The 57,671-nt window shown below is 43.5% G+C and carries 55 protein-coding genes and 1 tRNA gene (2 of these 56 running past the window's edge); 23 read left to right on the top strand and 33 right to left on the bottom strand.

The window, feature by feature from the left end; all coding sequences use genetic code 11:
• A protein-coding gene (locus Q7U10_01985) for a hypothetical protein (GenBank protein MDO8281390.1) crosses the window boundary here: on the bottom strand, positions 1-106 show its 5' portion. 59 nt of this gene lie to the left of the window's left edge; 106 of the gene's 165 nt are visible here — the first part of the coding sequence; it begins with the start codon at positions 104-106; its stop codon lies off the left edge, out of view.
• Between the two features lie 109 nt (positions 107-215).
• On the opposite strand from Q7U10_01985, the gene Q7U10_01980 reads away from it, so the two are divergent.
• On the top strand, positions 216-1,511 hold the full coding sequence (locus Q7U10_01980) for a diguanylate cyclase (protein MDO8281389.1): 1,296 nt from the start codon (positions 216-218) through the stop codon (positions 1,509-1,511).
• Here the strand turns inward: Q7U10_01980 and Q7U10_01975 are convergent.
• The 14 genes from Q7U10_01975 to bamA form a co-directional block, all read right to left on the bottom strand.
• The gene (locus tag Q7U10_01975; protein ID MDO8281388.1) at positions 1,503-1,901 is read right to left on the bottom strand and encodes a secondary thiamine-phosphate synthase enzyme YjbQ; all 399 of its coding nucleotides are present in this window, start codon (positions 1,899-1,901) and stop codon (positions 1,503-1,505) included. The genes Q7U10_01980 and Q7U10_01975 overlap by 9 nt on opposite strands.
• Before the next feature lie 5 nt (positions 1,902-1,906).
• Positions 1,907-2,941: a tetraacyldisaccharide 4'-kinase gene (gene lpxK, locus Q7U10_01970; GenBank protein ID MDO8281387.1), complete on the bottom strand. Its 1,035-nt coding sequence runs from the start codon at positions 2,939-2,941 to the stop codon at positions 1,907-1,909.
• Positions 2,928-4,175, bottom strand: a complete 1,248-nt coding sequence (locus tag Q7U10_01965; protein ID MDO8281386.1) for a 3-deoxy-D-manno-octulosonic acid transferase — start codon at positions 4,173-4,175, stop codon at positions 2,928-2,930. Before Q7U10_01965 ends, lpxK begins: the two co-directional genes overlap by 14 nt.
• Positions 4,159-5,883 (bottom strand): ABC transporter transmembrane domain-containing protein, encoded by a 1,725-nt coding sequence (locus tag Q7U10_01960; protein MDO8281385.1) that lies wholly within the window; start codon positions 5,881-5,883, stop codon positions 4,159-4,161. Before Q7U10_01960 ends, Q7U10_01965 begins: the two co-directional genes overlap by 17 nt.
• The gene (gene lpxB, locus Q7U10_01955) at positions 5,859-6,989 is read right to left on the bottom strand and encodes a lipid-A-disaccharide synthase (GenBank protein ID MDO8281384.1); all 1,131 of its coding nucleotides are present in this window, start codon (positions 6,987-6,989) and stop codon (positions 5,859-5,861) included. The genes Q7U10_01960 and lpxB overlap by 25 nt, the downstream gene beginning before the upstream one ends.
• A gap of 82 nt (positions 6,990-7,071) precedes the next feature.
• The gene (locus Q7U10_01950; GenBank protein ID MDO8281383.1) at positions 7,072-7,380 is read right to left on the bottom strand and encodes a hypothetical protein; all 309 of its coding nucleotides are present in this window, start codon (positions 7,378-7,380) and stop codon (positions 7,072-7,074) included.
• 63 nt (positions 7,381-7,443) lie between these two features.
• Complete coding sequence (locus Q7U10_01945; GenBank protein MDO8281382.1) at positions 7,444-8,553, bottom strand: DegT/DnrJ/EryC1/StrS family aminotransferase; 1,110 nt, start codon at positions 8,551-8,553, stop codon at positions 7,444-7,446.
• A gap of 13 nt (positions 8,554-8,566) precedes the next feature.
• A complete protein-coding gene (locus tag Q7U10_01940) occupies positions 8,567-9,490 on the bottom strand; it encodes a Gfo/Idh/MocA family oxidoreductase (GenBank protein MDO8281381.1) in 924 nt (307 codons plus the stop codon).
• Positions 9,483-10,337 (bottom strand): UDP-2,3-diacylglucosamine diphosphatase LpxI, encoded by an 855-nt coding sequence (gene lpxI / locus Q7U10_01935; protein ID MDO8281380.1) that lies wholly within the window; start codon positions 10,335-10,337, stop codon positions 9,483-9,485. The genes Q7U10_01940 and lpxI overlap by 8 nt, the downstream gene beginning before the upstream one ends.
• The gene (gene lpxA, locus Q7U10_01930) at positions 10,328-11,110 is read right to left on the bottom strand and encodes an acyl-ACP--UDP-N-acetylglucosamine O-acyltransferase (GenBank protein ID MDO8281379.1); all 783 of its coding nucleotides are present in this window, start codon (positions 11,108-11,110) and stop codon (positions 10,328-10,330) included. The genes lpxI and lpxA overlap by 10 nt, the downstream gene beginning before the upstream one ends.
• Positions 11,103-11,543 carry a 3-hydroxyacyl-ACP dehydratase FabZ gene (gene fabZ / locus Q7U10_01925; protein MDO8281378.1) on the bottom strand — a complete coding sequence of 147 codons (441 nt, stop codon included), beginning with the start codon at positions 11,541-11,543 and terminating at the stop codon, positions 11,103-11,105. Before fabZ ends, lpxA begins: the two co-directional genes overlap by 8 nt.
• Positions 11,533-12,564 carry a UDP-3-O-(3-hydroxymyristoyl)glucosamine N-acyltransferase gene (gene lpxD / locus Q7U10_01920; protein ID MDO8281377.1) on the bottom strand — a complete coding sequence of 344 codons (1,032 nt, stop codon included), beginning with the start codon at positions 12,562-12,564 and terminating at the stop codon, positions 11,533-11,535. Before lpxD ends, fabZ begins: the two co-directional genes overlap by 11 nt.
• The gene (locus Q7U10_01915; GenBank protein MDO8281376.1) at positions 12,561-13,085 is read right to left on the bottom strand and encodes an OmpH family outer membrane protein; all 525 of its coding nucleotides are present in this window, start codon (positions 13,083-13,085) and stop codon (positions 12,561-12,563) included. Before Q7U10_01915 ends, lpxD begins: the two co-directional genes overlap by 4 nt.
• 50 nt (positions 13,086-13,135) lie before the next feature.
• The gene (gene bamA / locus Q7U10_01910) at positions 13,136-15,439 is read right to left on the bottom strand and encodes an outer membrane protein assembly factor BamA (GenBank protein MDO8281375.1); all 2,304 of its coding nucleotides are present in this window, start codon (positions 15,437-15,439) and stop codon (positions 13,136-13,138) included.
• A gap of 166 nt (positions 15,440-15,605) precedes the next feature.
• Between bamA and leuS the strand changes: the two genes are divergently transcribed.
• Genes leuS through holA form a run of 3 tightly spaced genes read left to right on the top strand, consistent with a single transcriptional unit; the run spans position 15,606 to position 19,574 of the window.
• Positions 15,606-18,047, top strand: coding sequence for a leucine--tRNA ligase (leuS, locus tag Q7U10_01905; protein ID MDO8281374.1), 2,442 nt, complete (start codon positions 15,606-15,608; stop codon positions 18,045-18,047).
• Between the two features lie 35 nt (positions 18,048-18,082).
• Entirely contained in the window at positions 18,083-18,631 is a 549-nt protein-coding gene (lptE, locus tag Q7U10_01900) for an LPS assembly lipoprotein LptE (protein MDO8281373.1), read from the top strand.
• Positions 18,621-19,574 (top strand): DNA polymerase III subunit delta, encoded by a 954-nt coding sequence (gene holA / locus Q7U10_01895; GenBank protein MDO8281372.1) that lies wholly within the window; start codon positions 18,621-18,623, stop codon positions 19,572-19,574. The genes lptE and holA overlap by 11 nt, the downstream gene beginning before the upstream one ends.
• Here the strand turns inward: holA and rpsT are convergent.
• Entirely contained in the window at positions 19,543-19,839 is a 297-nt protein-coding gene (gene rpsT, locus Q7U10_01890) for a 30S ribosomal protein S20 (protein MDO8281371.1), read from the bottom strand. The genes holA and rpsT overlap by 32 nt on opposite strands.
• 81 nt (positions 19,840-19,920) lie before the next feature.
• Here rpsT and murJ point away from each other — a divergent pair, with 81 nt between their 5' ends.
• From murJ to Q7U10_01875, 3 genes are read left to right on the top strand one after another with little or no spacing between them, the layout of a single operon-like run.
• The gene (gene murJ / locus Q7U10_01885; GenBank protein MDO8281370.1) at positions 19,921-21,489 is read left to right on the top strand and encodes a murein biosynthesis integral membrane protein MurJ; all 1,569 of its coding nucleotides are present in this window, start codon (positions 19,921-19,923) and stop codon (positions 21,487-21,489) included.
• 25 nt (positions 21,490-21,514) lie between these two features.
• The gene (locus Q7U10_01880) at positions 21,515-22,138 is read left to right on the top strand and encodes an MBL fold metallo-hydrolase (protein MDO8281369.1); all 624 of its coding nucleotides are present in this window, start codon (positions 21,515-21,517) and stop codon (positions 22,136-22,138) included.
• A gap of 5 nt (positions 22,139-22,143) precedes the next feature.
• Positions 22,144-23,028 (top strand): PhzF family phenazine biosynthesis protein, encoded by an 885-nt coding sequence (locus Q7U10_01875; protein MDO8281368.1) that lies wholly within the window; start codon positions 22,144-22,146, stop codon positions 23,026-23,028.
• A gap of 59 nt (positions 23,029-23,087) precedes the next feature.
• Here the strand turns inward: Q7U10_01875 and Q7U10_01870 are convergent, their stop codons facing one another.
• The 4 genes from Q7U10_01870 to Q7U10_01855 are packed head-to-tail and all read right to left on the bottom strand — an operon-like array spanning position 23,088 to position 24,961.
• The gene (locus tag Q7U10_01870) at positions 23,088-23,684 is read right to left on the bottom strand and encodes a hypothetical protein (GenBank protein ID MDO8281367.1); all 597 of its coding nucleotides are present in this window, start codon (positions 23,682-23,684) and stop codon (positions 23,088-23,090) included.
• Positions 23,685-23,709: 25 nt separating this feature from the next.
• Positions 23,710-23,943: a type II toxin-antitoxin system HicA family toxin gene (locus tag Q7U10_01865; protein ID MDO8281366.1), complete on the bottom strand. Its 234-nt coding sequence runs from the start codon at positions 23,941-23,943 to the stop codon at positions 23,710-23,712.
• On the bottom strand, positions 23,940-24,161 hold the full coding sequence (locus Q7U10_01860; GenBank protein ID MDO8281365.1) for a type II toxin-antitoxin system HicB family antitoxin: 222 nt from the start codon (positions 24,159-24,161) through the stop codon (positions 23,940-23,942). Before Q7U10_01860 ends, Q7U10_01865 begins: the two co-directional genes overlap by 4 nt.
• A 53-nt stretch (positions 24,162-24,214) precedes the next feature.
• Complete coding sequence (locus Q7U10_01855; protein MDO8281364.1) at positions 24,215-24,961, bottom strand: TlyA family RNA methyltransferase; 747 nt, start codon at positions 24,959-24,961, stop codon at positions 24,215-24,217.
• A gap of 86 nt (positions 24,962-25,047) precedes the next feature.
• Between Q7U10_01855 and Q7U10_01850 the strand changes: the two genes are divergently transcribed.
• Positions 25,048-26,391, top strand: coding sequence for a citrate synthase (locus Q7U10_01850; GenBank protein MDO8281363.1), 1,344 nt, complete (start codon positions 25,048-25,050; stop codon positions 26,389-26,391).
• 18 nt (positions 26,392-26,409) lie between these two features.
• On the opposite strand, the gene Q7U10_01845 is transcribed toward Q7U10_01850, so the two are convergent.
• From Q7U10_01845 to Q7U10_01835, 3 genes are read right to left on the bottom strand one after another with little or no spacing between them, the layout of a single operon-like run.
• Entirely contained in the window at positions 26,410-27,279 is an 870-nt protein-coding gene (locus tag Q7U10_01845) for a GGDEF domain-containing protein (GenBank protein ID MDO8281362.1), read from the bottom strand.
• 20 nt (positions 27,280-27,299) lie between these two features.
• Complete coding sequence (dxs, locus tag Q7U10_01840) at positions 27,300-29,192, bottom strand: 1-deoxy-D-xylulose-5-phosphate synthase (protein ID MDO8281361.1); 1,893 nt, start codon at positions 29,190-29,192, stop codon at positions 27,300-27,302.
• A gap of 8 nt (positions 29,193-29,200) precedes the next feature.
• On the bottom strand, positions 29,201-30,088 hold the full coding sequence (locus Q7U10_01835; GenBank protein MDO8281360.1) for a polyprenyl synthetase family protein: 888 nt from the start codon (positions 30,086-30,088) through the stop codon (positions 29,201-29,203).
• A gap of 111 nt (positions 30,089-30,199) precedes the next feature.
• Here Q7U10_01835 and Q7U10_01830 point away from each other — a divergent pair, with 111 nt between their 5' ends.
• The 9 genes from Q7U10_01830 to Q7U10_01790 all read left to right on the top strand — a co-directional run bounded on the left by Q7U10_01830 (position 30,200) and on the right by Q7U10_01790 (position 39,978).
• The gene (locus Q7U10_01830) at positions 30,200-31,684 is read left to right on the top strand and encodes a long-chain fatty acid--CoA ligase (protein ID MDO8281359.1); all 1,485 of its coding nucleotides are present in this window, start codon (positions 30,200-30,202) and stop codon (positions 31,682-31,684) included.
• Positions 31,685-31,707: 23 nt separating this feature from the next.
• Positions 31,708-32,547, top strand: coding sequence for a phosphoadenosine phosphosulfate reductase family protein (locus Q7U10_01825; GenBank protein MDO8281358.1), 840 nt, complete (start codon positions 31,708-31,710; stop codon positions 32,545-32,547).
• A 7-nt stretch (positions 32,548-32,554) separates the two neighbouring features.
• Positions 32,555-33,889: an alkaline phosphatase family protein gene (locus tag Q7U10_01820; GenBank protein ID MDO8281357.1), complete on the top strand. Its 1,335-nt coding sequence runs from the start codon at positions 32,555-32,557 to the stop codon at positions 33,887-33,889.
• A gap of 118 nt (positions 33,890-34,007) precedes the next feature.
• Positions 34,008-35,150 (top strand): ABC transporter permease, encoded by a 1,143-nt coding sequence (locus Q7U10_01815; GenBank protein ID MDO8281356.1) that lies wholly within the window; start codon positions 34,008-34,010, stop codon positions 35,148-35,150.
• A 124-nt stretch (positions 35,151-35,274) separates the two neighbouring features.
• Positions 35,275-36,030 carry an ATP-binding cassette domain-containing protein gene (locus tag Q7U10_01810; GenBank protein MDO8281355.1) on the top strand — a complete coding sequence of 252 codons (756 nt, stop codon included), beginning with the start codon at positions 35,275-35,277 and terminating at the stop codon, positions 36,028-36,030.
• 16 nt (positions 36,031-36,046) lie between these two features.
• On the top strand, positions 36,047-37,027 hold the full coding sequence (locus tag Q7U10_01805) for an MlaD family protein (protein ID MDO8281354.1): 981 nt from the start codon (positions 36,047-36,049) through the stop codon (positions 37,025-37,027).
• 4 nt (positions 37,028-37,031) lie between these two features.
• Positions 37,032-37,652: a PqiC family protein gene (locus tag Q7U10_01800; GenBank protein ID MDO8281353.1), complete on the top strand. Its 621-nt coding sequence runs from the start codon at positions 37,032-37,034 to the stop codon at positions 37,650-37,652.
• Positions 37,653-37,761: 109 nt separating this feature from the next.
• A tRNA-Leu gene (locus Q7U10_01795) sits at positions 37,762-37,848 on the top strand.
• A gap of 30 nt (positions 37,849-37,878) precedes the next feature.
• Positions 37,879-39,978, top strand: a complete 2,100-nt coding sequence (locus Q7U10_01790; GenBank protein ID MDO8281352.1) for a tetratricopeptide repeat protein — start codon at positions 37,879-37,881, stop codon at positions 39,976-39,978.
• A 35-nt stretch (positions 39,979-40,013) separates the two neighbouring features.
• On the opposite strand, the gene hpt is transcribed toward Q7U10_01790, so the two are convergent.
• Positions 40,014-40,535 carry a hypoxanthine phosphoribosyltransferase gene (gene hpt / locus Q7U10_01785; protein ID MDO8281351.1) on the bottom strand — a complete coding sequence of 174 codons (522 nt, stop codon included), beginning with the start codon at positions 40,533-40,535 and terminating at the stop codon, positions 40,014-40,016.
• Between the two features lie 137 nt (positions 40,536-40,672).
• Here hpt and mazG point away from each other — a divergent pair, with 137 nt between their 5' ends.
• The gene (gene mazG, locus Q7U10_01780; GenBank protein ID MDO8281350.1) at positions 40,673-41,443 is read left to right on the top strand and encodes a nucleoside triphosphate pyrophosphohydrolase; all 771 of its coding nucleotides are present in this window, start codon (positions 40,673-40,675) and stop codon (positions 41,441-41,443) included.
• Here mazG and lptD read toward each other — a convergent pair.
• The 5 genes from lptD to trpB all read right to left on the bottom strand — a co-directional run bounded on the left by lptD (position 41,431) and on the right by trpB (position 47,780).
• The gene (gene lptD, locus Q7U10_01775) at positions 41,431-43,470 is read right to left on the bottom strand and encodes an LPS assembly protein LptD (GenBank protein MDO8281349.1); all 2,040 of its coding nucleotides are present in this window, start codon (positions 43,468-43,470) and stop codon (positions 41,431-41,433) included. The genes mazG and lptD overlap by 13 nt on opposite strands.
• A 22-nt stretch (positions 43,471-43,492) precedes the next feature.
• Entirely contained in the window at positions 43,493-44,833 is a 1,341-nt protein-coding gene (locus Q7U10_01770) for a folylpolyglutamate synthase/dihydrofolate synthase family protein (GenBank protein ID MDO8281348.1), read from the bottom strand.
• A gap of 67 nt (positions 44,834-44,900) precedes the next feature.
• Positions 44,901-45,743, bottom strand: a complete 843-nt coding sequence (gene accD / locus Q7U10_01765; GenBank protein ID MDO8281347.1) for an acetyl-CoA carboxylase, carboxyltransferase subunit beta — start codon at positions 45,741-45,743, stop codon at positions 44,901-44,903.
• 59 nt (positions 45,744-45,802) lie between these two features.
• Positions 45,803-46,573 (bottom strand): tryptophan synthase subunit alpha, encoded by a 771-nt coding sequence (gene trpA, locus Q7U10_01760; protein ID MDO8281346.1) that lies wholly within the window; start codon positions 46,571-46,573, stop codon positions 45,803-45,805.
• A 4-nt stretch (positions 46,574-46,577) separates the two neighbouring features.
• Positions 46,578-47,780 carry a tryptophan synthase subunit beta gene (gene trpB / locus Q7U10_01755; GenBank protein MDO8281345.1) on the bottom strand — a complete coding sequence of 401 codons (1,203 nt, stop codon included), beginning with the start codon at positions 47,778-47,780 and terminating at the stop codon, positions 46,578-46,580.
• Between the two features lie 296 nt (positions 47,781-48,076).
• Here trpB and Q7U10_01750 point away from each other — a divergent pair, with 296 nt between their 5' ends.
• A complete protein-coding gene (locus Q7U10_01750) occupies positions 48,077-48,700 on the top strand; it encodes a class I SAM-dependent methyltransferase (protein ID MDO8281344.1) in 624 nt (207 codons plus the stop codon).
• A 54-nt stretch (positions 48,701-48,754) separates the two neighbouring features.
• On the opposite strand, the gene Q7U10_01745 is transcribed toward Q7U10_01750, so the two are convergent.
• The 4 genes from Q7U10_01745 to Q7U10_01730 all read right to left on the bottom strand — a co-directional run bounded on the left by Q7U10_01745 (position 48,755) and on the right by Q7U10_01730 (position 52,708).
• Positions 48,755-49,453: a glycosyltransferase family 2 protein gene (locus tag Q7U10_01745; GenBank protein ID MDO8281343.1), complete on the bottom strand. Its 699-nt coding sequence runs from the start codon at positions 49,451-49,453 to the stop codon at positions 48,755-48,757.
• Between the two features lie 122 nt (positions 49,454-49,575).
• Positions 49,576-50,799, bottom strand: coding sequence for a glycosyltransferase family 39 protein (locus Q7U10_01740; GenBank protein ID MDO8281342.1), 1,224 nt, complete (start codon positions 50,797-50,799; stop codon positions 49,576-49,578).
• 101 nt (positions 50,800-50,900) lie between these two features.
• Positions 50,901-52,085: a phospholipase D-like domain-containing protein gene (locus Q7U10_01735; protein ID MDO8281341.1), complete on the bottom strand. Its 1,185-nt coding sequence runs from the start codon at positions 52,083-52,085 to the stop codon at positions 50,901-50,903.
• Positions 52,086-52,090: 5 nt separating this feature from the next.
• Positions 52,091-52,708, bottom strand: a complete 618-nt coding sequence (locus tag Q7U10_01730) for a phosphoribosylanthranilate isomerase (protein ID MDO8281340.1) — start codon at positions 52,706-52,708, stop codon at positions 52,091-52,093.
• Between the two features lie 124 nt (positions 52,709-52,832).
• Here Q7U10_01730 and Q7U10_01725 point away from each other — a divergent pair, with 124 nt between their 5' ends.
• The 4 genes from Q7U10_01725 to Q7U10_01710 all read left to right on the top strand — a co-directional run.
• Positions 52,833-53,903 carry an MraY family glycosyltransferase gene (locus tag Q7U10_01725; GenBank protein ID MDO8281339.1) on the top strand — a complete coding sequence of 357 codons (1,071 nt, stop codon included), beginning with the start codon at positions 52,833-52,835 and terminating at the stop codon, positions 53,901-53,903.
• Positions 53,904-54,016: 113 nt separating this feature from the next.
• A complete protein-coding gene (locus Q7U10_01720; protein ID MDO8281338.1) occupies positions 54,017-55,183 on the top strand; it encodes a hypothetical protein in 1,167 nt (388 codons plus the stop codon).
• 38 nt (positions 55,184-55,221) lie between these two features.
• Positions 55,222-56,583, top strand: coding sequence for an SLBB domain-containing protein (locus Q7U10_01715; protein MDO8281337.1), 1,362 nt, complete (start codon positions 55,222-55,224; stop codon positions 56,581-56,583).
• A gap of 11 nt (positions 56,584-56,594) precedes the next feature.
• On the top strand, positions 56,595-57,671 hold the 5' portion of the coding sequence (locus Q7U10_01710; protein MDO8281336.1) for a polysaccharide biosynthesis tyrosine autokinase. The gene runs 531 nt beyond the window's last position; 1,077 of the gene's 1,608 nt are visible here — the first part of the coding sequence; the start codon lies at positions 56,595-56,597; the stop codon falls past the right edge of the window.

Here is a 57,671-nt window from a genome sequence, read left to right as displayed (position 1 = left end):
CCCTGCTGAAATCAGCACACCTGAAATCTTTCCCGCTGATGGAAAACTTTTTATTGCAGTCCGCCCTCCATGCGCATACAGCGCATATATCCACTTTATTGCTCAATTGATCCTCCTGAAGTCTGATTGTTCTATTATAAAGATTTTGCCTGTTATATGGAAGATAATATCCGATCACTATGTTAAATAAAATAAAAGCTTGTAAAATATAAATAATGGAAGAAAATAATAAGGATAAAAAATCATTTTCAGATAAGGCTTACAGGGTATTCCTGATAAATATAACCATTGTAATTATCCTGATAATATCCGGCATCTTCACCGGGCTTTATATAAGGAACAATGAACTTATTGATGAGGAACTCAAGGCGAGCTCGAGAACCACTTTTAACAATATCCTTCTTACAAGAAGGTGGAACGCCGGTTACGGCGGAGTCTATGTTGAGAAGAAAGAGGGTGTTATGTCAAACCCTTATCTTCAGAACCCTGATATAACGACTACTGACGGAAAGGTCTTCACCAAAAAAAATCCTGCTCTCATGACGAGAGAGATATCAGAAATATCCGCCAAATACGGGATGGCTACCTTCCATATAACAAGCCTGATCCCTCTGAACCCGGAGAATAAACCTAATGAGTTTGAGAAGGAGGCGTTAACGCTATTTTCTAATGGACTGGATGAGGTATACAAAAAGGAAGTTATTGACGGTAAACACTATTACAGGTACATGGCGCCGCTCTATGTTGAGGAGAGCTGCCTTGAGTGCCATTCTGACCAGGGCTATAAATTCGGCGATGTTAGGGGCGGCATCAGCGTCCTCTATAATATAGATGACACCGAGAAGATGCTCAGATATAACAACTACATTATCATTGCGCTCGGCCTTCTCATATCCGCCATTCTTCTCGGCATCATCCGGTTTCTTGTCTATGAGCTTATGAAGAAGAACAGTCTTGCTCAAAGCAAAATAAGGGAGATGGCAATTACCGACGAATTGACCAGGCTCTATAACAGGAGATATCTGTTTCAGCATCTGGGGGATGAGATAAGGAGGGCTGTAAGGTTTAAACGGCCGCTCGGATGTATCATGATAGACATAGACGAATTCAAGAGTATTAATGACAATTTCGGGCACTATGCCGGTGATATTGTACTCAAAGAAGTTGCAGAGACGATAAGGAATAATTGCCGTGAGGTAGATATATTGGCGCGTTACGGCGGAGAAGAGATAGTAATCCTGTCTCCTGAACTTGATCCTGAAGGTATTCGAATATTTGCAGAGAGGATGAGAAAAGCGATAGAGGACCTGAGAATAGATGTCGGCAGCGAAAAGGAGATTAAGGTTACCATAAGCCTTGGCGTGACCAGCTTAACTTCCGGCCAGCTTAAAGATTTAGATGATGATGAAGATATAGTAAAGTTTGCTGACACAGCGATGTATCTTGCAAAAAAGAATGGAAAGAACAGGGTTGAAGCCTATATTGTTACAGACAGTAAAGTGTCATCCTGAAGTTGTCTTTACCAGCACCTTTCTATTTCTCGGCCCGTCAAACTCGCAGAAGAAGATAGACTGCCATGTGCCCAAAACAAGCTTGCCATTATCAATGATCACGGATTGAGACGCGCCTGTGATTACTGATTTGATATGGGCGTCGGAGTTGCCTTCATCATGCCTGTAGTCGCCCTGATGAGGGATCAGTCTTGAAAATGTCTTCTCAATATCTCTCTGCACCGAAGGGTCAGCGCCCTCATTTATCATAACTCCCGCAGTTGTGTGCGGGACATAGACATAACATACGCCGCTCTTTATCCCTGACTCAGATAGGGCATCTTTTACTTTCTCAGTGATGTCAATAAACTCGCATCTTGAAGTTGTGTTTATGTTGATGGTTTTTAGCATGACTTTTATTTATTTTCGGAAGCCTGAACTTTCTCAAACAGCTTTGTATAAAACTCTTCATCTATTAAAAACTCGATCTTTAATGCGCGGATGTCTTCGGTGTTCTTCATGCCCTTTAATTTGACTAGGTCCTTCTCGGTAGTGATTATCTCCATCCCGTCGGCGCTTCTTATTATCTTATCTATCTCGCGCTGGCTGTATTTGTGGTGGTCTCTGAACTTTTTGAACCGGGCTACCGTGGCGCCTTTTGATGTAAGAATAGATTTGAAATATGAGGGATTGGCTATGCCGGTGAATACATAAACCTTTTTATTTTGGAGAGTCTCAATGTCCTCTGCATCGCCTGAAATGTTAACAAGGGATGTTGGTTTGTGGCTTGCGGTATAGATAAGAGCGTTTGGATTGTGTCTTTTGATAATTCTCATTGCGTAATCTATAGATGCTTTTTCAGCTGTGTCCGATTTTGTGAGCACTATAATGTGAGCCCTGCTGATAGCCTTAAGCGGTTCTCTCAATCTTCCCTCTGGGAAGAGCCTCTCGTTACTGAAAGGGTTTGTCGCGTCTATGAGAAGCACATCAACATCTCTGTGAAGCGCGATATGCTGAAAGCCGTCGTCAAGGATGAAGAGGTTGCAGCATTCTGCTTCTTCCCTCTTATTATTGTGTTTATTCAACGCGAATCTTCCGGCAAGGTATCTGTCTTTACCTATGACCACCGGAATGCCGCTTAACTTTTCTGCCATGAGAAAGGCTTCATCGCCGGCTTCCTCTGCATTAAGCAGGATACGGTTGCGTTTGCTCACAAAGCACGGCCCTTTTACTTTCCCTTTATATCCCCGTGTGAGGATGCAAGGGCTAAGGCCGAGCGCTTTTGCGTGTTCGGCTACAGCTATCACCGCAGGAGTCTTTCCGGTTCCGCCGAGGGTGATGTTGCCGATACTTATTACTTTGGACGGAAGCCTGCCGGGCTTGTGTATATGAGTGTAATAGAAACTTCTGCCGGATAGGATTACCCTGTATATTGCGCTAAGCGGCCCCAAGGTATCTCCTTACAAGTTCGATAGCCTTCTCAACTGCTCCGGTATTTTCATCCACGATAGCTTTGGCTCTGCTTCCCATTGCAGCAGCTATGTCAGGATTGTTAAGAAGCTCTGTCACATTCTTTACTATATCCGATGAATTCATTACGAGGATAGCTGCTGAAGAATCCAAAAAATCCCTGTGAAACGGGAAATTCTCCATATGAGGGCCGAAGATGATGGGGTTGCTCCAGTATGCCGGCTCCAGTATATTATGGCCGCCATAAGGCAGCAGGCTTCCGCCTATGAATGTTACTGCTGATCTTGAAAATGCTATGGGCAGTTCGCCGACCGTATCTAATAGTATCACGGAAAATAATTTGGTATGGCTTGAAGAGTTGATGTCCGAACGCTTTATATAGCTGAGGCCGCGCGCATTAATAAGGGCTTCAACATCATTAAACCGTTCGGGATGTCTCGGCGCGATCACGAGCTTAAGATCAGGGAAGGCATCAAGAAGTGTGATAAAGGCATCAAGTATGATCTCATCCTCTCCCTTGTGCGTGCTTCCGGCAAGAAAGATACGGCCGTTGATATCATTGATCCATCCTGCGGCTGTTATGTCGCCAAAATGAAGATCGAACTTGAAGTTGCCCATGACACCGGCCTTTCCGGGATCAGCGCCTATAGACAGTATACGTTCAGCATCGCCTTTGCTTTGCATCAGGAGATGATCCATGTCAGACAGTACCTTCTTCATGAAGAAGGATGCACGCTTATAGCCATTAAAGGAGCGGGGAGAGATACGGCCGTTCAGGAGTATTATTTTAGTGCCTGACCTCTTCAGCCTGCTAATCATCAGAGGCCATATCTCTGTCTCTATCGTTATGAAGAGCTTCGGCCTTATGGATCCTATCGCCCTGCTGATACAGAGGCCGGAATCCCAGGGTATATACATTATCCTGTCAGCCTCGGGGAACTTCTCTTTGGCTATCTTCTGCCCGGTGTATGTGGTGGTTGAGAAGGTTATTTTTCTGCCGGGAAAATCTTTTTTTAATTTCTTCAAAAAAGGCATGCATGCGATAGTTTCGCCCACGGATACGGCATGAACCCATATATCGGTGTGAGCATAGTTTGATATGCCGAGCCGTTCGCGTATGAAGGCACTTTTATCCTCAGGGCCTTTTTTCAATAAAAGAAGCGGGAGGTAAAAAAAAAGAATAACAGAGGATAGAATGTTATAGAGCAGAAGCATCTTTTTCAAATTGCGACTGATATAGGGATTTATACATGCCGCCTTTCTCAAGCAGTTCTTCATGTGTTCCTGATTCAGCTATCTTTGCCTGGTCGATCACAATTATCCTGTCAGCCTTTCTTACTGTCGAGAGCCTGTGCGCGATGACAAAGGTCGTCCTGTTAGTCATAAGATTATCAAGCGCCTTCTGCACGATCATTTCAGATGTTGTGTCAAGGGAAGATGTAGCCTCATCAAGCACAAGTATAGGAGGGTTCTTCAGCAATGCCCTTGCTATCGATATCCTCTGTTTCTGCCCTCCTGAGAGCCTGACCCCCCTTTCACCTATGACGGTATCATAGCCTTCAGGCATATCCATTATGAAATCATGCGCATAGGCAGCCTTTGCCGCTTCTACGACTTCTTCATCTGAAGCATCAAGCTTGCCCATCTTTATGTTATCTTTCAGCGTCTCATTAAAGAGGATTATATCCTGGCTGACTATGGCGATATTTTCCCGGAGAGACCTGAAAGTGGCATCATTAATATCTACGCCGTCAATGGTTATACTTCCTTCTGTAGGCCTGTAGAACCTCGGAAGCATATCTGCGAGCGTGGTCTTGCCGGCGCCGCTTTTGCCTACTATCGCTATGAGCTCACCTTTCTTAACATGGAAGTCGATACCGGAAAGCACCTTCTTTTTTGTCCCTGGATATACAAAGCTCACGTTATGAAATACGAGGTCGTTCTTTATCGCAGGGATGTTGATAGTCCCGTCTTTTTCAGGCGCCTGGTCAAGCATATAGAATATTCTTTCGGCAGCCGCGCGCGCGCTCTGGAGATTATTATTTGCTGCGCCGATCCTCTTGATCGGTGTCATCATCAGGCCTATTGCAGTAAATACAGAGAAAAAATCACCGAACGTCATTTTTTCGTAGTATACGAGGTAGAAGCCGTAGAACATTATTCCGGTCAGGCCGATACCCATTATTATCTCATGCAGGAGCTTGGAATATTCCGTAGTTCGGGCGGCTTTGATCGATATTCTGTAGTAACCGCTGTTTGCGTCATTAAATTTGTCTTCATGGAACTTCTCTCTCATGAACGCTTTTATCATTTTAATGCCGGTTATACTTTCGGTCAGCCTGGTGAGAAGTTCTGATATCTCTTCCTGTATCTTATGGGATATCTTCTTCATCTTCTTGCCGAATTTATCAATGATGTAGAATGAAAAGGGCAGAACGATAAGCGCCATTAATGTCAGGTCCCACCGCCTTACCAAAGCGATAACCATCAGAAAGATGAATGTGACGCCTTCAACGACTATGTCCTTTATAGAGTAGCCCAGAACTCCTTCGAGGGCACCGGAGTCATTGATCACCCTTGAGATAAGCTCGCCGGAAGGTTTTTTCACGAAGAAGCTCATTGGAAGCTGGATCAGTTTGTTAAAGAGCTCTACCCTTACGTCTCTTACAATCTTTATCCCTACGATCCGCATAAGCAATGAGTGGGCAAAAGAGAAGACCCCCTTACTGAAGATGAAGAATATGTATAGAAAAGGATATATCTTGAGAACGTTTTTATCAGTTTTGATACCGTCTACCAGAGGTTTTATGTACCACGCCATAGCCCCGGTAATGCCGGATACGCATAAGCTGAATACCGTGGCAACAAGTATTATCCACCAGTAAGGCTTTAGATATTTTAATACGCGCTTGTACTCTTCCATCCAGCTATCTCACCTGCCATGGCAGCCACCCTGCTTGAGGGTTTTTTACCTGTCATGACATCCCTGACCTTTTTTAAATTAGAAATTATTTCATCTTTATACGGCTTATCTTCAATGATCCTCTTTATCTCTCTGAATATATTGTCAGGGGTAGCATCTTTCTGGATCATCTCTCTGACCACTTCTTTTCCGGAAAGTATGTTGACGAGTGATGCGTACTTGACCTTAACAAGCAGTTTTGCAAGGATGTATGTCAGAGGCGATACTATATAGAATACAACCATGGGTGTTCCAAGAAGGGCTGTCTCAAGGGTCGCGGTCCCTGAAGCTACAAGTGAGACATCTGAGCAGGCGACAGCTTCCCTGGTTTGGTTTCTAAGGACTGTGATATAACCTTTTACGCTTTCCGGCAATTCTGACCCCGCTGCCAAAGGGATGATTATCTGGAAGTCCGGAAGTTCATTGTGCAGCATTTCAGCGACTTCATTTATTACCGGCATGTGCCTGTTGATCTCATCAGGCCTGCTCCCGGGCAGGAGCGTGATAACCGGTTTGTAAGGATTGAGCCCAAGGGAGCTCTTTATTTCTTCATCTGTCCCTTTTATATTAATTGTCTCTGAGATGGGATGCCCTACAAATTCGCAGGGGAGGCCTGAACCCTTATAGTGGTCAACCTCAAAAGGGAAGAGCACAGCTATCTTGTCTGCAAGTGAGGCTATTTTTTTGACCCGTCCCGCGCGCCATGCCCAGACCTGAGGGCTGACATAATAAAGCACAGGTATGCCTGCTGACTTTGCCTTCTTTGCCAGTGCCAGGTTGAAATCAGGATAATCTATAAGCACCAGGATATCAGGCTTTCTGTCAGTCAGCGCATCCTTTGCCTGTTTGAATATCTTTCTTATCTTTCCAAGATGTTTGACAGCTTCTGAGAAGCCTATCACGTTTGTGATCTTTGCGATAAGCTTCACTCCCTCACCTTCCATTTTTGCGCCGCCGATACCGAATATCTCAGCTTCAGGCCATCTTGCCTTCACCTCTCTGCTCAGAAGCGCGCCGTAGAGTTCACCTGACGCCTCACCTGCGCTGATCATGATTTTTTTTGACATCAAGTAAAATATCATTCTTTCGAGGTTTAATCAATGGCAAGGCAGGAATAAGAAAAGCAGTTATTAGCAAACAGGCGGTGTGTTAAGACATGGTGCCTATCATGCCAAATTTCTTAAATAACAGAACGACTGAATATATTATCAATATAAACGCGGCCAATAAGCTGATATTACATAGAAGCTTTCTGACGCTTCCTGCATCATAGGGGTTTGTTATTACCCCATGCAACCCGAGAAGAAGAAGGAATAGATCAAAGTTTTCACTGCCCTCAAATACCGGATCCATCACTTTGAAAAACAAAAGAAGGCCGAAGATTATGGTAAGGATAGAAAACATGCGGGTAAAGGTATCTGTAAAGCCGGCCCTTATGTGTCTCTTTATGTCGCTCATATAGACCTGTAGACAACTTGTTTTTTTATAACTTAAACTATCTGTTTTTGAATTGCAAACCGGTCAAAGACAACTCAAGATGATTTTAGATATATACTCTGCCTTGTCCTGTTCCATTTCAGGATAAATAGGGAGAGATAGAACTTCATTCGCAGCAGCTTCACTTTCAGGGAAATCACCCGGCTTATGGCCGAGGTAGCCGAATGCCTCCTGCAGGTGGAGCGGGATGGGATAATAGACTACGGATGAGGCTGCATTATCAGCAAGCACTTTTTTTATAAAGTCCCGTTTTTTTGACCTTATGGTGTATTGATGGTAAACATGTGTTGTCTCTGACGGTACGGAGGGGCACTTTACAGAGCCGGATAGCAGCGACGAGTATGTTTTTGCGATATCACGCCTCTTCTGATTATAGACATCTATATGTTTAAGTTTTATCCTGAGTATCGCTGCCTGAAACTCATCAAGCCTGCTGTTATAGCCGACAAACTTGTGGTGATATACTACAGCGCTCCCGTGGTTGCGCAGCAGTTTAACAGTATCATATATATCCTGGTCATCGGTCACAATGATGCCGCCGTCTCCATAGGCTCCAAGGTTTTTGCTTGGATAAAAACTGAAACAGCCTGCATCTCCGATGCTTCCTGTGGCCTTGCCCTTATATTTCGCGCCGAACGCCTGCGCGCAGTCTTCAATGACCCTGAGATTGTGTTTCTTTGCTATCGCCATGATCTCATCCATATTGGCAGGCGACCCGAACAGGTGCACAGGAACTATGGCCTTTGTCCTTGGAGTTATCTTCTCTTCTATCTTTACCGGATCTATGTTGAAGGTCTCTCTGTCGATATCAACAAATACAGGGACACCGCCGTCATAGGTTATCGCTTCGGCAGCGGCTATAAATGTGAAAGGGGTTGTGATAACTTCATCACCGGTCTTGATGCCTGTTGCTTTGAGCGCGAGGTGGAGCGCGTCTGTTCCGGATGCGACTCCGACAGCGTATTTGACGCCATGATATGCCGCGACCTCTTTTTCAAAGGCAGCTACATTCGGGCCAAGAATAAAGATACCGCTTTCTGATATTTCGTGAATGGCTTTTTCGATCTCAGTTCGAAGTGAATTGTACTGGATCTTAAGGTCGAGCATAGGTATTGTCGGTTTATTGTTTGTCATATGATTACGATGCCTAAGTTTTCCTGTTTTCGCGACGGACCAGTTCAGAGACCTTCAGCGCTATCTTTAGGGCTTCTTTGCCTGCGTGGCCTGATACAACTGGCGCTGTCCTGTTAATTACAGAGTCAATAAATGAGATCAGCTCTTCTTTTAAAGGCTCCTTTGTCTCAGCCTTCAGCTTTTCACTCTTAACTTCAGCGCCGTGCCTTCTTACGCAGGTGACTTCCTGATTCTGATAATCAAGGTTCAGAAATGCGTCGTGCTGAAAGACCTTCAGCTGCCTCTTCTTCTCTTCAGCCATCCTGCTTGTGACAGCCTCAGCGATACAGCCGTTCTCAAACTCTATCCAGGCATGCGCGACATCTATATTATCCGTGAGTACGGAGGCGCCGGTTGCGCGGATATCGACTATATCTGAATTTACAAGGCTGAGTATTATATCTATATCATGTATCATTAAGTCAAGAGTTACATCAACATCTATGCCCCTTCCTAGAAATGGTGAAAGGCGCTGGGATTCAATGAAGCTGGGCTTTTCGACCATGCTGCTTATGAGCGAGACCCCCGAATTAAACCTCTCAAGATGCCCCACCTGAATTATCAGTCCCCTTCTCTCAGCTTCTGATATCAGATCATCAGCCTCCTGCAGGGTGGATGTTATAGGTTTTTCAACAAGTATGTCTTTGCCATGTTTGAGAAAGTCCATTGCGACCTTATAGTGGAGTGTCGTAGGAACAGCGATGCTTACGGCATCCACTTCATCCATCATCCCCATATGGTCTTTATAGGCTTTGCAATTGTACTTAGAAGCAAGTTCCCGTGCCCTTGCAATGTCATGATCAACAATGCCGGCAAGGGTTGCATTCTTCATTTCAGCATATATCCTCGCGTGATGCCTTCCTATGGAACCAACGCCTATGACCCCGACTTTAATCATTCTTCTTTATTCCTATAACTGATATTCCTGCCTTATCAGCCTCTTTTATGAATTCATCAATATCAATGATGATAGTTTTGCCGGCCTCGATCGCAAGCACTCCCGCCTTTGAACTCTGCATGGAGAGCAGGGTGTCGATGCCTATTACAGGAACGTCAAAACGCATATCCTGATCCGGCTTGCTTACCTTGATGACTACTGCCCCTTTTCCTGCGAGAGCGCCGCCTCTCATGATAGCTTCATCAGTCCCTTCAATCGCCTCAACAGCCATAACAGCCCTGTCTTTCACAATTACGGTCTGTCCTATATCGAGCTGCCCCATCTTTTTTGCAAGCTTCCATCCGAATTCTATATCTTCCGATTCCTCTTTTGTCGGTTTTTTCTTTGTCAGTATGCCTTCAGGCACAAGAGAGTCAGAAGTGAAGGATGTCGTATTCAAGAGCCTTATTCCGTCTTTTTCAAGCTCTTTGACAATTGCAAGCATTATAGTATCATCTGAGCGGTCCTTCAGTGAGAAGAGCACCTTGGCAGTTCTCATATCAGGTATAAGCTTCATCTTGTTACTGTAAAGAAGGCTCTTCGGCACTTTACCTGCCATTACCGCTTCTGTAACTGACAGTTTTTTCATCAGTGAGATCAGCTTGCCGAAGTGTCCGATATTGACCTTGTGAAAATCGTCAACAAAATCCTTGAGTGAGTCATCAGAAGGCGGCTGTAGTGCAAATCCTGTCACACGATAACCTTTTTTTCGGGCTTCTGCTGCCACGACCTTTGGGAGATGCCCCATTCCCGCTATGATGCCTAATGTCTTGGTATTATCAGTATCGCGTGGCGCCTTTACCGGCATATGCCTCTTTTTCCGCTATGTTCAATGAACTTGAGAAGGTGCTTGATCTCATTTGTCTGCTTCAGATCACTCCTGACCTTATCAATTGCCTCTTTAAGTGTAAGCTTGCTTCTGAAGAGCAATTTATAAGCTGATTTCAGTTCTTTGATCGATGAGTCTTTAATTCCCTGGCGTTTGATCCCAGTTGTGTTTAAACCGTAAAGTTTTGCCCTGTTCCCTGAAGCCATAGTATATGGCGGGACATCCATGCTTACACCGCTGACGCCCCCGATCATGGAGCATGCCCCGATCCTTGCATGCTGGTGTACCGCAACCAGGCCTCCGATAACCGCAAAATCCTCTACTTCGACATGGCCGGCAAGTGTGGTGGTGTTTGCCATTATTATAGAGTTCCCCAGCTTGCAGTCATGGGCGATGTGTGAGTAAGCCATGATGAAATTATTGTCGCCGATCTCAGTCCGTCCGTTCCCGTCAACTGAGGCTCGGTGTATGGTAACGCTCTCCCTGATGGTATTATTGTTTCCTATCTTTACCATTGTTTTTTCATTCTTATATTTGGTGTCCTGCGGTGCAAGTCCTATAGCTGAGAACGGATATATGACACAGTCACTCCCTATCTCGGCATCCTTGATAGTGACATGAGACACAAGCCTTGTGTTCTTTCCTATCTTTACTCCTTTTCCTATGATGCAGAACGGGCCTATGTCCACTCCGTCACCCAGTTTGGCAGTGGATGATACTATTGATGTGCTATGTATTTTTGTCTTAGCCATTTTTGGGATCCTCTGTGACCATTGCCGTAAGTTCAGCCTCTGATACGAGTTTGCCGTCAACAAATGCCTTGCCGCCGCACTTCCAGACATTGCCTCTATGCTGGATGACGTTTAGTTCGAGACGAAGCTGGTCTCCGGGCACAACCGGTTTTCTGAACTTTGCTTTTTCGATGCTCATAAAAAACACGGAACTGCCCTCTTTGGCGCCTGACTTAAAAGCGAGTATGCCTGCTACCTGCGCCATCGCCTCAACTATCAGAACCCCCGGCATTACCGGGAAGTCAGGGAAGTGCCCCTGAAAGAACTGCTCGTTTATTGTCACATTCTTTATGCCGACAGCCTTGACCCCCGGCTCCAGTTCCAATATCCTGTCCACCAGAAGAAAAGGGAATCTGTGCGGCAGAGTGTTCTGTATTTCGCGGTTATCCATCATTTGAAGGATCCTCCTTGTTTACTTTGCGTTCAAGCATCTGCAGCCGTTTAATATATTCCGGGAGCTTTGTGATTATATTTTGAACCCTAAGCCAGGTTTTGTGAGGAATGGCAGGACTTCCTGAAAAGACTTGTGCTTCAGGAATGTCCCTTGTTACGCCTGACTGAGAAACTATGACAGCGCCGTTGCTTATCTTGATATGGTCTGCAACTCCTGCCTGCCCAGCAATTATAACATCGTTTCCGATCTCTGCGCTACCGGCTATCGCGGCCTGTGCAATGAGCAGGCAGTTCTTCCCGATCCTGACATTATGTGCGATATGCACGAGGTTATCGATCTTTGTGCCGGCACCGATAGTAGTGCGGCTCTTCTTCATGGCAGCCCTGTCAATAGTGACATTTGCGCCAATTTCTACATCATCTTCAATCATAACGCCCCCGACCTGGGGAACCTTATGATGTGTGCCCTTATCTTTAACAAATCCAAAACCGTCAGAGCCTATAACAGCGCCTGCGTGTATAATTACGCGTTTGCCGACCGTTGCCTCCCCGTATATAGATACATTGGGATATATGACTGAATCATCACCTATCGTCACTCCTTCTCCAATGTGGGCCCCGGGATATATTGTGACCCTGGATCCGAGAGAGACATCATCCCCGATAAAAGCTAAAGGATGAATATTAACTTCATCACCAAAATTCACATTCTTCCCGATGACCGCCCTTTCGCTTATGCCTGTCGCCTTTTGGGGCTTTATGTAAAGAATTCTTTGGAGCATGGCAAAGGAATATTGGGGATTATCGACTATCAGTGAGTTAGCAACGAGGTCTTTGAATTCTTTTTTCAGTATTACTGCGGAGGCCATGGTATTACGAATCTCATTGGCGTATTTTTTTGCTGAGAGAAAAGTAATGTCGCCAGCAGCGGCATCACGGATACCGGATGCCCCGGTTATCTCAACCCCGGGGTCTCCGGATATTTCAGCGCCGATCAGATCAGCCACTTCCTTTAGTTTCATTTTTTTGCAGCAGCGGTTGTTTCATTGAAGCTTTTGATGACCTTATCGGTCAGGTCAAATCCTTTAGGCATGTAAAGGATGCCGCCTTCAACTACTTCAAAGATAGCGGTGTAGCCTTCTTTATCCCCGAGCTTCTCAAGAAGATCTCTAAGTTCTATTGATATCTTCTGAATGTATTCAATCTCTTTTTTCTGAAGGTCTTCTTCAGAGTCTTTTACCATTCTCTGGTAGTCTCTGATCATCTTTTCGCGCTCACTCTGCTTTTTCTTCAGGCTTTCGGGTGTGAGGACAGAGGCCTGTTTGGCCAGTTCTTCATCAAGTTTTTTAATCTCATTTCCTTTGGCATCTATAACCTCTTTCTTTTCGTTCACCATCTTCTCCAGAGCGCTTAAGGCCTCTTTCCCCTGGTCTGATTCACTCACAGCTTTTTTGAAATCGACATATCCGATCTTTATTTCTCCTGCGTGTGCGCTGAAGCTGAAAAATGATAATGCAACAAACAACAAAATGATCCTTTTCATGTATCCTCCTTAAAGTCGTGTAGATTTATTTAAAAGTTTTGTTTATAAGGTTAATAGACCCCGCCCATTGTAAATTCTATCTTGCTGGAGCTCTCATCAGGCTTCGGGTCAATGTTGTATCCCCATTCAAGCCTGATAGGGCCAAAAGGAGATGTCCACCTGACGCCTAAACCTGTGGTCGGCCGGAGGTCATTGATATATATCTTTTCATTATTCTCAAAGGCCCTGCCTGCATCAAAGAATGCAACGCCATTTAACTTGGCCTCTTTTGCAAGCGGGAAGATAAACTCTGCATTAAAGATCACTTCCTTGTTGCCGCCGATCCTTTCTCCATTGGGGTTTCTCGGGCCTGCTTCACCGAATGAAAGGCCCCTTACAGTATTTATTCCTCCAACATAGAACCTTTCATATAATGGAAGTTCTTTTCCATTAAAACCTGAAGCATATCCTAAACGGCCACGAAGACTGAAGACGGTATTCCAGAAGAGAGGGAAATAGCGGCCGGAATCAATGACCCCCTTTACAAAGTAGTTGTCTCCTCCCAGGCCGGCAACAGTTGTATATAGTGCCGTCCTTGTACCTGTTGTGGTGTCTATATAGTTATCCCGCGTGTCCCTCCATATGGAAGGGCTTATGCTGCTTGTAATACTTGTACCTATCTGGTCTGAGATAAGTGAAGAGGTTCTACTCACCACATTTGTGATCTCAACACTCTCAATATTATAGACGATGTTTCCGGCGACATATTCTGACAATTCTTTGCCGAATCCTATTGAACCGCCGGTGGTCTTTTTGTCGTAGTCTGGATATTCAAATGACTCATTATAGAGTGACATTGATGCCGAGATAGGTTGATCCATAAACCATGGGTCTCTGAGTGAGATATTGTAATTGGTTCTTGTGGCGCTTAATTCAGCCTTGAACTTCAGATAAAGGCCTTTGCCAAAAAGGTTTGCCTGGGTGAGTTCGCCCATGACCATAAATTTATCTACCGAGCTGTATCCTCCTCCGACGCTCAACATGCCGGTCAGCTTTTCCTCTACATTTACATGCAGGTCAATAAGCGATTCTTCAACGCTTGGGAGCGGGGTGATATTAACGCTTTCAAAGAAATTGAGGTTAGTTATTCTCTCGTAGCTTCTTTTAAGGAGCTTGCTGTTGAATGTTTCCCCCTCATCAAGCCTCATCTCTCTTCTTATAACTTTATCGCGTGTCTTTTTGTTGCCTGATATCTCGATCCTTCCGATGGAGAAGATAGCGCCTTCTGTTATCGCCATGGTGATATCTGCGGTCTTTTTCCCCTTATCAACATCTATCAGCGGGTTGATATCAGCTCTGGCGTACCCTTTTTCCATGTAAAGCTCAACAATATTGTCTATATCCCCACGGAGCGCGCTTCTGTCAAATATCTCTCCAGAAATGGTCTTTAGCCCGGCAGAGAGCCGGCTGTTTTCAAAGACAGTATTTCCGGCGAACTTGACATCTCCGACCTTGTACTGATCGCCTTCAGATATATTTATCTTAATAAATAGTTTTGTTTTTTCCGGGTTTAATGTTATCTCAGGCTCAGATATAACAATGTATATGTACCCTTTGCTGTTATAAAGGTCCCTGATCCTTTCGATATCAGCGCTTAGCGCATCCTTGCTGTATTTGCCTGAGCTTGTAATGAATGAAAAAAGCCACCACTCTTTTGTCGTCATCACTTTTTCTATTTTCTTGTCGGACAGGGCGGAGTTTCCCTCAAAAGTGATATCTTTGATCACGACCTTTTTCCCTTCGTCAACCTGGAAGGTCAGCGCAACCGCATCTTCGGAGATCTCCCTTATGACCGGGATTACTCTTGCGTGCCAGTATCCCTCTGACTGGTAAAAAGATACGATCTTTTCAACATTATCAGCGATCAGCTGAGGATTGGCGATCGCACCGGAGGCAATAGTTACCTTCTCCTTGAGTTTTTCTGCCTCAAACTCCTCGTTCCCCTGGAAATCAATGCTGACTATAGTAGGCTTCTCTTGCAGGGTAAAGATAAGTTTGATCCCGCCTTCAAACTGTTCGATCTCTACACTGATATCGTCAAAGTATCCGATGCTGTAGATGCTCTTTATATCATCCTGAACCGTGCTTTCTGAAAAAGGTTCTCCTACGATGCTTTTCATCTTTGAACGAACGGTAGCTTCCTCGATCTTTTTGTTCCCGGTGATATCTATAGATTTGATCAGCGGCGCAGCGGCGGCTGAACCCGCAAGAATTGCCGTAAAGATAAAGGCTGAAATGACCAGAAATACTGTCAAGTGAATCAGGCTGTTGATGCTTTTTGCAGGGCAATTTTGTAGGCCGGTTTTATTTATCACGTAATGCTCCTTGTATAAAAATAAATGTTAGTATAGCACTATGATTACCTAAAATCCAACTTAATTCTATGGTATATATATGATATGATATCTATTAAAATATAATGATTATGCTAAAATAATTTTCATATAACATTCAGCAAAATGGATACACAGAGGAGTTTTTTTGGAAGAGAGATATACACCGCAGGATATTGAGGAGAGGTGGCAGAAATACTGGGAGGATGCGGGCCTTTTCAGGGTCACGGAACGTTCCGATCTCCCGAAATTCTACTGCCTTGAGATGTTCCCTTATCCTTCGGGCAAGATACACATGGGCCATGTCAGGAACTATGTGATAGGCGATGTTATCTCCAGGTATAAGAGGCTGCGGGGGTTTAATGTCCTGCATCCTATGGGATGGGATGCGTTTGGCATGCCGGCTGAGAATGCAGCCATCAAGAATAAGACGCATCCTTCGAAATGGACCTATGAAAACATAGATTACATGAGGAAGCAGTTAAAAAGGCTCGGCCTCAGTTATGACTGGTCAAGAGAGTTTGCCACCTGCGACCCTGAATATTACCGCTGGAACCAGTGGTTCTTTGTCAGGATGCTGGATAAGGGGCTGGCATACAAAAAACTCTCGCCTGTTAACTGGTGCCCCTCCTGTGAGACGGTACTTGCGAACGAGCAGGTTATAGATGAACAGTGCTGGCGGTGTGACAGCGCTGTAATACAGAAAAATCTTGAACAGTGGTTCTTTAAGATCACATCTTATGCTGATGAGCTTCTCCGTGACATGGAGGATCTTAAAGACTGGCCTGAAAAAGTACTTGCGATGCAGCATAACTGGATAGGGCGAAGCGAGGGTGCGGATGTTAACTTCAAGGTAATAGGCACTAATAAGACGATAAGGGTATTTACCACAAGGGCTGATACTCTATACGGGGCCACATTCTTAAGCATTGCAAAGGGGCATCCCTTTATTTCAGAGGAGATCAAGGATAAAAAAGTACTGTCTGATATTGAGTCGCTTTCAGATGACCCGGAAGAAAAGGAAGGGGTATTTACCCGCTACTATGCGCTTCATCCGCTGACAAATAAGAAGATACCGATCTGGGTCTCTAATTTTGTGCTTATGGGATACGGGACAGGAGCTGTCATGGCTGTTCCTGCCCATGACCAGAGAGATTTTGATTTTGCGGCAAAATATCATATTCCTTTAAAGGCTGTTGTCTTATCCCTTGATAAGGTGCAGAGCATGCATATGACAGAGGCCTTTGAGGATGAGGGCATTCTCGTTGAATCTGCGCAGTTCACAGGGCTTCACAGCAGAGAGGCAAAAGAGAAGATCGCTCTCTATCTTGAGGCGCAGGGTGTCGGGAAAAAAGTTGTCAATTACAGGCTGCGGGACTGGGGGATATCCCGTCAAAGGTATTGGGGAACACCGATCCCTGTCATCTATTGCAAATCCTGCGGCATAGTCCCTGTTCCTGATGCTGAGCTCCCGGTTCTCCTTCCACAGGATGTCATAATTACCGCAAAGGGCGGCTCTCCTTTAGCCGAACTCATGGATTTTGTTATTACCAAGTGCCCGAAATGCGGAGGCCGCGCAAGGAGAGAGACCGATACCATGGATACATTTGTGGATTCATCCTGGTATTTTTTGAGATATACATCCCCAAGTACCGCTGATAAACCCCTTGACCCTGCTGCTGCTGAATACTGGATGCCTGTTGACCAGTATATCGGGGGTATAGAACATGCAGTCCTGCATCTGCTGTACTCAAGGTTCTTTACCAAGGTGGTGAGGGATCTCGGACTGATAAAGGCGGGCGAGCCTTTTAAGAAACTTCTTACACAAGGCATGGTTATAAAAGACGGCACCAAGATGTCTAAATCCAAGGGCAATGTAGTGGACCCAGACTATCTTATTAAAAAGTTCGGTACTGACACAATGAGGATATTCTGCCTCTTTGCCGCTCCGCCTGAAAAAGACCTCGAGTGGTCTGACAAGGGGGTTGAAGGCGCTTCCCGTTTCCTTAACAGAGTATGGGCGCTTGTTTACAGATATAACAAGGAAATGTCCGGCAATAGGGCGGAAGAGCGTTCTGATCTTTCCGGTTTGACAGACAGCGCAAAAGGGCTGCTTCGCAAGACACATCAGACCATCAAGAAGGTGACAGACAGTGTAGAGCGTGATTATCATTTTAATACCGCTATCGCAGCTTTAATGGAACTGGTCAATGAGGCAACTGCCTTCAATCTTGAGAGCGCTCAGGATGCCGGTGTATTGAGGTTCTCTATTAAAAATGTGATCCTTCTTCTTTCACCTTTTGCGCCTCATATCTCCGAAGAACTCTGGAAAGAGATCGGTGAAGATAAAGGCATCCATCATAAAGAGTGGCCTGTCTGGGACGAGGCGTTAGTAAAAGAAGAGGTCATTGAACTGGTCGTTCAGATAAACGGCAAGGTGAGGAGCAAGTGTATGATCCGGGCCGGGCTTGATGATGAGGCTGTCAGGGAACTGGCCTTCAGCAGCCCGAAGATCCAGGATTATCTGCAAGGCATGAAGCCCAGGAAGGTAATAGTTATAAAGGGCAAACTGGTCAACATCGTTATATAACTGAAAACCTCTACCTAAGAATTGAGCGACAGAAAATGAAAAACACAAGGTGCGAATCAATGGCATTTATTAGTAGACGTTCACGGAATAATATCTGTTTCTTACTTCTTGTTTTCCCGTTCTTACTTATCAGTTCCTGCGGCTACAGCATCATCGGTTCAAAAAATCTGCCTTTTAACTCCATAACCATCAGGCAGGTTCAGAACAACACTTATGAGCCGAGACTTGAGGACAGGCTTCATTATGCGCTCTCAAAGGAGTTTTTGGCACATGGGGTAAAGGTCATGTCTGCCGGAGGAGATGTTTCCCTTGACACAACGATTGCAACTTTTATGCTGAGCACCATCGCGGCTGTTGATGAACGCGTAAAGGAGCAGGAGCTGCTCTTAAGGGTAGATATGAGGCTGACTGACAACGGCAGTATCACTGAATTTACCTCAGTGGAGTCACCTATAAGAATTACGTTTGAGACCACAGGGTCAGTGAGCGAATATGTTGTTCAGAAGCAGAGGGCTATAGACAAGGCCTTTACCGAGATTTCCAGGGAGATAGTCAGCAGGATAATAATCCGGTATGTTGAATAGCGCTCTGGATAAGGAAATTGAGAAAGGCCTGCTGCAAGATCTCTATTACTTCTGGAGTGAAGAAGACTATTTTCTCGATGATGTTTTAAGGAAGGCTGTTGAAAGGGTGGTCTCTTCATCCCAGGCTGATTTTAATTATGACCTCTTTTACCCGTCTTCTGACCCCGGCCAGATAATTGACGCCGCATCCACCTTGCCTTTTATGGCCAGCAGGCGCCTGGTAGTGCTTAAGGGTTTCAATCAATACTCAAAGGCAGCTGTTGATTCTCTGCTGCCGTACTTCAGGAAACCTTCTGAAAACACCTGCATGATTGTCCTTTCGCAAAAGGCGCCGGTCAAGAAGCTGTCTGATATCCCGTGGAAGTTATATAAACTCGGAATAGAGGAGAGAGATATACCGGCATGGATAAAGCGGCTTGCCTCTGACAAGGGCATTCAGATGACAGGCGAAGCAGTAGACTGCCTTATCGATTATGTCGGGTTTGATGCGGGGCTCCTTGCCTCTGAGGTTGATAAGCTCTCAATGTCGGGTAAAAAGAGGATAGATGAAAAGGATATCGCCTCATCAATAAGCGCTGTCAGGGAGTACACTACTTTTAATCTTATTGATGCGCTTGTCGCGGAGCAGAGGACAAGGGCTTTCATGATACTTGAATCCATTCTCTCAGAGAAGATGCTTGCAACCTCTGTCCTGGGGACACTTAACTGGCACTATCGGGAGTTTTATAATCTCTGGCTTAATAAGGGGAAGAAGCCGCAGAAGATGCGGATGTCAACTTTTAACATGCTTTCAAAGCATGTTAAATCATACAATGAAGATGCTTTTCAGCGTATATTTCAGACACTGCATGAGGCTGACGTAGCTATAAAGAGCAGCGGAAGGCCTGAGCTTGTGCTGGAGATATTGCTTATCAGACTGCTTCAGAAGAGGAGAGCGAATTGACAAGCTTTGTAATACGGGATATCTTCCTGGAAGCGGTGCTTTTGTGGATTATTCCAGTCTTCGCAGCCTTGTCGATCGCTGAGACAGCTGTTTTCAGAGCAGCCTTTGCGTTTTCAATGTTCTTGCTCTTGACCTCTGCTTCGATCTTCTTGGTCAGGGTCTTTGCCAAGCTCTTGACGGAGCGGTTCTTCTCTGTTTTTGCTATTGCCTGCCTGACTCTTTTGAGTGTTGACAGGTTCTTCTTTACCGGGGGCTTAGTAGCCAATGCTCTACCTCCAACTATCTTATATTCTTAGTCTTAATGAGTAAGTAAATTACATCATGGGAGATAATAAAGTCAAGCTATATGGATGAAAAAAGAAAAATAACAAAGGCCGCCGGACTGATGTCGGCAGCAACCCTTATCAGCCGGATACTCGGTTTTATAAGGGATATGATATTTGCACGGTATTTCGGCGCGACAGGGCTTTCCGATACCTTTTTTGCCGCATTCAGGATACCGAACTTGCTAAGGGAACTCTTTGCCGAAGGCTCCATGTCAGCCGCGCTTATCCCGGTTTTGACCGAATACAGGCAGAAACATGGAGAGGAAGAGGTCAACCGACTCGTGAAGATAGCCTTCACCTTTATTGTTATTGTGGTCGGAGCAGTCTGCATCCTGGGCATTGTTTTTTCTCCGGAAATAGTTACCGCGCTTGCTCCGGGATTTTTAAGTTCTCCTGAGAAGTTCTCTCTCACCGTGCTTTTGACAAGGATAATGATGCCGTTTCTTTTATTCATCAGCCTTGCCGCATTGGTCATGGGCGCGCTGAATATCAAGAAGGTGTTTTTTATCCCGGCTCTCGCACCCGCGATGCTCAATATAACCCTGATCATAAGTATTTTGATATTTGAATCAAGGTCAAGCCGGCCAATCATAGTTGCCGCGATAGGCATGATGGTCGGCGGATTTGTTCAGTTCGCCTTTCAGCTTCCAACATTTTTTAAGAACAAATACAGGCTTGGCTTTAACATGAATTTCAGCCACCCCGGCATTAAAAAGATGGCGCTTCTGCTGATACCTGCCACGCTTGCCTTATCGGTAAATCAGATAAATATAGTTGTGAGCAATATCCTCGCTTCGTTTCTGCCTTCAGGGAGCATCACGTATCTTTTTTACTCAATGAGGCTGATACAATTTCCCATCGGCATGTTCGGCGTTGCAATGGGCATGGCGATCCTCCCGGCACTTTCAGCACATGCTGCCAAAGGGGATTTTGATGAACTGAGGAGCGACTTCTCGTTTGCGCTGCGCCTGCTCTTTTTTATAACGATACCTTCAATGGCAGGACTGATATTTCTGAGAGAACCGATAGTTAATATACTTTTCCAGAGAGGGAAGTTCGACTATGCCGCTACTGCAGGGACTGCGCAGGCGCTGCTTTTTTATGCATTGGGGATATGGGCCATCGTCGGCATGAGGATAGTTACCGCAGGATTTTATTCCATGCAGAATACGAAGACGCCGGTGAAGGTCGCCGTTGTTGCCATGCTGACAAATATTATCTTTAGCCTCATATTAATGAAGCCGATGCAGCACAGCGGGCTTGCTCTTGCCAATTCCATTGCCGCGTCAGTCAATTTCGGCATCCTCTTTTTCATGCTGAAGAAGAAACTCGGAAGGCTTGACGGCAGGAATATAGGCATCTCTTTTATTAAAGTATCCGTCGCCTCCGCTGTGACAGGGCTTTTAAGCTGGTTCATTATCAGAAGCGACATATGGATGCAGAGCGGGATAACCATGGAGAAGGCCGGACTGCTGGCTGTCGCGATAGCAGTTTTTCTTGCTGTATATGTTTTGCTTATGCATTTTATGGGAAGCGAAGAGCTGAAGCATTTAATAAAGATATACAAAGAACGGAAGGGCAGGGCGTAATCACTTTTTCAGATCAGGAGGAGTCATGTTAATAAAGAAATTTGTTGTAGGGCCGCTTCAGGAAAACTGTTATATCGTCGTAGATGAAAAGACAAAACATGCGATCGTGATCGATCCCGGTGATGAAGGCGACAGGATCAATGACGCCATAAAGGATGGTGGCCTGACTATCACCGCGATAATATGCACGCACGCCCATTTCGACCACGTGGGCGCTGCGGGAGAGATAAAGGCTGCGACAGGCGCGAAAATCCTGATACATAAAGAGGATCTTGAGACATATAACATGGCAAAAGAGCATGCCTCTTTCTGGGGCTTTGATGTGGCCGACCTTCCTGACCCTGATGGTTTCCTTTCGGAAGGGGATGATGTGAAGGCGGGCAGTCTTAACTTCAAGGTCATTCATGTCCCCGGACACAGCCCCGGCGGTATATGCCTTTATGGTGAGGGAGTTTTGATGGTTGGTGACACAATCTTTCAGGGTTCAGTGGGAAGGACTGATTTCCCGGGCGGGAGCCATGAGAGATTGAAAGATTCATTCAGGAGGCTGCTTGAGCTTCCTGATGATACAAAGGTATATGCAGGCCACGGCAACGAGACAACGATAGGCCGCGAGAAGAGAGATAACTTCTTTGTGAACGAGCTTTAAGTAAATTGAAGAATCCTTTTTACATCTTAGACGTCTTTGCTCAGGAGAAGTATTCCGGTAACCAGCTTGCGGTTGTCAGGAACGCAGCTTCGATCTCAGATGCTGTTATGCAGAAGATAGCAAAGGAGATAAACTTCTCAGAGACGGCATTCATCCTCTCAGATGACAAACGCAATGGCGCATATGATGTGCGCATCTTCACTCCGGCTCATGAGATTCCTTTTGCAGGCCATCCGGTATTAGGCACGGCATATGTAATACAGCAGGAGATAATCAAAGAATGTGTCGATTCTTTAATACTCAATCTCAAGATCGGACAGATAACGGTCACTATCAATTACAAAGATAATTCTCCTGAGACATTATGGATGAGGCAGATACAGCCTGTCTTTGGTGAGGTGATAGGCGCTGAAGTTATCGCTGAAGTTCTTGGGCTTGACGCAGACGACATTGACAGCAGATATCCGGTTCAGGAAGTATCAACCGGTCTCCCATTTATCATTACTCCGCTTAAGGGAATGAAGGCGGTAAAGAAGTGCAGCATCAACAAAGATAAATATCTTGAGCTTATCAATAAGACCGAAGCCAAGGCTATCTTTGTCTTTTCGCCTGAGACTTATGAAGAGGGCAATGACCTCAATGCAAGGATGTTTGCTGACTACTATGGCATACCGGAAGATCCGGCAACCGGAAGCGCGAACGGCTGTCTTGGCGGATATCTTGTGAAGCACGGTTATTTTAGAGATAAACAAATATCCATACGTGTTGAACAGGGTTACGAGATTGGTAGGCGTTCTCTCATTCTTGTTAATGCGGAAGAGAAGGGTGGGGCTATTGATATATCAGTTGGTGGAAAGGTAATAATGGTTAGCAGAGGGGAATTGGTGTGAAAGTTTATTCCGAATTCTTCTTCAGGCGATTTGTCGGAACTGAGACCATTTGAGTCGATTTATGGGTCTACTCCATACCATGCGATTGATATTAATCTACCTTCGTTAAAGGTTAAATTAATTCCACCATAATCAGTAACTTCGTTGCCCTCCTGACGAGTCTCCCATCCTATATTTGCTGTATTATCTTTAATATCAATTTTAGTTCCTAAAATTTTATCTATTTCCTCTTTTGTCATATTCAACCGAATGCCTTTTTGTGTAAGTGGTTCTTTAATATCTGTTTTAGTCAGTTCGCCTACCTTTGTTGTATAAGTTGTATCAGCAATAATATCTTCAACTACTGAGTCATTAGATAAACCTTTATATCTATCTGTCTTATGTATTGTTATTGTCCATATCTTATTATCCCAACCATATAGAGCAAATATGATTTCTATTTCTTGTTGGGGATCATAGTATTGAACGAAATTATGCGCAAGCTTTGTTTCATATATTCTTGATTTTCCAAATACTTTAAAAGCATCTTCAATTGTGTTGTATGGCAAAAGATTGAAATAAGGAACATCAACATATTTTTCTTTCTCTATTTCATCAGCGAATGAGATACCGGTTAAATTTGCCAGAATAATTATGGTATAGAATATTATTTTCATTATTCAGATTATGTATTATGTTGTATCACAGCTTTTCTATATATTGATTGTAGTCGTCAACAGTGATTTCTATCTCTTTCAGGATTTCTCTTAGTAATGGGCGGGACAGTATCCTTCCTTTGTGATGAGGCAATGTGGTTGTTCTGCCGTCAGGATGTCTGTAAAATGCATGGCTTCCTTTCTGGCGGACTCTAACGAAACCAAGGAAGAGCAATAATTTCTCAGCAGTTTTTGCGTCAACAAGCCGCAGCTTGCTCAAACGGCAACCTCAAATTGCTGAAGTCCAACGAATTCCGGTAAATTGCTCTTTGCTTCAGCGTCCATTTCCTCTATGCATAATTCAACTACTTCTTTGAGATTTGTCTGTAGTTCATCTAATGTTTCAGCTTGTGTATGGGCGCCCGGTATGCCCGGGACAATTCCCACGTATAATCCTGTTTCAGTGTCTCGCTCGACATATCCAACTATTTTATGCATTGATCCTCCTGTCCTATTGGTGTATACAGCATTATAACAAATTCAAATTAAGTTCAGGGCTTCCTGAAATAGATCAGATACTCCACATTCCCCTTCGGCCCTTTGATGGGCGATTCGGTCACGCCGATGACATCAAGTTTCATCCCGAGCAATTCGTTCTTTATATTCTCAACGATCTCAAGCCGTTTCTTGTCATCTTTTACCACGCCGCCCTTGCCGATGTCCTTTCTTTCAGCCTCGAACTGCGGCTTTATCAGCGCGACAACTTCTCCTGAAGGTTTAAGAAATTCCAATATCTTGGGGATGACCTTTAACAGAGATATAAATGAGACATCAATGGTTATAATGTCGAGTTTATACGGGATGATGTCATTTGGAAGGTATCTGATATTCGTCTTTTCAATAAGCACAACCCTTTCATCCTGCCTCAGGCTCCAGCTGAACTGGCCGTACCCGACATCAACTGCGATAACCTTCATCGCGCCATTCTGCAGAAGACAGTCTGTGAAGCCTCCGGTTGATGCGCCGACATCCATGGCTCGCTTGCCGCTGACATTGATATTGAACTCCTTTATCGCCTGCTCAAGCTTCAGTCCGCCGCGGCTGACATAAGGCATTTTATAAAGGACTTCAATTTGCGCATCGGGTTTTACGAGTGAACCTGCCTTGTCGACAACAACACCGTTGACCTGAACATTGCCTTCCATAATGGCTGCCCTTGCCCTCTCCCTGCTTTCAACAAGGCCTTTGTCAAAGATGAGCTTATCCAGGCGCGTCTTTTTTGTTCCCGTTTCCTTCATGATTTGTATATCTTACCATCGCGCTTTCATTATTTCTTTGGAATTATTATGATAACTGTCAGACATTATATTGGAGGCGGAATGAAATGGAGAGTGTTATCAAGAAGGTTGAGGAGCTTGCTTTGCTGCATGACAGGATAGATCCCAAGATAATCAGGGAGAAGAATATCAAATTAGGCCTGAGGAACGAGGACGGTTCAGGCGTAATTGTCGGCATCACCAGCAAAGGGCAGGTTTTAGGATATGAGAAGATCATTACCGGCGATGGTGTGGAGAAACTAAATCCTATACCCGGAAAACTCTACTATTGCGGCTATGATGTTGAAGATCTGGTAAGCGGGAAAGAGAAGGAAAAGAGGTTCGGATTTGAAGAGACCGTCTATCTCCTTTTGACCGGAGAGCTTCCGGGGAAAGAAGACCTGAAGAGCTTTTCAAAGGCGCTTGGGAAGAGGCGCGCACTGCCTGAGGAAGCCAAGGAGATAATACTCAACAGGCCGAAGCATGACGACCAGATGGGTTCGCTTCATAACATTGTGTCAGCAATGCATCTTTTTGATAAAGACCCGAACTCCACTGATATGAAGGATGTGACCAGGCAGTGCATTGACCTGATAGCAAAGCTGCCTACGATCATAGCTTACAATTATCAGACGAGATTGATGAAGAAGAAGGACAATACGAAATTGATCGAGCCTGATCCCAAGCTCAGCACTTCCGAGAATTTTCTCTACATGCTCACAGGCAAAGTTCCTGACAGGTTCACGGCAGAACTCTTTGACACCATGCTTGTATTTCACGCAGAGCACGGCGGCGGCAACAACTCAACATTCACGACAAGGTGCGTCTCATCATCCGGGGCAAATACTTACATGGCGATCTGCGCGGGTATCGGATCTCTCTCAGGACATCTTCACGGCGGAGCGAATGAGGCTGTCGTAAGGATGGTTAATGACATCAAGCGCAAGCTGAAGGATTGGGATGATGATGAAGAAGTAAAAGCCTATCTTGAGATGATCCTTGATAAGAAAGCAGGTGACAGGTCAGGGAAGATCTATGGTTTGGGCCACGCGGTTTACACATTGACAGACCCGAGAGCGGTATTCCTGGAGAAGAAGGGAGAAGAGCTTGCGAAGATGGCAGGCAGGGAAAAGGAGTTCGCCCTTTATAAGAGGATCGCAAAGCTGGCGCCGGGGCTTGTCAGAGAAAAGAAGGCTAAGATAGTCTGCACGAATGTTGATTTCTACTCCGGCTTTGTATATCAGTGCATGGGGATACCTGAAGACCTCTTCACCCCGATATTCGCAATGGCAAGGGTCTCCGGCTGGTCAGCTCACAGGATCGAGGAGATAGTGCAGGGCAGGATAATAAGGCCCTCGTTCATTTCATCATTAAAAGGGAAGAAGAGTTATACCCCGATGTCTAAGAGGTGAGGGGACGAGGGGAAGAGATTACAAAGGCTTTTGATGTTTCTGTTTGTCTTTGTACATCTCTGCGTCCGCCTTTTCGATCACCTGTTCTATATCTTTGTCTTGATCGTAAACAGCATTGCCGTAACTGAAAGAGAGGCTGTAATTCTCGCTCCCGTACTCTTCGTTCCAATTTGCGATATTCTGCCTGATGCGATCCAGCATGATATCATTTTCATGGCCTGATGATTCAGTCTTGATTATAAGAAATTCATCCCCGCCGTAACGTATCAGCAGGTCAGTGTCTCTGATCGACATTTTCAGGATCGAAGCAAACTCTTTCAGGACACCATCTCCGTGCTGATGCCCGTAAGTGTCATTAATATTTTTAAAATTATTGAGGTCGAACATAAAGAGTGTTAAACTTCCGCCATACCTTTTGATCTTCTTCTTTTCTCTTTCAAGGTATATATCCAGATAATTTCTGTTATGAAGGCCTGTGAGGATGTCATGCAATGCCATGGTCTTCAGTTCCTGCTGTTTGATCCTTAAACTGTGCACAAGGATGATGAGGTGTTCATAGATCTCGTTTTCAGGGTCTGTGAGCACGGCTTGCTGATACACGTTGCATTTAATGCAGTTGCCGTATTTAATGGCAAATTGGCCATGCGGGTCTTCACCGCACATGGTGCCTGCGATGATCCAGCAGCGGCCGCATGTATTCATAAATGCCGGGCAATCTTTTTTAGCGCACTTTTTTATCTCCCAGCATCTGATGGCAATATCCCGCTTTATATGAGAGAGCCACTCGTTCCAGGAAGTCTCATCTTCCTGCAATGAAATATCTATAAAACCGCGAAGGTCTTTCCTGAAGTGCTGGAAGATATTATTTAACTCTTTCTCTTTGCTCATGACTTAATATGGATTGTTAATCAGTTGACTTTATGTGTCATGGGAGTTTTCCTGTTGACAAGTGCAAGCGCTTCTTTTGTAATGCCGTCTGTATCGAGTCCGAGTTCTTTTCTGAGAAGTTTTTGCGTGCCCTGTTCAATGAACCTGTCAGGTATGCCGAGCATCCTGACCTTAACACCTTCAACACCGGCCTTTGTGAACTCTTCTATCACTGCGCTGCCGAAACCGCCTGATATGGTGTTCTCCTCAACAGTAAGTACATGGCCTGTCTCTTTCGCAAGTTTTATTATAGTTCCGGTATCAAGAGGTTTCAGAAATCTTGTATTAACAACTGCGGCGTCAATGCCGGCGTCAACAAGCAGCTTTGCGGCTTCAAGCGAGGGCATTACCATATTGCCTATGGCAAGTATCAGCAGGTCCTTGCCCTCTTTCAGAACCTCGGCTTTGCCTATAGGTATCTCTTTAATATCTATCTCTTCATAACTTTCGGCAGCAGCGCCTCTCGGATATCTGATCGCAGCCGGGCCGTTAAGTGCAAGGGCAGTCTTGAGCATGCACTGAAGCTCATCTCCGTCTTTCGGAGCCATGACTACAAGGTTAGGTATGTGCCTTAGAAATGAGAGGTCAAACGCGCCGTTATGCGTGGGCCCGTCATCTCCGACTATCCCGGCCCTGTCGATGGCAAAGACTACAGGAAGGTTCTGAAGGCATACATCATGGATGATCTCATCATACGACCTCTGAAGGAACGTGGAATAGATCGCGACTACAGGTTTGACACCCTGGGTTGCAAGCCCTGCCGCAAATGTGACAGCATGCGGTTCAGCGATACCGACATCATAGAACCTCTTTGGGAATGTTCTGACGAATTCTGAAAGGCCTGTGCCCTCTGTCATTGCAGCTGTGATAGCGACTATCCTGTCATCATCCTTTGCAAGTGAAACAAGAGTCCTTCCGAATACCTCGCTGTATGAGACATTCGAAGAAGAGACGGTCTCTCCGGTTTCAATATCAAAAGGCCCGATGCCGTGGAATATCCCCGGCTCTTTTTCAGCCATCGGATACCCTTTCCCCTTTTTGGTTATCGCGTGTATGAGCACAGGCCCGGGGAAGTCCTTGAACCTCTCAAATGTCTCAATAAGCTGTTCTATCTTGTGGCCGTCAACAGGGCCGACATATTCAAACCCGAGTTCCTCAAAGAGCATTCCCGGAACAACAAAGCCCTTGAAGGTATCTTCAGCTTTTTTAGCCATCTTGAGCACAGGCTCTCCAACTTTTGGGAAACGGTCCAGAAGAAGTTTTGTCTCTTTCTTGAACTTTGTATAAAAGTCGCCCATCAGCATCTTTCTCAGATACGCAGAGAGAGCGCCGACATTGGGTGATATGGACATCTCGTTGTCATTGAGTATTACGATCAGGTCTTTCTTGAGGTGTCCCGCATGGTTCAGCCCCTCAAAGGCAAGCCCCGCAGTCATGGCTCCGTCGCCTATGACAGCTATCGCTTTGTAATTTTTCCGGTTGTGGTTTTTTGCCGCAACCATTCCCAGTGCGGCAGAGATGGATGTTGAGCTGTGGCCTGTGCCGAAGGAATCATGCGGGCTTTCAGATATTTTTGGGAATCCTGAGATGCCGCCATGCTGCCTGATGGTTGCGAAAGAATTGTATCTGCCTGTAAGAAGCTTATGCGAATATGACTGGTGGCCTACATCCCAGATTATCTTATCAACCGGTGAGTTGAAGACATAATGAAGCGCGATCGTAAGGTCAACGACGCCGAGGCTCGGGGCAAGATGCCCTCCGTTAAGCGCGACTCTCTCGATGATCGTTTCCCTTAACTCTTTTGCAAGCTCGTTAAGTTCCTCAAGTGTGAGCTTTTTTACATCATCCGGGCCTTTGATCTTTTCTATATGCATGAATATATCTAATTCCGCCTCGATATAATATATTTTGCTATCTCCCTGAGCGGGTCTGCTTTTTCATCAAAACCTCTAAGCGCCTTAATGGCATCAGATATCAGTGCCTCGGCTATCTTTCTTGACTCATCAATGCCGAAGATGGAGGGGTAGGTGTTTTTAGCGTTTGTATTATCAGAGCCTGCTGTCTTTCCGAGCTCCTCTGTGGTGCCGGTTATATCAAGGATGTCATCAGCAATCTGAAATGCGAGGCCGACTTTATCTCCGTAAGTTGTCAATGCGGCAAGTTCATCTTCTGTGGCATCTGCCATAATGGCGCCAACGCGCACAGCAGCCTTAATAAATACGCCGGTCTTATGTGTATGAATATAGATGATGTCGTCCTTTTCCGCCTTCTTACCTTCCATCAGTATGTCTACAGTCTGCCCTCCGACCATTCCGTCAGGCCCGCAGGCATGTGTGACCTCTTTTATCACATTGATGAGTATGCCGGGTTCTGCTTTTGAGTTGGAGATGATATTGAATGCCTCGGTCAGCAGCGCATCGCCCGCAAGTATTGCTGTGGCTTCTCCGAAGGCGATATGAGTGGTCGGCATGTTCCTTCTCATATCATCATCATCCATTGCTGGAAGGTCGTCATGGATCAATGAATATGTATGTATGAGTTCAAGTGAGGAAGCAACAGGCATTACGTTATTTGTTTTGCCGTTAACAGCCTCATAGCCTGCGAGCGCCAGTATGGGCCTTATCCTCTTGCCGCCTGCCATAAGCGCGTATCTCATCGCCTCATAAAGCTCTTTGGGGCAGCCGTTCTGGCCTTTTTTGGATGAGACATATGCCTCAAGATAGCTGTCGACAAGCTCTTTTTTGTTTTTCAGATACTGAACTATATCCATGTATATTATTTCCTTTGACGCAATATTATAACCCTATGCAGGATAATTATAAAGAGATGCGATATGAATTGCGGCTGCCATGAAATATAATATGATAATATCAGGTGACCAATGACTTTAAGCGATCTATTATTACAGAGGGCTGCTGAGCATCCGCATAAAACCTGCATAAAGTTTGGGGACAGGAAATACTCCTATGCAGAGGCAAACCGGCGTGTGACATTGACAGCAGGCGGGCTGAGAGCGCTCGGGCTTAAAGCAGGTGAGCGCGCTGCCATCCTGATGGATAACAGCCCTGAGTATATCATCAGTTACTTCGCCATCCTGAGGGCCGGAGGTATCGCTGTTCCAATTAATACGTTCTTAACCCCGGATGAGATCTCGTTCATTATCAATGACTCAGGCTGCAGGATCGTTATACATGGCAGAGATCTTTCGAAAAAGCTTGATAAGTTAAAGCCGGGACTTGATATCAGGAAGGTGTTGTTTGATGAAGTGCCGGAAGAAGACGCAGAGCCATACAAAGGGTCTGCTGATGATACAGCGGTTTTTTTATACACATCCGGAACGACCGGTTTTCCAAAGGGCGCGATGCTCACACATCATAACCTCATATCAAATGTCGAGTCATGCATGCAGGTAATGCGTTTATCATGCAGGGACAGGGTGCTTCTTTTTCTGCCGCTTTTTCACTCGTTCACTTTTACCGTCTGCGTTATTCTTCCTGTATATTCAGGCGCAAGCATAATACTGCTGCCTTCAGTAAAGCCTTTCTCAAAGGTGATCAAGAGCGTCTTTAGGGACAGGATCACTTTTTTTGTGGCTATCCCCACGATCTACAGCATACTCTCTAAAAAGAGGATACCTCTCTTATTCATGCTCTTATTTAAACTCTTCACAATGATCAGGGTCTGTGTTTCAGGAGCTGCTGCTTTGCCTCCGGATATCATCTATGCATTTGAAAAGCGGTTTAAAGCGCCTTTGGTCGAGGGCTACGGGCTTACTGAGGCATCGCCAGTTGTTGCGGTGAATCCAGTCGAAGGCACAAGAAAGCCGTCATCAGTCGGCCCGCCGCTGCCGGGCGTTGAGGTCAGCATTATCGGAGAAGATGGGGAAAGAGTTAACTTGGGAGAGATAGGAGAACTGAGGGTCAAAGGCCCGAATGTAATGAAGGGTTACTATAACAGGCCGGATGAAACAGCCTCTGTCTTAAAGGATGGATGGCTGTATACAGGCGATATGGCAAGGATTGACGAGGACGGATACATTTATATAGTTGACAGAAAGAAAGACCTTATCATTGTGGACGGCATGAATATTTATCCCAGAGAGGTTGAAGATGTTATAATGGAGCATGACTCAATTGAAGAGTGCGCTATGGTGGGCGTGCCTGACGGCAGGGGTTCAGAGATATCGATACTCTTCATAAAAATAAAAGAGGGACTCTCATTTGATGAGACAGAGATAAGGGATCATCTCAAGAGGCGTATTGCACGGTTCAAGATTCCGAGAAAGATAATACCGGTTGATGAATTTCCAAAGACCGCTACAGGCAAGATAAAGAAGACTGAACTGAGAAAGTTGAACTTAGGATAATTTTTTAAATTAAAGGAGGAGTTATGACAGCAGAGTCAATGTCGATGGAAGAGATGGAGAGGTTGATGGGTTTGAGCCTTGAAGAAAAGATAGCGCACTCAAAGAAGATAATCAAGGAGGCTATTGATAAGTTTGGCGTTGACAACCTTGCGTTAGCCTGGACCGGCGGAAAGGACAGCACAACAATGACCTGGCTCTTCAGGGAGTCATGCAAAGAGCTTGGAGTAAAGATGCCGATGTGCATGTTCATTGACGAGGGCTATGTGTTTGAAGAGATATGGGACATCTTCAACCAGCTTAAAAAAGAGTGGAACCTTGATGCCCGTATCGCAAAGAACATTGATGTGGCTTCCAAGGCGGAAAAGGTCGGCGATATGGTAAAGGTCAGCAGCCTTAATGAGCGCAACAGAAAGGAGATCGCGCTTCTGGAGATCACAGATGAGGAGTTCCCGTTCGAGCCTGAGTCGTTTATCGGCAACCACCTGATGAAGACTATAGCCATGAACATGTTCCTTGAAGAGAATAAGATCACCGCTCTTGCAACCGCGATCAGATGGGATGAGCAGGAGGCGCGCGTACAGGAAACATTCTTCAGCCCGCGGAAGAATCCGCCGCATATGCGTATACAGCCGATCCTGCATTTTAAAGAGCGCGATATATGGGATTTCATATTCCAGTACAAGGTGCCTTTCTGCACTTTATACAATATAGGCTATCGTTCACTCGGCGCAAAAGGCTCTACTACAAAGATGTCAGACATCCCGGCATGGGAGCAGGATCTTGAGAATACATATGAAAGGGCAGGCCGCGGACAGGGCAAAGAGGAGATAATGAGCAAGCTCAGAGATCTGGGTTATATGTAGAGCAGCAATGTTCAATATCTTTAAGAAAAAAGCGGCCAAACAGAACAAGGTCATTGTTCTCGGCATAGACGGTGTGCCTTGCAGTCTTCTTAAGAGGTTTATTGATTCAGGCATTATGCCTAACCTCGCAAAGATGATTGCCGGAGGCACACTCTCGCCGATGACAGCTTCAATACCAGAGGTCTCTTCAACCTCATGGAGCACCTTCATGACCGGTGTGAATCCCGGGCGGCATGGTATCTACGGCTTCACTGAAGTGCAGAAGGATACATACAAATGGAAGTTCCCTAATGCTGATGATATGAAGAGCGCAACTCTCTGGGATGTCGCCGGAAGGAACGGCAAGAGAAGCGTTGTGCTCAATGTCCCATCTACTTATCCCGCCAGAGAATTGAATGGAGTTCTCACATCCGGCTTTGTCTCTCTTGATCTTAAGAAAGCGACGTATCCTGAATCAGCATATGAATACTTAAAGAGCATCGGATATAAGATGGATGTTGATACTCAGAAGGCGAGAGAATCATCAGCCGCGCTGGCAGAGAATATAAAAACGACCTTTGATATCAGAAAGAAGGCGATACTTCATTTTCTCAACGAGGATGACTGGGACCTTTTTATAGGTGTGGTGACAGAGACGGACAGGCTTCATCATTATCTCTGGGCCGCGCTTGATGATGAAGGCCATGCAATTCACACCTTCTTTCTAAATTTTTACAGGGATCTTGACGCGCTGATAGGAGAGATGAATAAGAAGGCGGGTGATGAAACCCCGTTTATCATATTGTCAGATCATGGCTTCACAACGATAAAGAAAGAGATATATTTGAACTCCTGGCTGAAGGAGAGAGGTTACCTGAAGTTCACAAAGGAGAACCCTGACTCTTTTGAAACGATACATCAGGAGAGCATGGTATTCGCGCTTGACCCTGCAAGATTTTATATTCATTCAAAAGGAAAATATTCACGCGGCAGTGTTGATGCAGGCGAGTATGAAGGCCTAAGGAAGAAACTCAAGAATGAACTTCTCTCGCTTGAAGTGGATGGCGAGAAGGTGATCAAAGAGGTTCTCTTCAAGGAAGAGGTTTACAGCGGAGCCCTGCTTGCTGACGCTCCTGATCTTGTCGCTCTTCCTCATAAAGGTTTTGACCTGAAGAGCGCGATAAACAAGACTGAGATCTCAGGCATGGGCCATTTCACAGGCGGGCATACAAGAGATGATGCGACCTTCTTTATTAACCGCAAGATAGATGTTTCTGATATCAACATTGTTGATGTAGGCCCCACGATAATCTCACTTCTCGGCATTGATGAAAAGAGTTTTGACGGCAGGTGTCTGGTTTAAGATTTGATTTGCAATTATTTGAGTTGATGCCTTCGTAATTATCTGCAACTTTCTGCTACCATTTTAATACTGTAAGATGTAAACTTATCTGAAACATTAAAGGCAGACAGACAATATTATGGAAAGTGTTTCAGCACAATGCGGGATGAGCTTCAGCCGGAAGGACGGCGATACTCTGCTTGTTCATATCGCAGGTGATTGCAGGATCGGGAAGGCGCTGCCGTCTGCCGATGAGGTTCAGAAGCAGGTAGAAGCTGGTTCAGGGATCAAGAAGATAATCTTTGAATCAGAAGGCGTCACAGACTGGGACAGCGGGCTGCTTACTTTTATTATCAGGATCATTGACCGATGTTCAAAGAATAATATCCATGTTGATATAAACGGACTGCCTCAGGGGGTTCAGAGGCTGCTTGACCTTGCCTCTGCCGTTCCTGAGAAAAAAGGCGCGCGAAGGGAAGTTGTCGAATCTTCTTTTCTCACACAAATGGGCGAGGCGGCAATTGACCTTCGGGATTCATCAATCGGGATACTTGATTTCATAGGCGATGTCACCTCATCCTTTGGAAGATTACTGCTCGGCAGGGCGCGGTACCGGCGTTCTGAATTGTTTGTCATCATTCAGGATTGCGGCCCAAAGGCATTCTTCATAGTCTCGCTCATCAGCCTTCTTGTAGGCCTCATCCTCGCATTCATCGGCGCTATCCAGTTAAGGATGTTCGGCGCTCAGATATACATAGCAGACCTTGTGGGCATAGGCATGGTGCGCGTGATGGGAGCGATCATGACAGGCATTATCATGGCTGGCCGCACAGGCGCAGCGTTTGCCGCGCAGATCGGGACGATGCAGGTCAATGAAGAGATCGACGCGCTTGAGACCATGGGCATTTCACCTATCGAGTTTCTGGTTCTTCCGCGTATTATCGCACTGACCCTGATGATGCCGCTTCTCTGCCTTTACGCGGATCTCATGGGAATACTGGGCGGCATGATAGTCGGAGTAGGGATGATGGATCTTACTGTGATGGAATATGTTATGGAGACAAAGAAAGCTGTGAGCATGGACAACCTATGGATCGGTCTCTTTCACAGCGTTGTCTTTGGAGTGCTTGTCTCAATGTCAGGATGCCTGAGGGGGATGCAGTGCGGCAGAAGCGCTTCATCTGTAGGAGACGCAGGCACTTCAGCAGTTGTTACAGGAATTGTCAGTATAATAGTGGCAACTGCGGTAATAACTTTTGTCTGCCAGGTGATAGGGATATGACACTATTATTCCCCCTTAACAAAGGGGGATGCAGGGGGATGTTGAGATAAAACACACCCCTAACCCCTCTTTTTAGAGGGGAAGATTCCGGACAAGCCAACAGTAGGTGCTTTAAATTAGACAAATGGATCAATTGAAACCACATATAACAGTTGAGAACCTCACTATGGGATTCGGGGACTTTGTGGTGCAGAGGGACATCTCGTTCACGGTCAACAGGGGTGACATATTTGTCATCATGGGCGGCAGCGGATGCGGCAAGAGCACTCTGCTCCGTCATTTGATCGGGCTCCAGAGGCCGCAAGAAGGACGTGTGCTTTATGCAGGCGAAAGCTACTGGGACGCGGAGCCTGATGACAAGGAGCGTTTAAAAAGGCGCTTCGGCGTTTTGTTCCAGAGCGGAGCTCTCTGGAGTTCAATGACACTTGCAGAGAATGTGGCACTGCCGCTGGAAGAGTATACTGACCTGTCATCGGAGAAGATAAAAGAGATAGTTTCGCTTAAACTCTCTCTGGTCGGCTTATCAGGATTTGAAGAGTACTATCCTTCTGAATTAAGCGGAGGCATGAAGAAACGCGCAGGACTGGCGCGTGCCATGGCGCTTGACCCTGACATACTCTTTTTTGATGAGCCATCTTCAGGACTCGACCCTATAAGCGCAAGGCTTATGGATGATTTGATACTGGAACTCAGGGACAGTCTCGGCGCTACTTTTGTCATAGTGACCCATGAGCTTGCAAGCATCCTTGCGATAGGAAACAATTCCATCTTTCTCGATGCTGACGCAAGGACCATGATCGCAGGCGGAGATCCGAAGAGGCTGCTTGCCGAGTCAAAGAATCCTAAGGTACATAACTTTCTAACAAGAGGAAGGGAATAAATAATGGAGAAATCAAATGAGCAAACAGGCAAATAAAACTTTGATCGGCAGTTTTGTCGTGGGCGCGGTTGTTCTGGTAATCGCAGGTGTACTGATCTTCGGGTCAGGCAGGCTCTTTACCAAAATGGAGAAGCATGTGCTCTATTTTAAAGGCTCAGTAAAGGGTTTAAATATCGGATCTCCGGTCATGTTCAGGGGCGTCAAGATAGGTTCAGTGACTGATATCTTGTTGCAGTTTAATTCAGAAGACCTGTCAATGCGCATCCCTGTGATCATTGATATTGAACCTGAAAAGTTCATATCTCAGGATAATGTTCGGGAGATGGGGAAAGGATATATTGATCAGCTTATCACCAAAGGCCTCAGGGCTCAGCTTCAGATGCAGAGCATGGTGACAGGCCAGCTTATGATAAACCTTGATTTTTATCCTGATAAGCCAGCAACGCTGGCGGGGATAAAGGGCGAGTATCCTGAGATCCCGACCATCTCTTCAGACCTTGAAGCGCTGACAGAAAAATTGGGCAGCCTCCCGATCGAAGAGATGTTCAGTAAAATGGTAAAAGCCATAGAGGGGATAGAGAAGATCGTGAACTCCCCGGAACTGATCGGGAGCGTCGGCTCATTTGATCAGGCGCTGAAGGATATCCATTCGCTGCTGGCAAATATAGACAAACAGTTTACCCCTCTTGCAAACAGCGTCATCAATACTTCCATAGCGGCTCAATCCGCGCTTGGGCAGTTTGAAAAGACTATCAAGATGGAAGAGGGCGCGCCTGCTGACCTGGCTGCTGAAATTAAAGATACACTGGCAACAACACGGGATGCGATGGAGGCGGTCAAGAGTATTACAGCAAAAGATTCAGAATCTGTCTATGAACTGAATAACGCGCTTAAAGAGCTTTCAGCTGCGGCGCGTTCGATACGTTTCATGGCTGATTATATTGAGCAGCATCCCGAGGCGCTGATAAGAGGCAAACGGGATTCCGAAGGAGAATAAGACTATGAACTCTTTATTTCACAGGTCAGCGGTATTATGTTTTATTGTATTAATTACGCTTGTAACCGGATGCGCTGTTACAAAAGAATCAAGATTTTATACTTTAAATTCAATAAGTAGCCAGGCTGTTGTTCAACGATCCGTTGAGACGCATGAAAGGGTTTTAATAGCTCTTGGCCCGGTTGAAATACCTGACGTACTCGACAGGCCGCAGATAGTCTTTTATTCAGGCAGCAATCAACTTGTATATTCCGAATTTGACCGCTGGGCCGGATCTCTGAAGGATGATATTTCCCATGTTATTACAGCAGATATTTCAGAGCTTCTTGTATCAGATGGGGTTACACTTGTTTCGTGGCGTCAGCCTGTTCCTGCAAAATACCGTATTGATCTCCGAATCACTAAATTCGGCAAGATCTCAGAGAATGAGGTTGCGCTGTCAGCGCGGTGGACCATATCTGACGGAAAGGATAAAAAAGTGGTTCATGTAAGTGAATCAAAAATTAATGAATCTATAGAGGGGCAGGGCCATGCTGCCGTTGTAACGGCAATGAGCCGGTCGCTTCAAAGTTTAAGCCGGGAGATAGCTGATGTGATTCGTAAGATTTCTGCTGAGCAATTGTAATCTCAGGAAGTATCCAATCTTTTTTCATGCAGTAATCGTGTATAATAAAATTCCATTTTAAGGTTGTTTTTAGTTTGGCAGTTATTTTTTATGCAGTAATTAATGTGTCGCCGGAGTGGCGGAATTGGTAGACGCAAGGGACTTAAAATCCCTCGGTCTTTTGGCTGTGCCGGTTCGAGTCCGGCCTTCGGCACCATTTTTTGTTTCTGTTTTTTCTATCAGCCTTATGTCTAAATCAAGAAAAGATAACAAACCCTGCCAAACAGAAATATCTCACTCTTATTCTCTTCGGGAAAAAGTAATCATCTTATCTGTTGCATGTGCGATAGCACTGACCGCGTTCATTGTATTTATTCCTGCGTTAAAAGGTGAGTTTCTGATATGGGACGATAACCTGCTTGTAGCTGAAAACAGGAATATACAGTCGATTGATACTGACTTTTTTAAGTGGGCCTTCACAGATGTTGCCATTGCTGCATGGTACCCTGTCACGGTAACATCGCTTGCAATTGATTATTTCTTTTGGGGGAAAGACCCTTTTGGATATCACCTGACAAATAATATCTTTCACGGGCTGAACACATTTCTTGTCTTTGTGCTTGTTTTCTTTCTGGTTAAGCTTGGGAGGTCAAAAGATGAGAAAGGGATAACGATGCCTCTTGTTGCGGCATCGGTCACTGCTATGCTATTCGGCCTGCATCCTCTGCGTGTTGAGTCAGTGGCATGGACTGCAGAGAGGAAGGATGTTCTCTACTCGTTTTTTTACATTCTGAGTATCCTAAGCTACTTGAAGTATTGTTCTGTAACTGTTTGTAATAAAAGGTATTATGCCGGTTCAATAGTTTTCTTTGCTATGTCTCTCATGAGTAAGTCAATGGCTGTGACCCTGCCTTTGGTTCTTATTATTCTTGACTATTATCCCCTTGGCAGACTGCTGCCTGATAAGGGATGGGGTGAAGTAAAGAAGACGGTCATTGAAAAGATCCCATTCATCTGCATGAGCCTATTTGTTTCGGCAGTGGCCTTATATACACATAATGAAAAAGGGGCAGTGATGGGCATGGAAACGCATCCGGTTTACATGCGTTTCTTTGTTGCCATGAAAGGGTATATCTTTTATCTTTACAAGATGGTCATCCCGTCCGGCCTTGCCCCTTACTATCCTTATCCCAGAGAAATAACAATTCCCTCTTTTGAATATATGGGCGCTACTGCTCTTTTTATAATTATAACCATGCTGAGTCTTTATCTTTTAAGGAAGAAGAGGCTGGTTCCTGCTCTCTGGTTTTACTATGTTGTTACGCTGCTTCCCGTTATCGGCATAGCGCAGACCGGAAGTTTTTCCGCAGCCAACAGGTATACATATCTTCCATCTCTTGGCCCTCTGATCTTAGTCGGTATTGCTGCAGGCGATCTTTTCATAAGGACATATTCCAGCAGCCTGAGGATTATGTATGTACTTTTATTAGGCATCATTACCGGTGTGCTGATAAATATCACTTTAATCAATATTCCTGTATGGAAGGATACGGTATCCCTCTGGTCATACCAGATAAAACTTTTCCCTGACAGGGTGCCTATCGCTTACCTGAACCGAGGGGTTGTCTATTGGGAGAGGAAAGAGTTCGTGAAAGCTATAGATGACTACAGCAAGGCGATCGAGATCGACCCGCGCCATGCAAAGGCATACAGCAACCGCGGCAGCGCTTATGAGAGCATGGACAAGCTTGATCTTGCCGTTAAAGATTTCACAAAGGCGGTGGAGGTAGATCCAGGATTGTCAGGTGTGTACAGCAACCGTGGAAATGTCTTCATGAAGATGAAGAGATATGATGATGCCGTCAGGGACTATGACAAGGCTATAGATATAGACCCGGAGTACGCAAAGGCATACAGCAACCGTGGAGTTGTATACAGCAATATGGGCAAGTTTGACCTTGCTGTCCAGGACTATACCAAGGCCATAGAGCTCGACCGGTGGAGCGGCAAGGCATACAACAACAGGGGTTTTGCCTATGAAAGCATGGGAAGATACAAAGAAGCTTTAGACGACTATTCCAAGTCTATAGAGCTTGAACCTGATTACATAAGGGTATACAACAATCGCGGAAATACATACAGGAAGACCGGTGATTTTCAAAAGGCGGTCAGTGATTATGAAACTGCACTTGCAAAGGACCCGAAAAACTCGACAGCTTATTTTTACCTCGGGCTCTGCTATAAGGACATGGGAGACGGGAAAAAGGCTTTAGCAAGCTTTAGGAGATCGGCAGAACTCGGCAACAAAAATGCTGTAAACTATTTAAAAAATATAACGCCTGAATAGGACTCGGAGATATAGTAGTATTCTGTCTTAAATCCTTAACCCCGCTTCTTCAGTATTGCAATATAAGGAAGGTTCCTGAATTTATTCTCGTAATCAAGCCCGTAACCAACCAGATATTTGTCCGGTATCTCGAAGCCTGTATAGTCAATTCCTGCGTCAACTTTTCTCCGCTCTTTCTTGTCAAGCAGGCAGCATATCTTAAGTGAGGCAGGTTTTTTTGCAAGGAGCTTCTTCTTGAGATAATTAATTGTGATCCCTGTATCAATAATGTCCTCTATGAGGAGAACATGTCTGCCGCGTATGTCTTCTCTGATATCGGTATGGATCTTTATCTTGCCGGTGCTCTCTGTCTTGCTGTAGCTGGAGACGTTGAGGAAGTCGATATCTGTGGGGACCTGGATTAATTTTACAAGATCTGAGAAGAATATAAATGCGCCTTTAAGAACCCCGATCGATATGATCTCCTTGCCCTTGTAATCAGTTGATATTTCCTTGGCAAGCTCTTTGACCCTATCCTGTATCTGCAGTACCGTGAGAAGCGGTTTGCCTACTACCATTTTATCCTCCATTTGATCTGGTTGAATGTTTTTATACTATACTATTTTTTCGTTCCATATTCCAGCGCCATAACCGATCTGTTTGTATCTTATTAAGTTGAAAACATATAATATGCAATTCAATATTTAGGATCAAAATGAAACTTGAAGAATTAATAAAGGTGGTTGACAGGCTCAGGGGGCCGGATGGATGCCCATGGGACAAGGAGCAGACAAGGGACAGCCTGAGGCCTTATCTTATTGAAGAGCTTTACGAGCTTCTTGATGCTTTTGATGAAAATGACTCTGATCATATTAAAGAGGAACTGGGGGACCTTCTCCTTCAGATAGCCCTCCACTCTCAGATCGCAAAGGAGGAGGGGCTGTTTGAAATAGATGATGTAATTGAGGGGATCGTCAGCAAGATGGTCAGGAGGCATCCTCATGTCTTCGGGGATAAGGATTTCAAGACATCTGCTGATGTATCAAAATGGTGGGAGGAGCACAAGAGATCAGAAAAGAAGAAGGTAAGATCTATTTTAGACGGAGTGCCGAAGACGCTTCCGTCTCTTTTGAGGGCGCAGGAGCTGCAGGCCAAGGCGTCCGGCGTCGGGTTTGACTGGGATAATATAGAGGATGTTTTTAAAAAACTTGATGAAGAGGTCGGCGAGTTCAAGCGGGCGCTTTTAAAGAAAGATTACAGCAATGTCGAAGATGAGCTTGGTGATATATTTTTTGTTCTTGTCAGCATATCAAACTTTGTCAAAGTAAATCCTGAGGATGCCCTGCGGAAGACCATAAGTAAATTTATTGCGCGGTTTGAGCATATCGAGAGAATTGCTGCTGAGCGGGGCATGGAGGTTTCAGATATGAAGCTTTCTGAGATGGAGGCGTGCTGGAACGAAGCAAAGGGCCATCATCCTAACTGAACTGTGCCAAGTCCGGTAAACTCGATGCCGAACATGATCTGGTATTCAAGAGGTTTTTTTGTATAAGAAGCGGTAAATCCCCAGCATTGGCGTTTATATGTAGTCTTTAGATTCAGCTCCTGTATTCCCCCGCCCTTAAGGTCGTACCACAGCTTGCCGTACATCTCTACAGGAAGGCTTTTATTGTAAACTTTTATCGGATGGTAAAGGCCTGCTTCAATCGAGTACTGGTCAAGAAGCGTAGAGCGCCGGAAGTTTTTCCCCAGGCTTATAAAGCCGGTTTCGCTCTTTAGATTAACAGATGCGATAGTATCTGTTATCCTCATGTCATATGTATCATATGATGCGTTTATTTTAAAGCTCAATCTGTCGCTTGAAAATGCGCCTTCCACGACTACAGGGGTAAACGGCCTGTCGGTGCTAAGCAGGCTGTAGCTTTGTGACAGCCTGAATCTTGATTCAAGCCTTTTTTGGGCAACAGAGCTGGCAAGCCTATTTGTGAGTGAGTAGGTTATGCTGCTTGTCTGAGGGATATGATCTGTTGAGTCAAATGTTGTTATATCGTCCTGTTCAACATCAGGGATGTATGTATACTCAATTGAAGGCTCAACAATTTGATTGAATGATTTGAATTTCTTTAGTAAACTTGTTGACAATGAAGTACTCAGGTCAAATAGCAGCCTGTTCCTGTTCTTGTTCGGGGATGTTAAAAAATAGGCTGTTTCACGTAACCCTATTTTCTGGGTAACATTAACTATCCTTCCAAAGCTCAAAAATAAATTCGGATTCAGATCGATCCTCTGTCCGATCTGTCCCTGATCTCTCCAGAAATTTGCACCTTTAAGTGCGACATTGAAAGAGGCTGGCCCATAGGTAACTGTATTCATTATGATGCCTATTTCCGGTAGATTTTGAGGTATTGTACCCGAGCTTCCCTCAAGGTTTTGTCTGTACTGGCTTAGGAGATACACCCTTCCGTTATAGAAAGGTTTTGAAAAATGCAGGTTTGATTCAAGATATTTTTGCCGCCTCTCGTTAGCCAGGAAGCCGAAAAAAGCCGGTTCCTTTGATGATAGCCCGAACCTGTCAGGAGTGGTTGACTCAAGGATATTGTAATAATCAAAATCATTTACCGCGTGAATTTTCAGGTAGCTGGATATGTTAAATGGGAGCTTACGGTTATGGTAGGTCTTGATCTCAGTCAATTCTTTTGATAGGTCATTGTCCCTCAGGTTGTACAGCCATACTTCTCCAAGAGACTCAGGGTTTGATATATACCTGTAATCAAGACCTTTGCCAAGCCCTTTATTGCTATAGTAATCAAGGTAGATGGTTGCATCCATGTTGTCACGTATGGCCCAGAAAAACCCCTGTTTGTAAGTGAATCCTTTAGTATTTGTATATCCGATAGTCGGGTTCAATAAACCTGTCTCTCGCTTGCCCAATAAAGGGACGGTGAAATACGGTGTATATAGAACAGGAATGTTTCTTATATAGAATTTCGCATTTTTGAGGGTCAGTCTTTCGTGCTCAACCGCTATGATGTCTTCAGCAGAGATATGCCATTCAGGAGGGTTTGCATCACATGTTGTAACAGTGGCTCGATCCATCTTATAACTTTCATCCCCTGTCTTTGTCAGGTCCCCGCCTCTGATGTGGTAATTTTTCTTTTTATATAATATGTAGCTTTTATAAATTGTGCCCAGTTTATTTTCAAGGTTCAACTCCAGCTTATCAGCATTAATAATAGTTTCACTGCTTTCATAAATAATATTGCCTGTCGCAACGGCATCAGATGTGGAATTGTTCAGGCGCACTTCGTCGGCTTTCAGGCTTTGGTCTTTATACAGTATGCTGACATTTCCTTTCCCGATATATGTATTCTCTCTGGATATATACTCCAGGGAGTCGGAAGATATATTTAAAGATTCCTCTGCTGATGCAGAAATAAGGAGTGAGAAATAAAAAAGAATAAATAAAAGTATATATCTGAGATTAACGGTTGTCCGGGAGCTTTTAATTTCCAATTTCATATTTCTCATTTTCTGTTTATTCCCTTAGCCCGGACAGTATGCCTTTATTTCCCAACAGCTCTTTGACCTTGCCTGTCGTATAAAATGAACCTGTTACACATATGATGCTATCTTCAAGCCACATCTTCTTTGCTGTTTCCAAAGCTTCGCTGACTGAGTCTGTCAGTGTTACTGAAACATGCCTGTTGGCAATATTGTTCATAATCAAACTGGTTACTTTATTATTGATCTCTTCAGGAGATGCGGCTCTTTCTCCTTCAGGCCTTGTCAGAATGATAGAGTCGGATATCTCTAAGATCGGTTTTAATATTCCGGCTATGTCTTTATCTTTCATTATACCTATTATTATCGTGATCTTCTTATCTGGGAACAGTTCTTTCAATGAGCTGGATAATCTTCTGGATGCTTCAGGATTATGCGCACTGTCGAGAATTATGAAAGGTGCCTCAGATACAACTTCAAGCCTTCCTTCAATATCGATCGCTGTAAGGCTTGTTCTTACGGAGGTATCGTCAATATCTTCTCCGCTGTTATTAAGTATCTCCACAGCTCTTATCGCAAGAGATGCGTTAACTGTCTGGTAGCTGCCGGACAGATTTAAAGATATATTTTTCAGAGTCCTGTAGCCTTTGTAATCAAAGAACTGCCTGTTGAGATCTGCCGACACTGGAGAACTTGTAAAGTCTTTGCCGTAAATATGAATAGCGGAATTATTCATCTCAGCTGTATCTGACAACTTCATTATAGCCTCAGGCTGCCTGGCCCCTGTTATCACAGGCACCCCCTGTTTAATGATGCCTGCTTTTTCATGACTTATGGCTGAAATGGAATCTCCAAGATATTCTGCATGGTCAATGTCTATGTTTGTTATGATGCTGAGCTCCGGATGGATTATATTTGTTGCGTCAAACCTGCCGCCCATTCCTGTTTCTATAACAGCCCAGTCAACCTTATGTAATGAAAAATAGCAAAACGCAAGCGCGGTGACAACTTCAAAAAATGTCGGGTTCAGGTCTGTACCGGCAAAGGACTCTCTTATTTTATGAGTGAGCGAGACCACATCGGATTCTGATATCGGGATGCCGTTAACCCTGATACGCTCGGTAAAACTTTTGAGGTGAGGCGAGGTAAACATTCCGACTTTCCAGCCGCTGGTTCTGAGAATGGAGGCGATCATGGTTGTTGTTGACCCTTTTCCATTTGTCCCGGCGATGTGGATGGAGCGGAAGGAGTTTTGAGGTTTCTCAAGTATGTCGGTTAATCTCTCGATATTTGAGAGCCCGAGCTTTACCCCGTGCTTCTGCAGGTCATAAAGGTAATTTACGGTCTTACTGTATATTTCAGGGTCAGTTAACATATTAAAAGGCAAAAGTTAATATATAAAATGATATCAGCAGGGAACCAAACCAGTGTCAGCTCTTGTCTCAGGCTGTTAAAGAGAGAATAGTGCTTATGGTTTTTTTCAGGTCTTTTCTCGGCACTATAATGTCGATCATTCCATGCGCGAGCAGAAACTCCGCAGTCTGGAAATTATCAGGCAGCTGCTGGTTGATTGTCTGTTCAATGACCCTTTTACCGGCAAATCCGATAAGGCTTTTAGGTTCAGCGATTATTATATCGCCCAGCATCGCAAAACTGGCTGAAACTCCTCCAAAGGTGGGGTCGGCCAGTATCGAGATATAAGGCATCCCGACCTGTTTGAATTTTGCAATAGCTCCTGATGTCTTGGCCATCTGCATAAGGGAGATTATCCCTTCCTGCATCCTTGCCCCTCCGGAAGAAGCAACTGACATGAAAGGAAGCCCTTCTTTTTCTGCTTTTTCAACAGCCCTGACAAATTTTTCTCCAACCACAGAGCCCATGCTTCCGCCAAAGAATGCAAAATCAAGAACAATTATAACTACAGGCTGCCCGTCAATTTTTGCGCTGCCGGATATAGCGGCCTCCTTAACATTGGAACTGTTCCGGACCGCCTTTAGTTTATCTTTATAAGACACCTGCTCGTTACCCTCAGGGTTGAATTCAAGGGGGTCATTGGAAGAGAGGTTACTGTCTATCTCGATGAAACTGCCCTCATCTACAAAAAGCGAAATGCGTTCTTTTGCAGATATCCTGAAGTGATAATTGCATTTTGGACAGACCTTGAGGTTGCGGTCTACCTCTTTCCTGTAGATGATCTCTTTGCAGGAGTTGCATTTTACCCATAGCCCTTCAGGCACTTTTACCTTTTTGTCGGCCGCCGCTTTATCTTTCTTGAACCACGCCATATTGAAATATTTGAATGCTTAATGCTGATAGTAAAAGTTAAGGTTAATAATATTAAAACCTATATCGCTTTTCTTAATATTCTGACAAAACTACTGATATCTTTGCCTTCAGATATCAGTTTGACTATTGCGCTTCCTACGATCACACCGTCAGCAAGTAAGGACATTGACGCCGCTTCTTCAGGGGTTGATATCCCAAACCCTACTGCAACAGGTTTTTTAGTGGCTTTCTTTATTGAGCGTAATGTCTGCTTCATTTTCGGGCCTGCTGAAAGCTTTGAGCCTGTAATGCCGGTGATAGAGACATAATAAATAAAACCGGTTGAGGCGTTAGCAATTTTCTTTATTCTATCCGGAGTGCTTGTAGGCGCAAGCAGAAATATGGTATCAAGCTTATATTTGCGTGACTCTTTTATATACTCGTCAGCTTCATCAGGGATGAGGTCAGGCACTATCACGCCATCGACCCCGGCTTTAACAGCAGCTTTCACAAAGCTGCTGACCCCAAATTTAAATACAGGGTTGTAATAAGTCATAAGAATGATAGGGATGTCTGTGCTTTTTCTTATCTCACTGACAAGTTTTAAGACTTTTCTTAAGGTGACTTTATGTTTAATTGCTCTTTCTGCAGCCCTCTGTATAGTAGGCCCGTCTGCAAGCGGGTCGCTGAAAGGAACGCCGAGTTCAATTATATCCGCACCTGCCTGCTCGAGTACAGAAATATATTTTTTTGTTGCCGAAAGTGTCGGGTCTCCAGCCATTATATAAGGGATGAGAGCTTTTCTCCCGGATGTTTTTAACTTGTCAAATACCTGTGAAATATTGCTCATATTATTAAAGTGTTATCCCTTTGATCTTTGCGACCTGCTCGACATCTTTATCGCCTCTGCCTGAAAGATTTACTATTATGACAGAGTTTTTAGGCATTGTTGAAGCCACTTTTACAGCTTCTGCAACAGCATGCGCAGATTCAAGGGCAGGGATGATCCCCTCTGTGTTGCTGAGAAGTTCAAATGCATTAAGCGCTTCTTTGTCGGTTGCGTATGTGTATTCTATCTTTTCTAAATCCCTTAGATAACAGTGTTCAGGGCCAACAGAGGCATAGTCAAGCCCTGCGGATACTGAGTGTGTCCCGAGGACATTGCCGTCCTTGTCCTGCAGTAAATAACTTTTGCAGCCCTGGAAGACGCCGATAGAACCTCCTGCAAAGCGTGCAGCGTGCTTTCCGCTTCTTATGCCGTGCCCTCCTGCTTCAACACCTATCATTCTGATCTTGTCTTTTAAAAAGGCGTAGAAAAGCCCGATGGAGTTGCTTCCTCCGCCGACGCATGCTATAAGGCAGTTAGGAAGTTTTCCTTCTGCTTTAAGTATCTGTTTTCTGGCTTCTTTGCCGATCACAGACTGAAAATCCCTTACCATCATAGGATAAGGGTGCGGCCCGAATGCGGTGCCGAGCACATAGTGAGTGTTTTCTACATTTGCCGTCCAGTCTCTTAGCGCTTCATTTATCGCATCCTTGAGTGTTTTTGATCCTATGGGAACCCCTGTTACTTTAGCTCCCAGAAGACGCATCCTGAAGACATTAAGCGACTGTCTCTTCATGTCATCGGTTCCCATATAAACTTCACATTCAAGCCCTGCAAGGGCAGCCCCGGTCGCAGTAGCAACGCCGTGCTGTCCCGCACCTGTCTCAGCTATGATCCTTGTCTTCCCCATTTTCTTTGCAAGGAGAGACTGCGCAATGGCATTGTTTATCTTGTGGGCTCCTGTATGGCAAAGGTCTTCTCTTTTTAAGTAAATCTTTGCCCCGCAAACTAGTTTTGTAAGGTTTTTTGCGAGATAGAGGGGAGTAGGCCTTCCTATATAGTCTTTTTGGAGCAAGACAAGCTCTGCAAGGAAGTTTTTATCCTTTTTGTACTTATTGTAGGCCTTATCAAGCTCTATCAGAGCAGGCATCAGCGTTTCAGGAACGAATCTGCCGCCGTATTGACCGAAATGGCCTTTGTTGTCCGGGATCTTTTTATCTGTTTTTTTCATTTCAACTTAATAATTGTTACATATTATACATCAGGATAACTTTGTATTGTATCACAGTGTATGAAATTCCAATAGGATATATCTGATAGTCTTACACCGCTACCAAATGAAAAATAAAATGATATTGTCATTAGTTATATTGCAGCTTTTTAATGTCTCGATCCTGTAACTGAAAGAAGAGACTGCAGGCTTGGGCTGCAGCAGTAAATTTTGGTCTTAATGTATTATGTTAAAATAATAAACTTAATCGCTCATTATCTTTTAATTTGCTGACTTTCTAAGTAACATACTTAACTATGAAAACTGATAATTTTCCCCAACCTGTAGTGACCAGAGGCTATGGTTTTTTAGAGAGGTTCCTTGCTAAAAAAAGAGCCGATATGGCTGATAATCTTATTCCGGACTCTCATCGGAAAGGACGCATTCTTGATATAGGTTGCGGTTCGTATCCTCTTGCTCTATTGCATATTGATTTTAATGAAAAGTTTGGTCTGGATAAAGTAGTCGGGGAGAAAAATCCGGGTTACTTTCAGATAAAAGGGATCAATATAAAAAATCTTGATCTTGAGATGCAAGAGTCAATCCCATTTGATAACGATTATTTTGATGTTGTAATCATGCTAGCAGTTTTTGAGCATATAGAGACTGATAGGTTAGAGACCATTCTAAATGAGGTTTATCGTATTCTAAAGCCAGGGGGGGTCTATATAATGACGACCCCGGCGATATGGACAGATAAACTATTGAGGATTATGGCCAGACTAAGACTGGTCAGTCCGGTTGAGATCGAGGAGCATAAGTGCGCTTACAGTCCCTCAAGCGTTAATGAGATATTACAAAGGACAAATTTCAAAGATGGGAATATAAATTTCGGATATTTTGAGATGTTTATGAACATTTATACTGTTGCCATAAAATAGTACGCGTTCAATCGAAAAAGGTCAGCAGGTAAAACGTGATCATCAAAGTTGAATTTATTTGGATCTCAATATTCCGTATTTGAGAATAACATATATTGCGCGCAACCCATCTTTCCAGGTTATTTTCTTGCCTTCGGAATATGTCCTGCCAAAATATGAGATGCCTACCTCATAGATTCTGCAATGTAGCCTGCTTATCTTGGCTGTAATTTCCGGCTCGAAACCGAACCTGTTCTCTCTCAATTCTATCCTCTCCAGTATCTCTTTTTTGAAAACCTTATAACAGACCTCCATATCTGTCAGGTTGAGGTTTGTAAGCATATTTGAAAGAAGTGTTAAAAAATGATTGCCTACCAGGTGCCAGAAAAAAAGGACGCGATGTGTCTCTCCACCTCTAAAACGGGAGCCGTAAACTACATCAGCATCATTATTTATTATTGGCTCAATAAGTTTCGGGTAGTTATTCGGGTCATATTCAAGGTCAGCGTCCTGAATAAGTATTATGTCTCCGGTTGCTGCCTTGAATCCGGTCCTCAGAGCAGCCCCTTTCCCAAAATTTTTAGCATGGAAAATGACCTTTATATCTTTTTCATTTTCAAGAGATTGAAGATACTCCCTTGTCCCATCAGTTGAAAAATCATCAACTATTACTAGCTCTCTTTGAATGGTCAGTTCAACGTCCAGAACCTTTCTTATAATAGTGCGGATAGTCTTGATCTCGTTAAAGCACGGCATGATTATGGACAGTTTCATTTTTATATTTTCCTCAAATAAATTTCAATAGTAGGATTAATGTAGAAAGATTAACAGAAGCGATGACCGGTACGCAATAAAAAAAGTTCATTAGTAGTTATTATAGTATGTCATTGATAGTCTCAACTGCGTGAGTCAATGATGTTATTGATAAACATAGCGACAACCGCGATCAAAATGAGGTCAAACCCGAGCCTGAATCTGATCCGTGTCATAAGTATTGCCAGAAAGAAAGCATTTGATAGATAAAGCGTTATAAGAAGAGTTTCAAACTCAGATGGCCTAAATCGTTTAATGTAAAACAGACGTAGTAAGAAGAATATCAAAAGCGGGCCATATGTTATGAGCATCAGAATATCTTTAAATGATTTTGCAAAAGTTCCTATTTCGCTGGTGCTTTTACTTTGAAAATTAAAATAATTGAGCACTTTGAAACAATATAGTTTAAATGTCTTAATCTTGTTATCCTTGATATATTCAATTGCCTTTGTTCTGTAGTGATTATCGATCTCTATTTCATTTAAGTTCGCAAACTCTTCTGATGGAATCAGATAATCGACTCTTGACTCAGGGTTTGCAGAGGCACCTTCAAAATTTCCGTGATATAATGCTCTACCGCCGTGGGTGGAAACAAACACAAAGGAGTCAAAAGCAATATAATTTCTGATAGACCACAGGGATATGATCAGCAAGAATGAGAGAAAGATGGCGGAAAGTGCCTTGGTTCTTCCCTGTTTTTTTGTGATGATAAGCCACAGGAAGATCACGGCAAGGGAAAAAATATAGTATGGGACGGTGTGCAAAAGTAGGCCGCAAAAAAGACCTGTTATCAGGAAATACATTAGAGAATTGGCTTTTTCACTGGATATCAGTAAGAGGATAAGGAGAAACAAAAAGAAACCTAGCGGCTCTGTCATGAGTATGCCCGAGCCATAAAAGAGTACGGGATAACATATTACAAGGACCGCGCTAAGTAGCCCGGCAAAAGCCGACGAGTGATTTTTAACGATGAGATATAACAGGAAGATAGAAGCACTGAAAGCCAGAAAATTAATGAGTCTGAGCGAGGTTATTCCGCCGCCTATGAAAAGAATGATTGAAAGCAGGAAGGGGTAAACTGGGGGGCGAAAAGCGCTCGGGTTTACCCCGTCGAGTGTGTATTTATGTTTCAGGACGAGATTTTCTGCAAGTGTATGGTATTCAAGTTCGTCCTGAAAGCGGATATTGTCACCGAGATAAACTGAGTATATCACCCCGGCAATAAACACCATGAGAGCAAGTATCAATACAATACGCTGTTCCCGGGAATCGACTAATGAGCGGATTTTATTGATAGTTTCTTTCACTTTTACAAGAACTATAATTTATAAAAAAGTTATCATATTATAGCATCAGCCCAGTAAAAAAACATATTTGGGCATTGGAATTATTGGATATATTAAAGCAGTTAAATCTGTTTTAATATGAAGGAGAAAACTTTTTCCAGTATCTTTTGATGAAATGGCCGGTTTGCCCATGTATCTCCTATAATCTTTGTGGACTGCTGCAGGTCATTGTTGAAAACTTCGATCATCTTACTGCTAAAGCTCTTGTCCAGGATCCCAACATTGCTTTCGTCATTTCTGCTTAAAGACTGAAAATCCAGGTTGGTGGAACCTACTATGCTCCAGATGCCGTCAAAAACAGCAGTTTTAGCATGAAGAACTGTTCCCTGATAATTATATATTCTGACACCTGCGCTTAAGAGTTTGCTGTAATATGCTCTGCTGGCATAATATACGGATTTAATATCGCTTTTGCCAGGCAGAAGGAGTGTAATAAGAACGCCTCGCTTTGCAGCATGCTCGAGTGCTTCAAATAACTTTCTGCTTGGGAGGAAATAGGCTGTTGTTATATATATATTATTTTTTGAGTTTTTGATGCTTTGGATAAGCAGCCTTCTCATTCTTCTTCGTGCCCTGCCTGTGCTTGCAAAGATTGGTATAGCCTGAATGCCTGTCATTGAGTATTCAGTTTTTGAATCAAATTCAATAGGGATTCCTTTCCATCTTCGCCAACTTTTCATGAAGAGTTCGGAAAGAGAATGTACTATTGGCCCTTCAAGGTATATGCCTATATCCCGCCATGTTTTTTGTTTCTTTTTAATAAAACCGTGATATTCATCTGCGATATTGAAACCTCCTGTAAAAGCCTTTTCCCCATCGACAATAAGAAGTTTTTTATGATTGCGGTAAATATATCTTCTGGGAGAAAATAACTTAAATGGATGGGATACATGGTATTTGATCCCGGCTTTTTTTAGCTCAGACCAGAAGTCCTTTGAAGTCAATAAAGAGCCGAAGTGGTCATAAAGCAAATAGACAGTTACGCCTTCCCGGGATTTTTCTTTTAAAAGTTCCGCAAGGGTATTTCCTGTGTCATCATCTTTGAATAAATAGAATTCAATAAATATAATTTTACGGGCGGATGATACACTGTTAAGAATTGTCTGAAAAATCTCTTCTCCGTTTTCAAGAATACGGATATAATTGTTTTCCGTAAAAGGAATGCGGAGTATTTCTTCAATGAAAGATTTTTTTTGAGAAAATTCGTTTGGGGGACTGAAAGAGTCAACTAGTGAAGATTCAGGCATATTGTTCATAAAACTTTTCTAGCGTTCTCAATGAAAAGTTTAAGTTTTATGTGGTCTTTTATTCCTTTTGTATTGGTTTCAACTCCTGAAGAAACATCGACTCCATATGGCCGGACTTTTTCTATAGCCTCTCTGACATTTGCATGTGTAAGACCTCCTGCAAGAATGACACGTCCAAATTTTTTAGCTTCTACCGCAATGTCCCAGTTAAAGACTTGACCGGAGCCTCCAAATGAATCAGGAGAATAAGTATCAAGGAGAAAAGCAGATATATTCTTATAAGTTATTATAGGTGCCAGGTCGGTAAGGTTTTTTACTCTTATGGCTTTAATGACTTTTTTGTTAAGATTGCATGACTCAATATGCTCTGAACCGTGAAGTTGGATGATGTTCAAACCAATATCAGAAGCTATTTTATTAATTTCATTTTCATCCTGATCCACAAAAACACCGACAGTCGTAACAATCGGTGGAAGGTTGTTAATAATTGACTTTGCCACGTTAGGAGTTACGGCACGATGGCTCTTAGGATAAAAAACAAAACCTAACGCATCTGCCCCGTAGCCTATAGCAGCAAGGGCATCTTCTGTATTGGTTATGCCGCAAATCTTTATCTTCACCACGAGCATAGTTTAACACATATTATTCGAGCAATTTTAACAAAAACACAAGAGAATTGACGGCATATTTTAGAAATTGTGAATTTATCTGGTGGATTTTGTAATATAAATAAATGAGTTGGAGTTTATGATGATTATAATTATCAAGGCGTTTCTCATATTCATAACAACACTTTTAGGAACTATTTATATTCTTCCCAAATTAATGCATATTGCATCAACATTTTTTGTCACTAAAGAAGAGTCTCCAGATATAAAGTATAGTTTAATGGATTCTCCGGACAATAAGCGTAAGGTACATGATATTCCAAAACCGTTGGTTGGGGGAATAGGAATGCTCATCGTTGTTTCTTTAAGCAGTATTTTGTTTGTCCCCCCGGAAGATTTAAATTTAAGAGGGTATTACTCTGCTGTCATTATACTCGGCATAACCGGGGTGTTGGATGACTTCAAGGAACTGCATCATAACTGGAAATTTGTGATGCAGATATTGGCAGTTGCTATTATGCTTCATTACAGCGATACCGCTCTTATTTCTTTAGGTAATCTTCTCACTTTCGGCTCTATCAATATTGGTATATTTGCCATAGCTCCTGTAACGATATTCTGTACAGTGGGTGTTGTTAATGCGATCAATATGATAGATGGTCTTGATGGGCTGGCCGGTGGTATTGCTCTGGTATCTTTTATAGCGTTTGCTTTTCTCGCCTATCATAATCAACAGATGAACATGCTGTTGCTGAGCATCTCTTTATGTGGCGCAGTCATAGGATTTCTCAGATATAACTGGTACCCGTCTAAATTATTTATGGGAGACGCAGGGAGTTTTTTTCTGGGATTCTCACTTGCTTTTTTAGCTATATACATAACACAAAAACATGATTCTTTAGTTCCACCTGTTGCTGCATTATTAGTGTTGACAGTACCGATTGTTGACACGTTAACTGTTATGGTCAGAAGGTTAATAAGAGGAAAGAACCCTTTTTCAGCTGATAAAAATCATTTACATCATATTCTTTTACAGTATGGTCTTAGTGTGAAAAGCGCTGTTATAGTCATTCTTTGTTTATGCGCTGGTTTTTCATTGCTTGGAATTGTAGGAACACTCTGCAAGGTCCCTGAATATTATCTCTTTTTTGTATTTTTTTCTTTTTTTATTTTATATTATATAACAACATATTATGCTCATAAAAATTAGATTATATTTTTTCATGAAACAATTTAAAGGATTTCCTCTCAGTTATTTAAAATTCTTTGTTAACATACTGGAGAATTAATAGTTTCAAAAAGCAATTGGAGGCTTATTAATTAATGCTTCATTACTTAAATCCAGTACGGACAATACTATTTATCTTTATTTTTTTGATAATCTCTTCAAATGCATATGCATTTGATATTAAAGCTTATGACTTATATGCCAACATAAATATTAGTAGTATGTATGATGACAACATTACACTCGATGCGGCAGAGAATACTATCTATAAAGATAATCTTACAAAGCTGGGACTTGAGCTGGGGTTTAGATATGAAGGTAAAAACCGCACCTTAACTGTATCAGGCAATATTTGGCAGTCATTGTATTCGAAGTATGATGCTTTTAACGATTTAACAGGTGATATTACCCTGGATTTTACCAATCATTTTACAGAATATGATTGGATAAGAGTTAAAAATGCTTATTTCAACAAGTTTGTAGCAGATACATTTGTGGATGCTTTTGGCCAACCCCAAGGCCGCAATAAATATTACAGTAACGATTTTAATCTTTCATACAATAAGCATATAAGTTCACAAATATCCGCAATTGCAACTTACCAAAATGGTTTTTGGAAAAATATAGATTCTGGTGATTCCGGGATAATATCTTCAAATACAGACAGGGTATCTGTAGCTGCTGATTATATGCATTCAGCCGCTACCACGTATACTTCTTATTATGAATTTTCCAAGACTGCGTATGAAGGAACTGATACAGAAATATCAGGGCATATAATTGGTGTTGGAGTTAAACAACATATAACGAAACAGCTTTTTTTTCATGGATTAGGGGGAGCTAATTTTACAGACAAGGTTATTAAAGGAAAAGAAGTTTCCGGCTTGGGTGGGTATATGAAAGTTATGGCTACGAATGAGTTTAAGAATACTTTTTTGCAAGTTTCAATTGAAAAAAGAAAGCAGGCAAATACCTCCAGAGAAGAACTTTTTGATTTTTGGGAGTCTCGCATCGCCATTACAAGACAAATATCGGCAAATCTTAGCTCTTCTTTATTAGGTTTTTATGGACATGGAAGATTTGAGTCATCAGATATAAGTGAAGATCTTTTGGGGACAGATATCAATCTGACATATATTTTTAGCAAAAATATAAAAGGGATAATGAGTTATGCCCATTCAGAAAAAGAAACTACTGAATCAGGGCAATCACTTGTATATACCAAAAATACAATACTTGCAGGATTGACTGTGGGTTTCTGATTTTTTAAAACAAAAAGTTATAAAGGAGGAATTAAAGCTTGAAATATCTTTTAGTATTTTCATTAGCAGTATTTAATATTTTCTTTTTTACAGCTTCGTTAAGCGCTAAAGAAACTCGTTCGCTTGGTGAGTATAAGGTAGGATTGTCAGATGTGATCAGCATTGATGTAATTAATGAGCCGGGGCTGAAAACGACCACTATTATATCTGTTGACGGGACTATTACCTTCCCTTATTTGGGGACTATATATGTAAAGGGCATGAGTATTCCAGCGATTGAGAAAAAGATAGCTGAGGGATTGGGCAAAGGATACATTAAGTATCCTGTTGTTTCGGTATCTTTGATAAGTTCCTTGAGCAGGAAATATTTTATATATGGTGAAGTTAGAGAATCTGGTGGATTTCCTTTTGAGGATGGGATGACAGTAGTAAAGGCAATATCAAGAACTGGAGGCATTACTAATGATGGTATATACGGCAAGATCAAGGTGAGGAGAAAACAAGATGACGGTATTAAATACAAGGATATAGAAATAGACCTTAAGGGAACCATTGAAGGCAGTAAAACAACAGGGGATATGCTTATTGAACCCGATGATATCATTATTGTTGAGCGTAACAAAACATACTTTGTCCATGGAGAAGTTGATAAACCAGGGGAATATGTCCTTGGGAAAGAGATAACTATATTAAATGCTATTACTATTGCCGGTGGAATAAGCAATGATGGTCTATATGGCGATGTGAAGTTGAGACGCAAGCAGCATGAGGGTGGCTATAAAGATATCGAAATCAACTTGATAGATAATAGCGTGGGCAGTTCGTCTGGCCATACAATGCTTCAGCCTGAAGACACAGTTATTGTTGAGCGGAATAAGACATTTTTTGTTAATGGTGAGGTTACAAGGGCAGGTGAATATGTCTTGGAAACCGGCATGACCGTATTACAGGCTATATCTGTAGTAGGGGGCGTAAGAGAGCAAGGTCTATACGGTAAAGTTATGGTAAGACATAAGCAGGATGGCGATGGCGGGGCGGAAGATATTGCAATTGACCTTAATGGTGTTCCAGGTGCGAAGGCAACAGGGAACTTACTTCTTCAGCCTGGTGATACTTTGATTGTTGAGCGTGATGAAACATATTTTGTCCATGGTGAAGTCAACAAGCCAGGAGAATATATTCTTAAAGATAATATGACTGCTTTTAAAGCTATAATACTTGCGGGAGGGTTTACCAAATGGGGTTCACCAACTCGTGTTAAGGTTTTAAGGCATAAGGAGAACGAGGCTGGATATATTTCTCTGGAAATTAATATTGAAAAGGTTATAAGTGGTGATGCTACATCGGATATCGATCTTCAACCCGGTGATATATTAGTAGCTTATGCAGGGATATTTTAAAGGAGAATAAGTTGAATAATTTTTTTCAGTCTGAACCGGTTAGTGAGTTTTTCAGCATAATTTCCAGGCACAAGGCAGTAATCCTTTTATCTGTTATTGTTATGGTAGTCAGTGTCTATATAAGCTTGAGTCTTTATACACCTCGCTATTCCGCTTCTGTTTTAATGTTAGTAGAAGGAGAGACAAAATCAGATGTAGACTATTATGATGAAACTCGGACTCGTGAAAAGACACTTTATGAAGGCGAAATTATTAAATCAGCGCCTGTTATCGAAAGAAGCGTCAATGCACTGAGACTCTTTGAAATTCCTTTGGATTATGAGAAAAAGTTTTCATCTGCATTAAAAGCGTTCCTTATTAATAAAAAAATAAATAAATATTCCAAGGAACTTGAAGCATTACCTGTTGAACAAAAGCAGTCGTTGCTCTTTAGTAAAGCTGTTAGAGATGTTAAGGCAAGTATTAGTGTTGAACAGCTAAAAGACACAAAGATGTTTGTATTGCGTGTCTCAGATTTTAGTCCAGCCGGTGCAGTTATCCTTGCAAATTCCATCAGCCGTTCTTATCTCATTTTTGACCTTGAGCGTCAACTTTCTGAGATTCGATTAACATATGGAGAAGATCATATAAAGGCAAAACAGGTAAGAAACGCCATTGTTGAATTAAGTGAATATCTTGATGGCAAGCCTATTCCTTATATGGAAACATTTGGGCCTGCAAGCGTCAAAATAATTGAGCAAGCAAAAGAATCTTCCTTTGAATCACGTTATAACAAAAAAATGCTTCTCATATTGAGCTTGTTTTTAGGGTTGATCGTGGGATATATGTCTGCCTATGGATTGGAATCTCTTGATACTTCAGTAAGGACAGGGCAAGATGTTAAAAAAAATCTTCAAATGGAACTAATTGGAGCGGTTAAAAAAGAAAAAAGTGATATTTTATGGTCAGAAAAGGGTATGGATGCAATAAGGCAGAGCTTCAGAGACATGAAGACAAAGATAGGTTTTCTTAGACAGGATCGTCAACTGAAGACCTTCCTGATAACAAGCGCTGTCAGGAAGGAAGGAAAGACTACCTGCAGCGAATAT

Source organism: Thermodesulfovibrionia bacterium (genome assembly GCA_030646035.1).
GTDB lineage: Bacteria > Nitrospirota > Thermodesulfovibrionia > UBA6902 > UBA6902 > JACQZG01.
This window is presented reverse-complemented; position numbering and strand designations above follow the sequence as displayed.

Excerpts from the sequence above, each read along its gene's own strand:
- Q7U10_01980 (MDO8281389.1), top strand. The coding sequence starts at position 216 with ATGGAAGAAAATAATAAGGATAAAAAATCATTTTCAGATAAGGCTTAC.
- Q7U10_01975 (MDO8281388.1), bottom strand. The coding sequence starts at position 1,901 with ATGCTAAAAACCATCAACATAAACACAACTTCAAGATGCGAGTTTATT.
- Q7U10_01965 (MDO8281386.1), bottom strand. The coding sequence starts at position 4,175 with ATGCTTCTGCTCTATAACATTCTATCCTCTGTTATTCTTTTTTTTTAC.
- Q7U10_01960 (MDO8281385.1), bottom strand. The coding sequence starts at position 5,883 with ATGGAAGAGTACAAGCGCGTATTAAAATATCTAAAGCCTTACTGGTGG.
- lpxB (MDO8281384.1), bottom strand. The coding sequence starts at position 6,989 with ATGTCAAAAAAAATCATGATCAGCGCAGGTGAGGCGTCAGGTGAACTC.
- Q7U10_01950 (MDO8281383.1), bottom strand. The coding sequence starts at position 7,380 with ATGAGCGACATAAAGAGACACATAAGGGCCGGCTTTACAGATACCTTT.
- Q7U10_01945 (MDO8281382.1), bottom strand. The coding sequence starts at position 8,553 with ATGACAAACAATAAACCGACAATACCTATGCTCGACCTTAAGATCCAG.
- Q7U10_01940 (MDO8281381.1), bottom strand. The coding sequence starts at position 9,490 with ATGATTAAAGTCGGGGTCATAGGCGTTGGTTCCATAGGAAGGCATCAC.
- lpxI (MDO8281380.1), bottom strand. The coding sequence starts at position 10,337 with ATGCCGGTAAAGGCGCCACGCGATACTGATAATACCAAGACATTAGGC.
- lpxA (MDO8281379.1), bottom strand. The coding sequence starts at position 11,110 with ATGGCTAAGACAAAAATACATAGCACATCAATAGTATCATCCACTGCC.
- fabZ (MDO8281378.1), bottom strand. The coding sequence starts at position 11,543 with ATGATGGATAACCGCGAAATACAGAACACTCTGCCGCACAGATTCCCT.
- lpxD (MDO8281377.1), bottom strand. The coding sequence starts at position 12,564 with ATGAAACTAAAGGAAGTGGCTGATCTGATCGGCGCTGAAATATCCGGA.
- Q7U10_01915 (MDO8281376.1), bottom strand. The coding sequence starts at position 13,085 with ATGAAAAGGATCATTTTGTTGTTTGTTGCATTATCATTTTTCAGCTTC.
- lptE (MDO8281373.1), top strand. The coding sequence starts at position 18,083 with ATGAAAAACACAAGGTGCGAATCAATGGCATTTATTAGTAGACGTTCA.
- holA (MDO8281372.1), top strand. The coding sequence starts at position 18,621 with ATGTTGAATAGCGCTCTGGATAAGGAAATTGAGAAAGGCCTGCTGCAA.
- murJ (MDO8281370.1), top strand. The coding sequence starts at position 19,921 with ATGGATGAAAAAAGAAAAATAACAAAGGCCGCCGGACTGATGTCGGCA.
- Q7U10_01880 (MDO8281369.1), top strand. The coding sequence starts at position 21,515 with ATGTTAATAAAGAAATTTGTTGTAGGGCCGCTTCAGGAAAACTGTTAT.
- Q7U10_01870 (MDO8281367.1), bottom strand. The coding sequence starts at position 23,684 with ATGAAAATAATATTCTATACCATAATTATTCTGGCAAATTTAACCGGT.
- Q7U10_01860 (MDO8281365.1), bottom strand. The coding sequence starts at position 24,161 with ATGCATAAAATAGTTGGATATGTCGAGCGAGACACTGAAACAGGATTA.
- Q7U10_01855 (MDO8281364.1), bottom strand. The coding sequence starts at position 24,961 with ATGAAGGAAACGGGAACAAAAAAGACGCGCCTGGATAAGCTCATCTTT.
- Q7U10_01850 (MDO8281363.1), top strand. The coding sequence starts at position 25,048 with ATGGAGAGTGTTATCAAGAAGGTTGAGGAGCTTGCTTTGCTGCATGAC.
- Q7U10_01845 (MDO8281362.1), bottom strand. The coding sequence starts at position 27,279 with ATGAGCAAAGAGAAAGAGTTAAATAATATCTTCCAGCACTTCAGGAAA.
- dxs (MDO8281361.1), bottom strand. The coding sequence starts at position 29,192 with ATGCATATAGAAAAGATCAAAGGCCCGGATGATGTAAAAAAGCTCACA.
- Q7U10_01835 (MDO8281360.1), bottom strand. The coding sequence starts at position 30,088 with ATGGATATAGTTCAGTATCTGAAAAACAAAAAAGAGCTTGTCGACAGC.
- Q7U10_01830 (MDO8281359.1), top strand. The coding sequence starts at position 30,200 with ATGACTTTAAGCGATCTATTATTACAGAGGGCTGCTGAGCATCCGCAT.
- Q7U10_01825 (MDO8281358.1), top strand. The coding sequence starts at position 31,708 with ATGACAGCAGAGTCAATGTCGATGGAAGAGATGGAGAGGTTGATGGGT.
- Q7U10_01820 (MDO8281357.1), top strand. The coding sequence starts at position 32,555 with ATGTTCAATATCTTTAAGAAAAAAGCGGCCAAACAGAACAAGGTCATT.
- Q7U10_01815 (MDO8281356.1), top strand. The coding sequence starts at position 34,008 with ATGGAAAGTGTTTCAGCACAATGCGGGATGAGCTTCAGCCGGAAGGAC.
- Q7U10_01810 (MDO8281355.1), top strand. The coding sequence starts at position 35,275 with ATGGATCAATTGAAACCACATATAACAGTTGAGAACCTCACTATGGGA.
- Q7U10_01805 (MDO8281354.1), top strand. The coding sequence starts at position 36,047 with ATGAGCAAACAGGCAAATAAAACTTTGATCGGCAGTTTTGTCGTGGGC.
- Q7U10_01800 (MDO8281353.1), top strand. The coding sequence starts at position 37,032 with ATGAACTCTTTATTTCACAGGTCAGCGGTATTATGTTTTATTGTATTA.
- Q7U10_01790 (MDO8281352.1), top strand. The coding sequence starts at position 37,879 with ATGTCTAAATCAAGAAAAGATAACAAACCCTGCCAAACAGAAATATCT.
- hpt (MDO8281351.1), bottom strand. The coding sequence starts at position 40,535 with ATGGTAGTAGGCAAACCGCTTCTCACGGTACTGCAGATACAGGATAGG.
- mazG (MDO8281350.1), top strand. The coding sequence starts at position 40,673 with ATGAAACTTGAAGAATTAATAAAGGTGGTTGACAGGCTCAGGGGGCCG.
- Q7U10_01770 (MDO8281348.1), bottom strand. The coding sequence starts at position 44,833 with ATGTTAACTGACCCTGAAATATACAGTAAGACCGTAAATTACCTTTAT.
- accD (MDO8281347.1), bottom strand. The coding sequence starts at position 45,743 with ATGGCGTGGTTCAAGAAAGATAAAGCGGCGGCCGACAAAAAGGTAAAA.
- trpA (MDO8281346.1), bottom strand. The coding sequence starts at position 46,573 with ATGAGCAATATTTCACAGGTATTTGACAAGTTAAAAACATCCGGGAGA.
- trpB (MDO8281345.1), bottom strand. The coding sequence starts at position 47,780 with ATGAAAAAAACAGATAAAAAGATCCCGGACAACAAAGGCCATTTCGGT.
- Q7U10_01750 (MDO8281344.1), top strand. The coding sequence starts at position 48,077 with ATGAAAACTGATAATTTTCCCCAACCTGTAGTGACCAGAGGCTATGGT.
- Q7U10_01745 (MDO8281343.1), bottom strand. The coding sequence starts at position 49,453 with ATGAAACTGTCCATAATCATGCCGTGCTTTAACGAGATCAAGACTATC.
- Q7U10_01735 (MDO8281341.1), bottom strand. The coding sequence starts at position 52,085 with ATGCCTGAATCTTCACTAGTTGACTCTTTCAGTCCCCCAAACGAATTT.
- Q7U10_01725 (MDO8281339.1), top strand. The coding sequence starts at position 52,833 with ATGATGATTATAATTATCAAGGCGTTTCTCATATTCATAACAACACTT.
- Q7U10_01720 (MDO8281338.1), top strand. The coding sequence starts at position 54,017 with ATGCTTCATTACTTAAATCCAGTACGGACAATACTATTTATCTTTATT.